The organism is Bradyrhizobium sp. 87, assembly GCF_023073015.1.
Taxonomy (GTDB): Bacteria; Pseudomonadota; Alphaproteobacteria; order Rhizobiales; family Xanthobacteraceae; genus Bradyrhizobium; species Bradyrhizobium canariense_D.
Map to the genome: position 1 here is coordinate 171,836 of NZ_JADPIQ010000011.1, position 43,274 is coordinate 215,109.

General features: G+C 64.0%; 45 protein-coding genes (1 of these 45 cut by a window edge). 27 read left to right on the forward strand and 18 right to left on the reverse strand.

Features of this window, described 5'->3' with window-relative positions:
- The 3 genes in view from IVB50_RS03010 to IVB50_RS03020 are tightly spaced (at most 7 nt apart) and all read left to right on the forward strand, a layout consistent with a single transcriptional unit that may run on beyond the window.
- On the forward strand, positions 1–652 hold the 3' portion of the coding sequence (locus IVB50_RS03010) for a branched-chain amino acid ABC transporter permease (protein WP_026233590.1). Its footprint begins 389 nt before the window's first position; 652 of the gene's 1,041 nt are visible here — the last part of the coding sequence; its start codon lies beyond the left edge, outside the window; its stop codon occupies positions 650–652.
- A gap of 7 nt (positions 653–659) precedes the next feature.
- The gene (locus IVB50_RS03015; protein ID WP_018458476.1) at positions 660–2,429 is read left to right on the forward strand and encodes a branched-chain amino acid ABC transporter ATP-binding protein/permease; all 1,770 of its coding nucleotides are present in this window, start codon (positions 660–662) and stop codon (positions 2,427–2,429) included.
- Positions 2,426–3,157, forward strand: a complete 732-nt coding sequence (locus IVB50_RS03020; RefSeq protein ID WP_018458475.1) for an ABC transporter ATP-binding protein — start codon at positions 2,426–2,428, stop codon at positions 3,155–3,157. The genes IVB50_RS03015 and IVB50_RS03020 overlap by 4 nt, the downstream gene beginning before the upstream one ends.
- 181 nt (positions 3,158–3,338) lie before the next feature.
- On the opposite strand, the gene IVB50_RS03025 is transcribed toward IVB50_RS03020, so the two are convergent.
- Positions 3,339–3,962 (reverse strand): pyridoxamine 5'-phosphate oxidase family protein, encoded by a 624-nt coding sequence (locus tag IVB50_RS03025; protein ID WP_018458474.1) that lies wholly within the window; start codon positions 3,960–3,962, stop codon positions 3,339–3,341.
- Positions 3,963–4,082: 120 nt separating this feature from the next.
- Here IVB50_RS03025 and IVB50_RS03030 point away from each other — a divergent pair, with 120 nt between their 5' ends.
- The gene (locus tag IVB50_RS03030; protein WP_018458473.1) at positions 4,083–4,967 is read left to right on the forward strand and encodes a LysR family transcriptional regulator; all 885 of its coding nucleotides are present in this window, start codon (positions 4,083–4,085) and stop codon (positions 4,965–4,967) included.
- A gap of 5 nt (positions 4,968–4,972) precedes the next feature.
- Here IVB50_RS03030 and IVB50_RS03035 read toward each other — a convergent pair whose 3' ends face one another.
- Positions 4,973–5,392, reverse strand: coding sequence for a PaaI family thioesterase (locus tag IVB50_RS03035; RefSeq protein WP_018458472.1), 420 nt, complete (start codon positions 5,390–5,392; stop codon positions 4,973–4,975).
- A gap of 234 nt (positions 5,393–5,626) precedes the next feature.
- Positions 5,627–6,796 carry a 4-hydroxybenzoate 3-monooxygenase gene (gene pobA / locus IVB50_RS03040; RefSeq protein ID WP_026233588.1) on the reverse strand — a complete coding sequence of 390 codons (1,170 nt, stop codon included), beginning with the start codon at positions 6,794–6,796 and terminating at the stop codon, positions 5,627–5,629.
- Positions 6,797–7,010: 214 nt separating this feature from the next.
- Here pobA and IVB50_RS03045 point away from each other — a divergent pair, with 214 nt between their 5' ends.
- The 9 genes from IVB50_RS03045 to IVB50_RS03085 all read left to right on the forward strand — a co-directional run bounded on the left by IVB50_RS03045 (position 7,011) and on the right by IVB50_RS03085 (position 16,069).
- A complete protein-coding gene (locus IVB50_RS03045) occupies positions 7,011–8,027 on the forward strand; it encodes a TRAP transporter substrate-binding protein (protein ID WP_018458470.1) in 1,017 nt (338 codons plus the stop codon).
- 133 nt (positions 8,028–8,160) lie between these two features.
- On the forward strand, positions 8,161–8,670 hold the full coding sequence (locus IVB50_RS03050; RefSeq protein WP_018458469.1) for a TRAP transporter small permease: 510 nt from the start codon (positions 8,161–8,163) through the stop codon (positions 8,668–8,670).
- A gap of 2 nt (positions 8,671–8,672) precedes the next feature.
- A complete protein-coding gene (locus IVB50_RS03055; RefSeq protein WP_018458468.1) occupies positions 8,673–9,992 on the forward strand; it encodes a TRAP transporter permease in 1,320 nt (439 codons plus the stop codon).
- Between the two features lie 210 nt (positions 9,993–10,202).
- On the forward strand, positions 10,203–10,664 hold the full coding sequence (locus IVB50_RS03060; protein ID WP_018458467.1) for a DUF3237 domain-containing protein: 462 nt from the start codon (positions 10,203–10,205) through the stop codon (positions 10,662–10,664).
- A gap of 254 nt (positions 10,665–10,918) precedes the next feature.
- Positions 10,919–11,728, forward strand: a complete 810-nt coding sequence (locus tag IVB50_RS03065; RefSeq protein WP_018458466.1) for a crotonase/enoyl-CoA hydratase family protein — start codon at positions 10,919–10,921, stop codon at positions 11,726–11,728.
- Positions 11,725–13,608, forward strand: a complete 1,884-nt coding sequence (locus IVB50_RS03070) for a feruloyl-CoA synthase (RefSeq protein ID WP_026233587.1) — start codon at positions 11,725–11,727, stop codon at positions 13,606–13,608. The genes IVB50_RS03065 and IVB50_RS03070 overlap by 4 nt, the downstream gene beginning before the upstream one ends.
- Before the next feature lie 27 nt (positions 13,609–13,635).
- Positions 13,636–14,397 carry an SDR family NAD(P)-dependent oxidoreductase gene (locus tag IVB50_RS03075; protein WP_018458464.1) on the forward strand — a complete coding sequence of 254 codons (762 nt, stop codon included), beginning with the start codon at positions 13,636–13,638 and terminating at the stop codon, positions 14,395–14,397.
- Between the two features lie 10 nt (positions 14,398–14,407).
- Entirely contained in the window at positions 14,408–14,839 is a 432-nt protein-coding gene (locus tag IVB50_RS03080) for a thioesterase family protein (RefSeq protein WP_018458463.1), read from the forward strand.
- A gap of 78 nt (positions 14,840–14,917) precedes the next feature.
- Positions 14,918–16,069, forward strand: coding sequence for an ABC transporter substrate-binding protein (locus IVB50_RS03085; RefSeq protein WP_018458462.1), 1,152 nt, complete (start codon positions 14,918–14,920; stop codon positions 16,067–16,069).
- Between the two features lie 177 nt (positions 16,070–16,246).
- On the opposite strand, the gene IVB50_RS03090 is transcribed toward IVB50_RS03085, so the two are convergent.
- Positions 16,247–16,975 carry a glutathione S-transferase family protein gene (locus tag IVB50_RS03090; protein ID WP_018458461.1) on the reverse strand — a complete coding sequence of 243 codons (729 nt, stop codon included), beginning with the start codon at positions 16,973–16,975 and terminating at the stop codon, positions 16,247–16,249.
- Positions 16,976–17,013: 38 nt separating this feature from the next.
- Positions 17,014–17,319, reverse strand: a complete 306-nt coding sequence (locus IVB50_RS03095) for a hypothetical protein (RefSeq protein ID WP_247294194.1) — start codon at positions 17,317–17,319, stop codon at positions 17,014–17,016.
- Positions 17,320–17,431: 112 nt separating this feature from the next.
- On the opposite strand from IVB50_RS03095, the gene IVB50_RS03100 reads away from it, so the two are divergent.
- Both IVB50_RS03100 and IVB50_RS03105 read left to right on the forward strand, forming a co-directional pair.
- Complete coding sequence (locus IVB50_RS03100) at positions 17,432–18,130, forward strand: YafY family protein (protein WP_007599649.1); 699 nt, start codon at positions 17,432–17,434, stop codon at positions 18,128–18,130.
- Between the two features lie 2 nt (positions 18,131–18,132).
- Positions 18,133–18,462, forward strand: coding sequence for a YkgJ family cysteine cluster protein (locus tag IVB50_RS03105; protein ID WP_018458459.1), 330 nt, complete (start codon positions 18,133–18,135; stop codon positions 18,460–18,462).
- A 73-nt stretch (positions 18,463–18,535) separates the two neighbouring features.
- Here the strand turns inward: IVB50_RS03105 and IVB50_RS03110 are convergent, their stop codons facing one another.
- A complete protein-coding gene (locus IVB50_RS03110) occupies positions 18,536–18,934 on the reverse strand; it encodes a hypothetical protein (RefSeq protein WP_018458458.1) in 399 nt (132 codons plus the stop codon).
- A gap of 307 nt (positions 18,935–19,241) precedes the next feature.
- Entirely contained in the window at positions 19,242–19,589 is a 348-nt protein-coding gene (locus tag IVB50_RS03115) for a DUF3307 domain-containing protein (RefSeq protein ID WP_018458457.1), read from the reverse strand.
- A 401-nt stretch (positions 19,590–19,990) separates the two neighbouring features.
- On the opposite strand from IVB50_RS03115, the gene IVB50_RS03120 reads away from it, so the two are divergent.
- The 4 genes from IVB50_RS03120 (at position 19,991) to IVB50_RS03135 (ending at position 23,812) form a co-directional block, all read left to right on the forward strand.
- A complete protein-coding gene (locus IVB50_RS03120; protein ID WP_247294196.1) occupies positions 19,991–21,436 on the forward strand; it encodes a TAXI family TRAP transporter solute-binding subunit in 1,446 nt (481 codons plus the stop codon).
- Between the two features lie 122 nt (positions 21,437–21,558).
- The gene (locus tag IVB50_RS03125) at positions 21,559–21,777 is read left to right on the forward strand and encodes a hypothetical protein (RefSeq protein WP_018459453.1); all 219 of its coding nucleotides are present in this window, start codon (positions 21,559–21,561) and stop codon (positions 21,775–21,777) included.
- Positions 21,778–21,885: 108 nt separating this feature from the next.
- Positions 21,886–22,995 carry a cyclic nucleotide-gated ion channel gene (locus IVB50_RS03130; protein ID WP_026233815.1) on the forward strand — a complete coding sequence of 370 codons (1,110 nt, stop codon included), beginning with the start codon at positions 21,886–21,888 and terminating at the stop codon, positions 22,993–22,995.
- A 31-nt stretch (positions 22,996–23,026) separates the two neighbouring features.
- A complete protein-coding gene (locus IVB50_RS03135) occupies positions 23,027–23,812 on the forward strand; it encodes an enoyl-CoA hydratase/isomerase family protein (RefSeq protein ID WP_018459451.1) in 786 nt (261 codons plus the stop codon).
- Here IVB50_RS03135 and IVB50_RS03140 read toward each other — a convergent pair whose 3' ends face one another.
- On the reverse strand, positions 23,813–24,247 hold the full coding sequence (locus IVB50_RS03140) for a DUF6157 family protein (protein WP_018459450.1): 435 nt from the start codon (positions 24,245–24,247) through the stop codon (positions 23,813–23,815).
- Between the two features lie 17 nt (positions 24,248–24,264).
- Positions 24,265–24,909, reverse strand: coding sequence for a glutathione S-transferase family protein (locus IVB50_RS03145; RefSeq protein WP_026233814.1), 645 nt, complete (start codon positions 24,907–24,909; stop codon positions 24,265–24,267).
- 81 nt (positions 24,910–24,990) lie between these two features.
- On the opposite strand from IVB50_RS03145, the gene IVB50_RS03150 reads away from it, so the two are divergent.
- Together IVB50_RS03150 and IVB50_RS03155 are read left to right on the forward strand one after the other, a co-directional pair.
- Positions 24,991–26,010, forward strand: a complete 1,020-nt coding sequence (locus tag IVB50_RS03150) for a YafY family protein (protein ID WP_085361649.1) — start codon at positions 24,991–24,993, stop codon at positions 26,008–26,010.
- A gap of 99 nt (positions 26,011–26,109) precedes the next feature.
- Positions 26,110–26,343, forward strand: a complete 234-nt coding sequence (locus IVB50_RS03155) for a hypothetical protein (protein WP_018459448.1) — start codon at positions 26,110–26,112, stop codon at positions 26,341–26,343.
- 68 nt (positions 26,344–26,411) lie between these two features.
- Here IVB50_RS03155 and IVB50_RS03160 read toward each other — a convergent pair whose 3' ends face one another.
- The 3 genes from IVB50_RS03160 to IVB50_RS03170 all read right to left on the reverse strand — a co-directional run bounded on the left by IVB50_RS03160 (position 26,412) and on the right by IVB50_RS03170 (position 29,349).
- Positions 26,412–27,359, reverse strand: a complete 948-nt coding sequence (locus IVB50_RS03160) for a fatty acid desaturase (RefSeq protein WP_018459447.1) — start codon at positions 27,357–27,359, stop codon at positions 26,412–26,414.
- 15 nt (positions 27,360–27,374) lie between these two features.
- The gene (locus tag IVB50_RS03165; RefSeq protein ID WP_018459446.1) at positions 27,375–28,391 is read right to left on the reverse strand and encodes an alpha/beta fold hydrolase; all 1,017 of its coding nucleotides are present in this window, start codon (positions 28,389–28,391) and stop codon (positions 27,375–27,377) included.
- Positions 28,392–28,545: 154 nt separating this feature from the next.
- On the reverse strand, positions 28,546–29,349 hold the full coding sequence (locus tag IVB50_RS03170; protein ID WP_018459445.1) for a hypothetical protein: 804 nt from the start codon (positions 29,347–29,349) through the stop codon (positions 28,546–28,548).
- Between the two features lie 190 nt (positions 29,350–29,539).
- Between IVB50_RS03170 and IVB50_RS03175 the strand changes: the two genes are divergently transcribed.
- Positions 29,540–30,742, forward strand: coding sequence for an MFS transporter (locus IVB50_RS03175; protein ID WP_026233813.1), 1,203 nt, complete (start codon positions 29,540–29,542; stop codon positions 30,740–30,742).
- A 10-nt stretch (positions 30,743–30,752) separates the two neighbouring features.
- On the opposite strand, the gene IVB50_RS03180 is transcribed toward IVB50_RS03175, so the two are convergent.
- Positions 30,753–32,366, reverse strand: a complete 1,614-nt coding sequence (locus tag IVB50_RS03180; RefSeq protein ID WP_247294199.1) for an acyl-CoA synthetase — start codon at positions 32,364–32,366, stop codon at positions 30,753–30,755.
- A gap of 213 nt (positions 32,367–32,579) precedes the next feature.
- Here IVB50_RS03180 and IVB50_RS03185 point away from each other — a divergent pair, with 213 nt between their 5' ends.
- Positions 32,580–33,782, forward strand: a complete 1,203-nt coding sequence (locus tag IVB50_RS03185) for an ABC transporter substrate-binding protein (protein ID WP_026233812.1) — start codon at positions 32,580–32,582, stop codon at positions 33,780–33,782.
- A 49-nt stretch (positions 33,783–33,831) separates the two neighbouring features.
- On the opposite strand, the gene IVB50_RS03190 is transcribed toward IVB50_RS03185, so the two are convergent.
- The 3 genes from IVB50_RS03190 to IVB50_RS03200 form a co-directional block, all read right to left on the reverse strand.
- Positions 33,832–34,320: a DUF2059 domain-containing protein gene (locus IVB50_RS03190; protein WP_026233811.1), complete on the reverse strand. Its 489-nt coding sequence runs from the start codon at positions 34,318–34,320 to the stop codon at positions 33,832–33,834.
- A gap of 46 nt (positions 34,321–34,366) precedes the next feature.
- Positions 34,367–35,584: an OpgC domain-containing protein gene (locus IVB50_RS03195; RefSeq protein ID WP_026233810.1), complete on the reverse strand. Its 1,218-nt coding sequence runs from the start codon at positions 35,582–35,584 to the stop codon at positions 34,367–34,369.
- Between the two features lie 312 nt (positions 35,585–35,896).
- Positions 35,897–38,953, reverse strand: a complete 3,057-nt coding sequence (locus tag IVB50_RS03200; RefSeq protein WP_026233809.1) for an adenylate/guanylate cyclase domain-containing protein — start codon at positions 38,951–38,953, stop codon at positions 35,897–35,899.
- A 263-nt stretch (positions 38,954–39,216) separates the two neighbouring features.
- Between IVB50_RS03200 and IVB50_RS03205 the strand changes: the two genes are divergently transcribed.
- On the forward strand, positions 39,217–39,708 hold the full coding sequence (locus IVB50_RS03205; RefSeq protein ID WP_018459438.1) for a hypothetical protein: 492 nt from the start codon (positions 39,217–39,219) through the stop codon (positions 39,706–39,708).
- A 149-nt stretch (positions 39,709–39,857) separates the two neighbouring features.
- On the opposite strand, the gene IVB50_RS03210 is transcribed toward IVB50_RS03205, so the two are convergent.
- Both IVB50_RS03210 and IVB50_RS03215 read right to left on the reverse strand, forming a co-directional pair.
- Entirely contained in the window at positions 39,858–40,757 is a 900-nt protein-coding gene (locus tag IVB50_RS03210; RefSeq protein ID WP_018459437.1) for an alpha/beta hydrolase, read from the reverse strand.
- Positions 40,758–41,038: 281 nt separating this feature from the next.
- Complete coding sequence (locus IVB50_RS03215) at positions 41,039–41,791, reverse strand: glucose 1-dehydrogenase (RefSeq protein WP_026233808.1); 753 nt, start codon at positions 41,789–41,791, stop codon at positions 41,039–41,041.
- A 93-nt stretch (positions 41,792–41,884) separates the two neighbouring features.
- On the opposite strand from IVB50_RS03215, the gene IVB50_RS03220 reads away from it, so the two are divergent.
- The 3 genes from IVB50_RS03220 (at position 41,885) to IVB50_RS03230 (ending at position 43,271) form a co-directional block, all read left to right on the forward strand.
- Positions 41,885–42,196: a helix-turn-helix domain-containing protein gene (locus IVB50_RS03220; protein ID WP_026233807.1), complete on the forward strand. Its 312-nt coding sequence runs from the start codon at positions 41,885–41,887 to the stop codon at positions 42,194–42,196.
- Positions 42,197–42,650: 454 nt separating this feature from the next.
- Positions 42,651–42,809, forward strand: a complete 159-nt coding sequence (locus tag IVB50_RS03225; protein WP_157643104.1) for a hypothetical protein — start codon at positions 42,651–42,653, stop codon at positions 42,807–42,809.
- Positions 42,810–42,902: 93 nt separating this feature from the next.
- The gene (locus tag IVB50_RS03230) at positions 42,903–43,271 is read left to right on the forward strand and encodes a transposase (protein ID WP_247294210.1); all 369 of its coding nucleotides are present in this window, start codon (positions 42,903–42,905) and stop codon (positions 43,269–43,271) included.
- Positions 43,272–43,274: the final 3 nt, after the last annotated feature.

Below are 43,274 nucleotides of genomic sequence, written 5' to 3' on the forward strand. Positions count from 1 at the left end.
GGCGATGATCGGCCTGTTTCTCTACCGCATCGCATTCCAGCCGCTGGCGCACACCTCCGTGCTGGTGCTGTTGATCGCCTCGGTGGGCGTTCACCTCGCGCTTCAGGGTTTGGGCCTTTTGTTCTTCGGCGCCGAAGGCCAGCGCGGACCTGCCGTGCTGTCCGGCTCCTTCACCAGCGGTGCGCTGCGCTTCACCGGCCAGAGCATCACGGTCTATGGCATTACCATCGCCTTCATCGTCGGGCTGTGGCTGTTCTTTGGGTTGACACTTTACGGCAAGGCGCTGCGCGCGACCGCTGTGAACCGGCTCGGTGCCCGGCTCGTCGGCATCCGCACCACGCTATCCGGTCAGATCGCCTTCCTGCTGGCGTCCGTCATCGGCGCACTGTCGGGCATCATGATCGTGCCTATCACGACGCTGTATTACGACTCGGGCTTCCTGATCGGCCTGAAGGGCTTTGTCGCCGCGATCATCGGCGGGCTTGTCAGCTACCCCCTCACCGCCGTCGCGGCGCTAGTCGTCGGCATCGTCGAGGCGTTCTCGTCCTTCTATGCCTCCAACTACAAGGAGGTGATCGTTTTCATGCTCTTGATTCCCGTGCTGCTGCTGCGCTCGCTCGCGGCGCCTGCGGTCGAGGAAGAGAAGGACTGACGCCAAGATGCAGAGCCGGCTCCCCATCCTCATCTTCGCGCTGATCATGGCGGCGATCCCGTTTGTTCCGGGCATGCCCCCATTCTGGATCGTGCTGCTCGACAATATCGGCCTCGCGGCCCTGGTCGCGATGGGCCTCGTGCTGCTGACCGGCGTCGGCGGCCTGACCTCGTTTGGACAAGCGGCCTTCGTCGGCTTCGGCGCCTACACCACCGCGGTGCTGTCGACAACCTACGGCATGTCGCCCTGGCTGACGCTACCACTGTCGCTGCTGGTCAGCGGATTGCTGGCGGTGCTGCTCGGCCTCGTCACCGTCCGTCTCTCCGGCCATTATCTGCCGCTCGGCACGCTCGCCTGGGGACTCGGCTTGTTCTATCTCTTCAGCAAGCTGGAATTTTTGGGAAGAAACGACGGCATCTCGGCGATCCCGCCGCTGTCGATCGGCTCGTTCAAAATGCTCTCGCCCGGCTCGATCTACTACGCGATCTGGGTTGCCGTGATCCTCTCGGCGTTGCTCACGATGAACCTGCTGGACTCCCGCACCGGCCGCGCCATCCGCGCGCTCCGGCGCGGCCATGTCGCGGCCGAGGCGTTCGGCGTGCACACCCCGCGGGCGAAAATGCTGGTGTTCATCCATGCCGCCGTGCTCGCCGGCCTCTCCGGCTGGCTCTACGCCCATCTTCAGCGCGCGGTGAACCCGACGCCGTTCGGCGCGCAGGCGGGCATCGAGTATCTCTTCATCGCCGTGGTCGGCGGCGCCGGCTATGTCTGGGGCGGCGTCCTGGGCGCGGCGCTGGTCGTGGTCCTGAAGGAAGTGCTGCAGAGCTACCTGCCGTTGATCCTGCCCGGCTCGGGCCAGGTCGAGACCATCGTGTTCGGCATCATGCTGGTGGCGTTGCTCCAGCTCGCACCCGGCGGCGTCTGGCCCTGGCTGATGTCGTTCCTGCCCCAGCGTACCAGTGGCAAGAAGCCAGACACTTCGCTGAAACTGGAGCAGCGCACCCGCTCGCCCGGCCAATCCAGCGTCCTGCTCCAGGTCGAGAAGGCGCGGAAACAATTTGGCGGCGTGGTCGCGGTGAACAACGTCTCCTTCGACGTCCAGGCTCGCGAGATCGTCGCGCTGATCGGCCCCAACGGCGCCGGCAAGAGCACCACCTTCAACCTGATCACCGGCGTGCTGTCGGCCAGCTCGGGCTCGATCTCCGTGCTCGGCAACAAGGTCGACAGGGCGCCGCCGCAGGAGATCGTCAAGCTCGGCATCTCCCGCACCTTCCAGCACGTCAAGCTGGTGCCTGATATGACCGTGCTGGAAAACGTCGCGATCGGTGCCCATCTGCGCGGCCATTCGGGGCCGATCTCCTCGATGCTGCGGCTCGACCGCACTGATGAGGCAAAGCTGCTCGCCGAAGCCACCCGCCAGATCGAGCGGGTCGGACTTGGCGAGCAGATGCATCAGCTCGCAGGCTCGCTCTCACTGGGACAGCAACGGATCGTCGAGATCGCCCGTGCGTTGTGCGTCGATCCGATGCTGCTGCTGCTCGACGAGCCGGCCGCCGGCCTGCGCCACATGGAGAAGGAGCGGCTCGCGACGCTGCTGCGCGAGCTGCGCGACGGCGGCATGAGCGTCCTGCTGGTCGAGCACGACATGGGCTTCGTCATGAACCTCGCCGACCGCATCGTGGTGCTCGATTTCGGCACCAAGATCGCGGAAGGAACGCCGGCCACGATCAAGACCAATCCCGAAGTGATCAAGGCCTATCTCGGAGTGGCGGCATGAGCGCGCTGTTGTCCGTCGCCAACGCCCATGTCGCCTATGGCAAGGTCGAGGCCGTGCGCTCGGTCTCGCTCGAAGTCGGCCAGAACCAGATCGTCACCATCGTCGGCGCCAACGGTGCCGGCAAGACCACGCTGCTCTCCGCCATCATCGGCATTTTGCCGCTGAAAGGGCGCGTTTCATTCGCAGGTCAGGACCTGTCGCGGCTCGACATCGAGGACCGCGTCGCCATGGGGCTTGGCCTCGTTCCCGAGCACCGCGAATTGTTCGTGACCATGAATGTCGAGGACAATCTCGAGTTAGGGGCCTTCCGCATCGAGAGAAGCAAGGCGAAAGCCTCGATGGAGCGGGTCTACACGCTGTTTCCGCGGCTCAAGGAGCGGCGCAAGCAGCTCGCCGGCACGCTCTCCGGCGGCGAGCAGCAGATGCTCGCAATGGGCCGCGCACTGATGGGCGAGCCCAAGCTCCTGATGCTGGACGAGCCGAGCCTCGGCCTCGCCCCGATCATCGTCGCCGACATTTTCCGCATCGTCACCGAACTGCGCGCCGCCGGCGTCTCCGTGCTGCTGGTCGAGCAGAACGCGCAGGCGGCATTGAAGATCGCGGATCAGGCCTATGTCATGGAGCTCGGCGAGTTCGTGCTCAGCGGCAAGGCCAGCGACATCGCGGCGAATGAGCGCGTGGCGGCGAGCTATCTCGGCTTCCAGCACGAAGGGGCGAGTGTGTTGTAACTTCGAGACGCGCTTCCTCAAACTCATCTGTCATCGTCCGCCTAGTGCGCAATTGCGCACAGGGGCGGACGATCCAGTATTCCAGAGACCTGTGCTTGAACCGAGGCGCCGCGGCGTACTGGATGCCCCGCCTTCGCGGGGCATGACATCGGAGGATTCAGGGAGAGACGAAGATCGTGGCCTAGCTTGCCCCCTTGTCACCCTTCAGCGCCGCGAGCTCTGCTTCCAGCTCCGCGATCTTCGCATCCCTTGCCGCCAGCGCCGCCGCCACATCTCCAGCGTCGAACTTCTGCGGGATGTGCTGCGGGCAGTTCGTGTCCCACGCTTCGATCTTGAACAGGATCACCTGCTCGGGCCGGGCGCGATAGCCTTTCGGCATCAGCGATGTCGTCAGCGCCTCGTCGTCCTCGACCACCCGCGCTTCGCCCCAGATCTTCACCCGGCGGCGATGGGCGTAGTCCATCACGAAGATGTAGGCCTTGGGATTTTCAGACAGGTTTCCCTGCGTGATGTATTGCCGATTGCCGGCGTAGTCCGTGAAAGCCAGCGTCTGCTTGTCCAGCACCTTCAAGAAGCCCTTCGGGCCGCCACGATGCTGGATGTAGGGCTGGCCGTCGGCCGATGCCGTGGCGAGATAAAAGCTGTTGGCGTCGGCCAGGAACGCCGCGAGGTTCTCATCGACCTCGGTGCGCCAGCCGCGCTGCTCGGCATGGGCATAGCCTTCGCGTGATCCCTTTCGGGTCTGGATCGACTTCACCGCCGGCGTGAACGCCACGTCGCTGGCGTAGGTGTGAGTTGCCGTCATCGGAACATCTCCTGAAATCCCGGCGCATCCCTGCGTCTTCGCCATCCAAAATGGACCTCCCGCCGGCTAAAACAATCATCCCGCTTGACACTTCATCGTTGCGTTATATGCAATAATGCCATGGATCGCCTCGAAGCCATGCATGTTTTCGTCACCGTCGCCGACCTGCGCGGCTTCGCGCCGGCGGCACGAAAACTGCGGCTGTCCCCCTCCGCGGTGACGCGGCTGATCGCGGCGCTGGAGGAGCATCTTGGCGCGCGGCTGTTGCAGCGGACCACCCGTCAAGTGACCCTGACCGACGTCGGCACGCGCTATCTCGAGCGCGCGCGTCGCATCCTCGCCGATGTCGAGGAGGCCGACGGCTCGGCACGGGAGGAGCGCAACCGACCGAGCGGGCGGCTGGTGGTGTCGGCGCCGGTCGGCTTTGGCCGGCTCCATGTCGGGCCTGTCATGATCGCCTACCTCAAGCGCTATCCCGAGGTCGCCTGCGAATTGCGGCTGTCGGACAACCTGGTCAATCTCGTGGAAGATGCCGTCGACGTCGCGGTGCGGATCGGCCATCTCGCCGACTCCTCCCTCGTCGCGCGCCAGGTCGGCGAGATGCGGCGGATCGTGGTGGCGACACCTGGCTATCTCAAGCGCCATGGCGAGCCGAAGACGCCGGAGGCATTGCTCGGGCACCAGACCATCGCCTTCGGTCCATCCGCGAACTGGCGCTTCGTGCAGGACGGCCGCGACATCGAGGTGGCGCCGAATCCACGCTTCGCCAGCAACAGCGCCGACGCCGCCCTGCAATATGCCGAGGCGGGCGGCGGCGTGACCCGGGTGCTGGCCTATCAGGCTGCCGAGGGCCTGCGGCGCGGGCGGCTCAGAATCGTGTTGGCGAAATACGAGCAGCCGGCGTTGCCGATCCACATCGTCTACCCGACCTCGCGCCTGCTCTCCGCCAAGGTGCGTGCCTTCGTCGATCTCGTGGTGGAGACCGCGGAGTGGAAATTCGGGTGACGCCCTCACCCCTTCTTCGGCACTACGCGAAAGGTGCCGCTGGCGCGGGCGATCACGGCGCCGTCGGCCTTCGCGAGGCACTGCGCGAAACAGATCGTGCTGCCGGTCTTGATCGCCTCACCCTCGACCGCGAGCCATTGGCCGATCTCGCCGGCGCCGACATAGTCGACCGACAGCGAGATCGTGACCAACGAGGTCGTCCAGCCCGTCGCCTGCGCGCAGCTGTAGCCCATGGCGGCATCGGCCAGCGCCGCGATCAGGCCGCCATGGATCAGCCCGCGCGCGTTGGTGTGCGGTTTCGCCAGCCGCAATCCCACGGTGACGCCGTTGTCGGTCTTCCTGGAGTAAAGCGGCTCCCAAGGATCGGTGAGCGGGGCTTTGCGAAAGTGCGGCTCGAAGCCGGCGGGAATGTCGGTGCTGGTCATGTCCGTCTCGCGTTGGTGGCTCCCGCCATTGAACGCGGCAGACGGGACAGATGCACCACCTACAAAGTTTTAAACGGAATTTGCGCGGGTGTTTGAAAGGAGTGGCGCCGTCGCCCCGCTATCCCTGTCATCACCCGCGAAAGCGGGTGATCCAGTATTCCAGAGACGGTGACGTGATACGGAGAGGCCGCGGCGTACTGGATGCCCCGCTTTCGCGAGGCATGACGGCGCGCCCTAAAACGGCAGCCCCACGTAATTCTCCGACAGCGAGGTCATCGCGGCCTGCGACTGCGTGACATAGTCGAGCTCGGCGAGCTGGATGCGCGCGCCGATGGTGCCGGTGTCGGGGAATTTGTGCAGCATCGAGGTCATCCACCAGGAGAAGCGCACGGCCTTCCAGACCCGCGCCAGCGCCTTCGCCGAATAGGCATCAATGCCGGCGCTGGATTTTTCGTCGTAGAACTCGCGAAACGCACTCGACAGATAATGCGCGTCGCTCGCGGCCAGGTTCAGCCCCTTGGCGCCGGTCGGCGGCACGATATGGGCGGCGTCACCGCACAGGAACATCCTGCCGAAGCGCATCGGCTCGGCGACGAAGCTGCGCAGCGGCGCAATGCTCTTCTCAATCGAGGGGCCCGTGACCAAGCTGTCGGCGGCGTCCTGGTCGAGCCGGCGCTTGAGCTCGTCCCAGAAACGGTCGTCCGGCCATTGGTCGACGTGGTCGTCGAGCGCGCACTGCACATAGTAACGGCTGCGCCTGGTCGAACGCATGGTGCAGAGCGCAAAGCCACGGGCGTGGTTGGAATAGATCAGCTCGTGGCTGACCGGCGGCGTCTCGGAGAGGATGCCCAGCCAGCCGAACGGATAGATGCGCTCGAACTCCTCGATGGCCGAAGCCGGAACGCTGGCGCGGCTGACGCCGTGAAACCCGTCGCAACCGGCGATGAAATCGCAATCGATGGTGTGGGTGACGCCATCTTTCACGTAGGTTACGCGCGGGTGACCGCCGTCGAAATCCTGCGGCTGCACGTCCTTGGCCTCGTAGACCGAGGTGAGGCCGGCGGCCGTGCGCGCATTCATCAGATCGAGCGTGACCTCGGTCTGGCCGTAGATCATGACCGTCTTGCCGGTCGCAGCCTTCATGTCGATGCGGTGGCGGCGCCCCGAGAAGGTGAGTTCGATCCCTTCATGCACCAGCCCTTCGGCATGCGCCCGTGCGCCGGCGCCGATCTGGTCGAGCAGCGCAACTGTTCCCTCCTCCAGCAGTCCGGCACGGATGCGGCCGAGCACATAGTCCGGGCTCTGCCGCTCCAGAATGACATTGTCGATGCCATAATGATGCAGCAGTTGCCCAAGCAACAATCCTGCCGGCCCCGCCCCGATGATTGCGACTTTTGTCCGCAATACTTGCTCCTCCCGATCCTGTAGGCTTTCGGCGTGGCTCGCTTGTCGCTGCCGTCCGCGCACGATAATTATATCATATAACGGTTGGGCAAAAGGGAGTGCGCGGCGGCACGTCGCGCCAGTTCCGGCTTGAACGCGCCGGCCAACTAGATAACATGTTAATTAACGAGACCGGGCCATCGAAGCCCGCCGTCAAAAGAGGGAGAGACGCGTGATGAGGAAAGCCTGTCTGGCGTTGCTGCTGGCAGCAAGCGTGAGCCCTGCGTTCGCGCAGGACAAGACCTTCGATTTGAAGATCTCGCACTGGGTGCCGGCCTCGCATCCACTACAGAAATCGCTGGAGGACTGGGCTGCTGCGGTCGAGAAGGATTCCGGCGGCACCATCAAGGGCAAGGTGTTTCCGGCCCAGCAGATGGGCAAGGCGTTCGACCATTACGACATGGCGCGCGACGGCATCGCCGACGTCACCTATGTCAATCCCGGCTACCAGCCCGGCCGTTTCCCGATCATCGGCGCTGGCGAATTGCCATTCCTGATCTCGGATGCCAAGGGCGGCTCGATGGGGCTCGACGCCTGGTACCGCAAATACGCCGAGAAGGAGATGAAGGACGTCAAATACTGCCTCGCCTTCGTCCACTCGCCCTCCTCCTTCCATTCCCGCACCAAGAAGATCGTGATGCCGGAGGACGTGAAGGGCCTGAAGATCCGCCCCGCCCACGCCACCATGGCGAACTTCGTCACCTCGCTCGGCGGCACCAATGTGCAATCCTCCGCGCCCGAAGTGCGCGACATCATCGAGCGCGGCGTCGCCGATGGCGTCACCTTCCCCTGGGGCTCGCTGGTGCTGTTCGGCATCGACAAGGTGACCAAATACGACATGGAGGCGCCGCTCTACACCACGACCTTCGTGTTCGTCATGAACAAGGACAAGTACAATGCGATGTCCGACAAGCAGAAGGCCGCGATCGACAAGAATTGCACGGTCGAAATGGCAGGCGTGGTCGGCGAGCACTGGGGCAAGTTCGAGGATGCCGGCATCGACAAGGTCAAGGCGGAGTCCGGTCACGAGGTCTACAAGCTGACGCCCGAGCAGACCGCGGCCTGGAAGAAGGCCGCCGAGCCGCTGGTGAAGACCTGGAGTGACGGCGCGAAGAAGACCGGCGTGGATCCGGACGCGGCGCTTAGCGAGCTGAAGGCCTCGCTGAAGAAGTACAACGCGCTGGCGGAGTAGTTCTTCGTCGAAACACATGCGGCGGCGGGATGCATCTCGCCGCCGTTGTTCTGCACGCGGGTCGAGACGCGAGGAGCGCATCGCGCGTCCTCTCCCTCTCCCGCCCGAGGATGGCATCTCTTAGGAAGCTCCCATGAAGCGCAGCTGGATGGATCGTATTATCGATTCGATCGAATGGATTGCAGCGGCTTTCGTCGGCATCGTCGCGCTCGACATCTTCCTGTCGGTGTTGCTTCGCAACACGCTGAACTATTCGATCCCCGATAGTTTCGACATCGGCCGCATGCTGCTCGGCATCCTGATCTTCTGGGGCATCGCCGCGACCTCCTATCGCGGCACCCACATCACCGTCGACCTCGTCTGGGGCAATGTCGGGCCGCGCTACCAGCGCTGGATCGACGTGTTCGCGACCCTGGTGCTGCTGTTCGTCGTGACGGTGCAGACCTGGACGCTGTTCGACAAGGTGCGCGGCACCTACAACGACAACGTCCAGACCTTCGACATGCACATGCCGACCTGGCCGTTCTTCGCGATCGCCTGGATCGGCGACGTCTCGGCCGTGCTGCTGATCGCGATCCGCACCTACCGGTTGATCTTCCATCCCGAAGAGATGCACGACCCCAAGCTGAAGGCGACGGAGTAATCATGAGCACCGATGCCGTCGCCGTAATCGGCTTCGTTTCCCTGTTCGCCCTGATGCTGCTGCGCGTGCCGGTCGGCATGGCCATGGGCCTCGTCGGCGTCTCCGGCTTTTCCTATCTCGTCGGCGCCACGCCGGCGCTGAAGCTGGTCGGCCAGACCTCGATGCGCACGGTGACCGACTACACCTTCGGCGTCATTCCGATGTTTCTGCTGATGGGCTCGTTCGTCAGCAATTCCGGCATGAGTCGCGAGCTGTTCCGCGCCGCCAACGGCTTTGTCGGCCATTTGCGCGGCGGACTCGGCATCGCCACCGTCGGCGCCTGCGGCGGCTTTGCCGCGATCTGCGGCTCCTCGGTCGCGACCGCCGCGACCTTCTCCGCGGTCGCTTACCCCGAGATGCGCCGCTTCGGCTATCCGCAGTCGTTTGCCACCGGCGTGATCGCGGCCGGCGGCACGCTGGGTGCGATGCTGCCGCCCTCCACCGTGCTCGCCGTCTACGGCATCATCACCGAGCAGGACATCGGCAAGCTGTTCATCGCCGGCATCATCCCGGGCATCCTCGCGATGACCATGTACATGATCACGATCTTCCTGATCGGTTATTTCCGGCCCGACTTCCTGCCCAAGGGCAAGGAGCTGCCGTGGCGCGAGCGCTTCGCCGGCCTGAAGGACATCTGGGCGCCGGTGCTGCTGTTCGTGTTCGTCATCGGCGGCCTTTACGGCCTGCCCTATTTGCCGCGCTTCACGCCGACCGAAGCGGGCGGCGTCGGCGCCGCCGGCGCCTTCATCATCGGCGTGGCGACCGGCCGGCTCGACCGCGAGAAGATTCTGGCGTCGCTGCTCCAGGCGACGCGCACGGCCGCCGCCGTGTTCACCGTGCTGATCGGCGCCTTGATCTTCGGCTATTTCCTCACGGTGACGCAGACCCCGCAAAAGGTGACGGAATTCCTCACCGGCCTCGGTCTCGGCCCCTACGGCGTGCTGGCGTTGATCATGGTGATGTATCTCGTGCTCGGCTGCCTGATGGACGCCATGGCGATGATCATCCTCACCGTGCCGATCATCTTCCCCGTGATCATGCATCTCGGTTTCGACCCGATCTGGTTCGGCGTCATCATCGTCATGACGGTCGAGCTCGGCCTGATCCATCCGCCGGTGGGCATGAACGTCTTTGTCATCAAGAGCGTGGTGAAGGACGTTTCCTTCTCCACCATCTTCAAGGGCGTGATTCCGTTCGTGGCGACAGACCTGGTGCGCCTGGTGATCCTGATCGCCTTCCCGCTGCTGGCGACATGGCTGCCGACGCGGATGATGGCGCATTGAGGAGGTGGTAAAGCGGCGAGCTGTCTTTTCCCTCTCCCCTTGTGGGAGAGGGTGGCTCGCCGCAAAGCGGCGAGACGGGTGAGGGGTATATTTCCTCAAGCGCTGATCTGAGTTTGGAGAGGCATACCCCTCATCCGGCGCTTCGCGCCACCTTCTCCCACAAGGGAGAAGGAAGGACAGCGGCGCTAGTTCAATACAGAAAGGTGACCGATGACGGCCCCTACCCTCGAGACCAAATACGTCTTTACCGTCACCGCACGCATCGGCGACGTCGTCACCGCCGGCGAGACCGGTATCGGCATTCGCCGCATCATCCCGATCGTCGGCGGCGAGGTGACGGGTGCGATCACCGGCAAGGTGCTGCCGTTCGGCGCGGACTTCCAGACCATCCGCCCGAATGAGCTGATTGATCTCGAAGCGAAGTACGCGTTCGAAACCGACGACGGTGCCACCGTCTATGTCGAGAACAAGGGCATGCGCTTCGGCCCGGTCGAGCTGTTGCAAAAGCTCAAGCGCGGCGAACCGGTGGATCCCAAACTGATCTATTTCCGCACCGTGCCGAGGTTCGAGACCGGGCACGAGAAGTACCGCTGGCTGATGGAGCACATTTTTGTCGGGTCAGCAGCGCGTCATGCGGATCGAGTCGTGATCGACGTGCATCAGGTGATGTGAAGGCTTCAGTGCCCTTCGCCGTCGTCCCGGCGAAGGCTGGGACCCATACCGCGTGATCTGTCGATCGCGAATAGTCGGAGTACCGAACGACTTGGCCAAACTTCTCCCTGTGGTTATGGGTCCCGGCCTCCGCCGGGACGACACCGCATTTGGAGGGCGCCTTTTGCCCGCCTGACTGACCCAAGAGGCACCTAGCCCCTTGTTGACTCCTCCTGAATTCGTTATACAACATAACTATTCTGACAAGGACGCAAATGACACAGGGAAACGCCGAGACCGCTGACGCGGGCGCCGCCGGGCTTTTGAAGATCGAGCGGGCGGACCGGGTTTTGACCGTCGGCCTCAATCGGCCGGCCAAGCGCAATGCGCTCAACGACGGCATCATCCTGGAGATCGGCGAGTGTTTTGCGGCCCTGCCCGAGGATATCGGCGCCGTCGTCATCCACGGCATCGGCGACCATTTTTCCAGCGGTCTCGACCTCTCCGAACTGACCGACCATGATGCCAGTGGCGGCCTTCTCCATTCCCAGATGTGGCACCGGGTGTTCGACCGCATCCAGTACAGCCGCGTGCCTGTGATCGCCGCGCTCAGGGGCGCCGTGATCGGAGGCGGGCTGGAGCTCGCCTGCGCGGCGCATATCCGTGTCGCCGAACCCTCGACCTATTTCGCGCTGCCGGAGGGGCAGCGCGGCATCTTCGTCGGTGGCGGCGGTTCGGTGCGCCTGCCGCGCCTGATCGGCGTCGCCAGGATGATGGACATGATGCTGACCGGCCGCGTCTATTCCGCGACCGAAGGCACCTCCTACGGCTTTGCGCAATATGTCACGGAAGCCGGCAACGGGCTCGGCAAGGCGATGGAGCTTGCGACCAAGGTCGCCTCCAACGCGCCGCTGACCAACTTCGCCGTGCTCCAGGCGCTGCCGATGATCGCGGAGGCCAATCCGCAGACCGGCCTGTTGATGGAATCGCTGATGGCGACGGTGGCGCAGAGCGACAAAGAGGCAAAACGCAGGATCCGCGAGTTCCTCGAACACAAGACCGCAAAGGTGAAGCCGAAATCATGAGCGCGCAGCCGTCCTCTTCCAGCATGGAGCGCGGCGCGAGCACTTCCCCGCTGCGGCCCATTTCGTTCGGCGATCCCGTCGTCAATATCGAGCGGCGCGACGACGGCACGATTTATCTGCGGCCCAAACAGCCGCTCGGCGATTATCCGGCCCGCATCACCGACCGCCTGCATCACTGGGCGAGCGCGACGCCCGATCGCGTCTTCATGGCCGAGCGCGAAGGTGGCCGCGGCTGGCGCAAGATCAGCTACGCCGAGCTGCTCGCCGCGAGCCGGCACATCGCCTCAGGGCTCATTGCGCGCGGGCTGTCGGCGGAGCGGCCGGTCGTCATCCTCTCCGGCAATTCGATCGACCACGCATTGCTCGCGTTCGGCGCGTTCTATGCCGGCATTCCGTTCTGCCCGGTGTCGCCGGCCTATTCGCTGGTATCGAAGGATTACGGCAAGCTCTCCTACCTGATGAAGCTGCTGACGCCCGGCCTTGTCTTCGCCGAGGACGCCGACAAGTTCGCCGACGCGCTCGCGGCCAACGTCTCGCTCGGCACCGAGATCGCCGCGTCCTACGGCCACGTGCCGGGCCGCGACGTCACCTTGCTCGCCGACCTCATGGCAACCCCGATCCGCGGCGATCTGGACGAGGTCCACGGCAAGATCGGCCCCGACACCATCGCGAAATTCCTGCTGACCTCGGGCTCGACCGGCAACCCCAAGGCGGTCATCAACACCCAGCGCATGATCTGCGCCAACCAGGTGATGCTGCGCGAGACACTCGCCTTCCTCAGGGACGAGCCGCCCGTCATCATCGACTGGCTGCCCTGGAATCACACTTTTGGCGGCAACCACAATATCGGGCTGACGCTCTACAATGGCGGCTCGATGTATCTCGATGCCGGCAAGCCGGTGCCTGGAGGCATCGAGGAAACCGTGCGCAATCTCCAGGAGATTTCGCCGACGGTCTATTTCAACGTCCCCAAGGGCTACGAGTCGCTGCTGCCTTATCTGCGCGACGACCAGCGCCTCCGCGCAAAATTCTTCGACCGGCTGCACGCGATGTTCTTCTCGGGCGCGGCGCTGTCGCCGTTCGTCTGGAACAGCCTCGACGAGCTGGCGGTGAAGGAAAAAGGCTACCGCGTACCGATGCTGACCGGCCTCGGTGCAACCGAGACCGCGCCGTTCTTCATGTCGGTCAACCCGCGCACCAGCCGCTCCGGCCATGTCGGGCTTCCCGTATCCGGCAATGACGCCAAGCTGGTGCCGAACAACGGCAAGATGGAAGTTCGTTGCAAGGGGCCGAACGTGATGCCCGGCTACTGGCGCCAGCCCGACATCACCGCAAATTCGTTCGACGAAGAAGGCTTCTACAAGCTCGGCGATGCCCTCAAGCCCGTCGATCCCGATGATCTCAATGCCGGCTTCGATTTCGACGGCCGCATCGGTGAGGATTTCAAGCTCGGCAGCGGCACCTGGGTCAGCGTCGGCCCATTGCGCGCGCGCTTCGTCGCGGCTTGCGCGCCGCTGGTGCGCGACGTCGTCATCGCCGGCATCAACCGAGACGAGATCTCCGCGCTCGTCGTGCTCGATCTCGACGGCTGCCGGCTGATCAACCCGACGCTGCCGACCGACGATCTCGTCGTCGCGACCCGCGACCGGCTGGTGCGCGAGGCATTTCGCGAACGGCTGACCCGCTTTCTCAGCGCGGCCACGGGATCCTCGACGCGGATCACGCGCGCGATCCTCATGGACACGCCACTCTCGATCGACAAGGGCGAAGTCACCGACAAGGGCTCGATCAACCAGCGCGCGGTGCTCGAGCATCGCAGCCTGCTGATCGAGGAGCTCTACGCTGCCAATCCATCGGACCGTGTGATATCGGTCGGGTAAGAGGACGTCGCACCTAGGGAGAACGCCATGTTGTTGAAGGATCAGGCTGTCATCGTCACGGGCGGCGCGTCGGGACTGGGCGCGGCGACCGCGCGTAAGCTGGCGGCGCAGGGCGCCAGGGTCGCGGTGTGCGACCTCAATGCCAAGCTCGCCGAAACTGTCGCCGCCGAGATCAAGGGCGTGGCTGTGGCTTGCGACGTCTCCGATGCGGCTTCCGCTGAGGCTGCGATCGCCCAAGCGACCAAGTCCCATGGACCCGCGCGCGTGCTGGTCAATTGCGCCGGCATCGGCGTTGCCAAGCGCGTCGTCGGCCGCGACGGCCCGATGGCGCTCGCCGATTTCGACAAGGTGATCAAGGTCAATTTGATCGGCACCTTCAACATGCTCCGCCTTGCCGCGAACGAGATGTCCAAGCTCGAGCCGCAGGCAACCGGCGAGCGCGGCGTCATCATCAACACGGCATCCGTTGCCGCTTATGACGGCCAGATCGGGCAATCGGCCTATTCGGCCTCCAAGGGCGGCATCGTCGGCATGACGCTGCCGATCGCGCGCGAGCTGGCGCAGTTCGGCGTCCGCGTGCTGACGATCGCGCCCGGCCTGTTCCTCACGCCGCTGCTCGCCAACCTGCCGCAGGAAGCCCAGGACTCGCTCGCCGCCGCGATCCCGTTCCCGCGCCGGCTCGGCCACGCCGACGAGTTCGCGGCGCTCGCCCTGCACATGGTCGAGAATTCCTACCTCAACGGCGAAGTGGTGCGCCTCGACGGCTCGCTGCGCATGGCGCCGAAATAGGGCGCGGCATATGTTCGTGAACCGGCGCGACGTCCAGATCCAGTGGGGTGACTGCGACCCCGCCAACATCGTCTATTACCCGCGTTATTTCGCGATGTTCGACGATTCGACGTCGACCCTGTTCGAAGTCGCCGGCTTCTCCAAGCAGGACCTGGTCAAGAAATACGGCCTGGTGGGCATTCCCATGGTCGATACACGCGCCAAGTTCTACATCCCCTCGACTTATGGCGACTGGATCACCATCGAAACCAAGATCGAGAGCATCAAGCGCTCGAGTTTCGAGGTGAAGCACAGCGTCTTCAAGGGCGAGGCGCTGGCTATCGAGGGTTTCGAGACCCGTGTCCTGGTCGGGCGCGACCCCGTTAACCCCGACAAACTGAAATCGGCACCGTTTCCTGCGGAAATGGTAGCCAAATTCACGGGGAGCGAGGCCCGGAGCTAAATCGCCACATCACCAAAAGAGGGGGCTGAATTACCCCCCGATTTCTGCTTTCAAAGAAACACATAAAGGGAGGAATAGATGAAACGCTTTTACCTGACCGCCGCCGTCACCGCGGCTGCGCTTGCGCTGCCGGCCGTGCCCGCGCGGGCTCAGACCGCCGAGGTCACCATCGGCATCACCACCACCACGACCGGCCCGGGCGCAGCGCTGGGCATTCCCGAGCGCAATGCGCTGGAGTTCGTGCCGAAGGAGATCGGCGGCGTGCCGCTGAAGGTGATCGTACTCGACGACGGCGGCGATCCGACCACCGCGACCACCAACGCCCGCCGCTTCGTGACCGAATCCAAGGCCGACATCATCATGGGCTCGGCGCTGACGCCGCCGACCATCGCGGTGTCCAACGTCGCCAACGAAGCCGGCATTCCGCATTTCGGCCTGGCGCCGTTCCCGATTACGCCGGAGCGCATGAAGTGGTCGGTGGCGATGCCGCAGCCGATCCCGATCGTGGGCAAGGTGCTGTACGACCACATGAAGTCGAAGGGTGTGAAGACCGTCGGTTATATCGGCTATTCCGACTCCTATGGCGACCTCTGGTTCAACGATTTGAAGGCGCAGGCCGTGCCGATGGGCATAACCATCGCCGACGAGGAGCGCTTCGCTCGCCCCGACACGTCGGTGACCGGACAGGTGCTGAAGCTCGTGGCGGCGAATCCCGATGCCATTCTGGTCGGCGCTTCCGGCACCGCGGCCGCGCTGCCGCAGACCGAGCTACGCGAGCGTGGCTATCAGGGCCTGATCTACCAGACCCATGGCGCCGCCAGTATGGACTTCATCCGTATCGCCGGCAAAGCTGCGGAAGGCGTGCTGATGGCCTCTGGTCCCGTCATGGATCCCGAGGACCAGCCGGACGAAGCCGCCACCAAGAAGCCGGGCCTCGCGCTCAACTCGGCCTATGAAGCCAAGTACGGCCCGAACAGCCGCAGCCAGTTCGCCGGTCACTCTTACGACGCCTTCGAGATTCTCAAGCGCATCATCCCGGCGGCACTCAAGACGGCGAAGCCAGGCACGCCGGAATTCCGCGAGGCGATTCGCCAGGCGCTGCTGTCGGAGAAGGAGCTTGCGGCGAGCCAAGGCGTCTACAATTTCACCGAAAAGGATCGCTACGGCCTCGACGAGCGCTCGCGCATCCTGCTCACGGTGAAGAACGGCAAGTACACGCTGGTGAAATAGACGCAGCGGCAGGATTGAGACGACGAGAGCCGGCCCGATGGGCCGGCTCTTTTTGTTTGCAGCGAGCGTAATGCCGGATCGCGTTTGAACAACAGCACCGCTCTCTGAGTTCCCTCCTTCCTTGTGGGGGAGGGGACACACCTTTCTCGGGGCGCTAGATGAGTCTCATTCCAGGCCTCAAGCCGCCTGCCGCAGCGGGGTCCAGGCGAACTCCGGATAGTAACTGTCCATCATCCGGTCGACATAAGCGGTGAGGTTCGGAAATCCTTCGGCGCGACGGCGCAGTGCGGATTCGAAGAACGGCGTCAGGATCCCGGCGAGTGCACCGAAGGCGGTGGCATCGACGCCGCAGGGCTTGTTGCCCATCAGATAGGACTTGTCGCCGAGCTGCACCGAGAGCGCAAACAGCGAGCGCACGGCGAGATCGACGTCGTCATCGGGCGCGTGGCGGCCGAGTCCGGAGAGCAGGTAGTTCTCGGCGACACGGAATTGCGCGTCCTCGCGCAACTTCTCGCGATTGTGCTCCGGCGCGCCGTCGAAGAAATGCGCAGGCCCCTTGGCGAAGTTGACCGGATCGACCCAGCGCGCCCCGACCAGCGCAAAATAAACGTGATGCTCGATCATGCGTTCGAATGCCCAGGCCTGCGCGCGCTCGACGAGCGACAGACCGGCGTCGAAATCGAAGCCGTAGCGGCGCTCGATATGGGCGCGGATGAAAGTGGAATCGGCCACCGCCTCGCCGCCATCGTCGATGAAGGGCAGCTGCCCCTTGGGTGATGCGGGTGGCATCGCCCGCTCCTTCCGGTAGGGCAATCCCGCCATCTTGAGCTGCACCTCCGTCTTGGTGACGAAGGGGCTGATTTCCGGCAGGCCGAAGCCGGCGCCAAAGCCGTAAAGCGTGATCATGAAGGCTCTCCTGAAACGACCGAAAGAGTTGAGGGAACTTAACCGCGGGCTGCTGCCACCATGGTGGCAGCAGCCGTGATATCTTCTGCGAAACGGGCCCCCCGCCAGGCGCGGGCCATGACATGACGGACCAGCGCGTCCGCGGCCTGCACCAGGAAGCGAGCCACCATGGTCGCGAGCGCAAGGCGGAGGTCGAGGACCATGAGATCAAGGGATACGAGGCGGCCGAACGCCCATGCGTACCAAGCTCGGGCTTGCAAACGCGGGACTTGCAAAGGCTGGACCTGTAAAGGCGGGGTCCGCCATAGCGCAGCGGCCGGGCCGAAATGAGTTGGAATGATCATGGACAAATCCTCTTCAGTCGACGTGTTGTCCCGGTATAGAACTCCCCTGCTGCCAACATCCTGTCAGCAGCCGCGCGCCGCCTTCTGAAAAACCACCGACAAGAGATCCGTCATGAGACGCGCCGACCGGCTGTTTCAAATCATCCAGGTGCTGAGGCGCACGCGTAAGCCGCTGACGGCGGACGCCATCGCGGCCGAGCTCGAGACCTCGAAGCGCACGATCTATCGCGACATCGCCACGCTGATCGGCCAGCGCGTGCCGATCCGTGGTGAAGCCGGCATGGGCTACATCCTGGAAAAGGGTTTTGACCTGCCGCCTTTGATGCTGACACCCGACGAAATCGAGGCGGCGGTGCTGGGCGCGCAATGGGTCGCCGGCCATGCCGATCCCGCGCTGGCGCGTGCGGCTGAAGATCTGATGGCCAAGATCGCCGACACTGTCCCTGAGCGCCTGCGTCCGTTCGTGCTGGAGCCGGCAAGCCGGGCCCGACCGAGCTGGAACAGGGAGCCGGACCGCTTGGACATGGCTCGCACGCGCACCCAGATCCACGAAGGCAAGAAGATCATGCTGCGCTATCGCGACGAGCAGGGCCGCGCCAGCGAGCGCATGATCTGGCCGATTTCGATCGGCTATCTCGAAGCCGTGCGCCTGCTCGCGGCCTGGTGCGAGCTGCGCGGCGACTTCCGCAGCTTCCGCACCGACCGCGTGGTCGACGCGAGCTATCCCGACGAGAGATATCCTGAAAGGCGCGACGTGCTGCGCGCGAAATGGCGCCAGAGCCTGGTCTGGGGCCCGCCAAAGGACACGTGACGATGGATGAGAACGCCCCGATCGACCTGTCGAGCTGTTGCCAGAGTTGCGGCGCCTGCTGCGGCTATTCGGCGAACTGGCCGCGCTTCTCGATCGAGAGCGACGAGGAGCTTGCCGCGATTCCCGAAGCGCTCGTCAACGACCGTCAATCCGGCATGCGCTGCGAAGGCGATCGCTGTTCGGCGTTGCAGGGGAACATTGGAAAAGCGACCGCGTGCGGCATCTATGCAGTGCGGCCGGACGTGTGCCGCACCTGCATGCCGGGCGATGCCGAATGCGCGATGGCGCGACGGAAATTCGGGCTGCCGGTGATAGAGGCCGCCGGCGCATGATCCGGAAAAGTGTGCAGCGGTTTTCCGCCGAGATCATACGCCAATAGAGAGCTAGAGCGCGATCGATCGTGCTTTAGGCCGGGACGGCTTCGCCGATCTCGTCGTCGATCTCGTCGTCCAGCGGCGCGAGCACCGAGAGCGGCTTGGTCGACAGCGTGATCGGCTTGCGGCCACCCGACAGCGACGGCGAGGATTTCGCCGCGCCTTCGCGCGCAAGCGCGTAGAGCGTCGAACCGACACGGCCGCCGTTCTCGATCAGGTCGCGCTCGTTACAGCTGCCAGCGATCGCGACCGCCAGCGAGTGCAGATGGCTGCGCCGATAGCAGAACAGCGCCAGCCTGGCGCGCGCGTCAGGGGAAACACTTTCAACCAGCCTCGGCAGGCCACTCTCGCTGGCGCGGTACATCTCGCCAAGGAGTTCGTCGCGGACCGGGCAGGAATCGCCTTCAAAGGTATCGCGGCTTGAAAACATTGCAGTTCTCCCTCGTCTGGGAAGATGCAGTGCAATTCTCTAATGAAAGGTTAACCACGCTGCCCGGTAGTCACCCGGGGGTCCTTGCGCGTGGGCCGCGAATCAATGGGCTGGGCGGGGATCCAGCCGCGCTATCTGAGCCGATGAGTCAGGCGCGAACGCCTCCACGCGTCATGGCCGGGCTTGTCCCGGCCATCCACGGAAAGCCGAGAGGCGCGAAGAACGTGGATGCCCGGGACAAGCCCGGGCATGACGACCTCTTGTGGATGCCGATGGACGACCACCTACGCGCCGAGGCCGCCAGCGGTCAGTTCGCCGCCATGAAGATGGAGAGGCCGAAGCCAGTCAGATGGTGCAGGGCCTGGTCGACACCGATCAGGGTCCAGAACCAGGGATGCGCAAGATCGACACCGAAATTGGCTGAGACGAGGCCCTTGGCGCGGTCGATCGTGATGTGGATGACGAAGTCGATCAGCGCCACAAACCAGAATTTCGGCGCCACGATCAGGATCAGCGGCAGCGCAACCGCAAGGTGAACCAGGCAGTGCACCAGGAGCGGCAGGGCCCAGCCGTGCTTCTGGTCCTTGCCGTGCGCCATCCAGGCGGTCTGGAGGACGAAATCGGCGATGATGTGCTTGAACGTCAGCAGCAACATCCAACCAATGAGGGCTTCGACCGGAACCGCCGATGACAGAGGTGGAAACGACAAGGCGCCCTCGTTGACGTGACAAGAAGAATTGGAGCGTTCAGCGCAATCTCTTCCTGGACCGGTCAAATCGCCGGGACTTGCGATTTATGACACCTCCCGCGGCGGAATGCAGCCGGGGGGAACCGGAAAATCGCCAACTGTGGCTAACTGGTGATAGGATGACCAATCGCCGGGGCCGAGTTGAGTAAGGTTACCTTCGGCTCGGAATTTGCATTCCGCGGCCTGCGCGCTACCATCGTCAGTAGAGAATATCGTTCTTTTTTCAGACGTTTACGAATTACAGGGCGACCGCAGCGATCACATCCGCAAGCCGCCCGCCACCGGAAGCATAAGGCCAGAGTGCTGCCATGAGTACTGAGGGCCCGACCTCATCGCCGATCGAGCCACCGCCCCGGCGACCCAAGGTGATCAAGACCAATCAGCAGCAGGTCTTCCTCTACGTCGTGCTGACCCTGCTGTTGTCGCTTGCCACCGTCTGGGGCGGCCGCATGCTGGTGCACAATTCGGAGACGCTGACCTTTGCGGTCGGCGCCCCCAACAGCGACGAGGCGCTGTTCGCAGCCAAGCTCGCCGCCGTCCTGAAGAACAACGCCTCGCGCTTCCGGATCAAGATCGTCAACAACGCCGACAACGCCAAGGCGATCGCCCAGTTCGATCGCAAGCAGGCCGACCTCGCGGTGCTGCGCACCGACGCCAAGGTGCCGCTGCGGGCACGCACGCTCGCGATCCTCGAGCACGATATCGTGCTGCTGCTCGGGCCCGGAAACAAGAAGATCAAGTCGCTCGCCGAGCTGAAGAAGAAGAAGGTCGCCGTCGTCGCCGACAACGACTCCGCGCTCGTCTTCGTCCGCGGTATCCTCGACGTTCCGGAGGGTGCGGACGCGGGGAGGATCCGGATGGCGCCACAGGGCGCTACACTCGACAAGCTGTTCGCGCCGGCGAGCGGCTTTGGCGCAGTCGTCGCCATCGTCCACGCCTCGCGGGCGGTGCGGGACAAGGCGTATGAGCAGGTCGCCAGGCGCGGCGGCTTCACGCTGAACGCGATCGACGAGGCGAAAGCGCTGGCGCGCAAGATCCCCGGCATTTCCAGCGAGACGCTGACGGCGGGCACGCTGTCTGCATCGCCGGAAATTCCCGGCGACGATCTCGACACGATCGGGCTCGAATGGTTGCTGGTCGCCCAATCCAGGATGTCGCCGACGGCGGCCGGGGAGCTCGCGCGCACCGTCTACGAGAACAAGTCCGCGCTCGGGCTCGACAGCGGCTTTGCCACTAGGATCGAGCCCGCCTCCGTCGAGAAGGACGCCTTCGTGATGGCGCATCAAGGGGCGGCCGACTACATCAACGACGACACCAAGTCGTTCATGGATAAGTACGGCGACCTGATGTATCTCGGCGCTGCCGCGCTCAGCGTCATCGGCTCGATCTTCGCCGCGATCTACGCCAAGATCACCCGGATCGCGCCGGAGAAGGCCAGCGAGCTGGCCACCGCCATCCTCGACATCGGCGAGCGGATCGAACATGCGCATTCGCTCGACCAGCTCGAATGTCTCCAGGACGAGCTGGAAGGCATTTTACGCGGCGCCGTCATCGGCCTCAGAGACGGCACGATCAGTACCGACGGGCTCGACACCTTCAAGCTCGGCTACGAATTCGTCCGCGACGAGATCGGCATGCGCCGCGACTATCTCAAGCGCCATGCGGGCGCGGGCGAGAAGGCCGCTCAGGATGTGGCCCCTTCCCAGCACGACGAGAGCAATGTCGTGGTGGTGAAGACAGCTCAGAGTGCCTGACCCATCAATTTGAGGACCTACGGCGACGCCTTGCCGGCACGTCTTCGAGCGACCGGGGGCCCTAGGCCGGGAACCGTCCCTGTCCACAACCGTTTGTTCTCGGATCAACCGGAGACCGCGCCATGCGTGCACTCCTCATCATCTTCCTGCTGGGAATGTTGGCCGCGGTTGGCTATTTCGTTTATTCCGCGATGGCGGTCGAGGGCGAGCCGATCCCGACGGAAGGCTACGTGGCGCTGGCGTTGGGGGCCGGTTTTTCCGTTCTTGTCGGCATCGGCTTGATGGTGCTGCTGTTCTTCAGCAGCCGTCGCGGCTACGACGAACCGCCGCATTTCAAGTAGCGGCGCGTGGTCCGGCGGACCGTCGTTGACGGCCTCGAGCCGGGCAGGCACTTTGGCAGCGAGGTTCCAGCCGGGGACCGCAAAGACGAAACTGAGCCGCCTGCTCGCATGTCCAAGCCGCTGATCTCCGCTCTGGCCCAGTTCGCGGCCGCCACGGCCGGCCGCAACATGACCAGGGCGGCCTATGTGGCCGTCGCCGTCGGCGTGCTTGCCATGGTGCTCCTGACGGTCAACCCGGCCTATGAGACGGCACATCGCTGGGTCGACGCCCTGCTTTGGACCTGTCTCGTGTACTTCGTATACGAATGGGTGGTCCGGCTGCGCCATATGACGCGACAGGGGCGCCTTGCACTCTACATGTCCTCCTCCGCCGGGCTGGTCGACGCGGTCGGTGCGTTGGCCGTGCCGGCCGCGCTGATTCTCGGGATCGAGCCCAGGACGGCGTGGCTGCTCAGCGTGCTCTGGGTGCTGAAGGTGGTGCCGGGCATTCCCGGCCTGCGGCAGCTCCGCCGCGTGCTGGTGCTGGAATCGGGGCCGCTGGTCAGCGTGCTCGTGATCTTCCTGATGGTGGTCTTCCTGGCCTCGGTTGCCGAATATTTCCTGGAGCGGGACGTGCAGCCGCAGACGTTCGGCAGCGTGCCGGCCGCGCTGTGGTGGGCCGTCGCAACCCTGACGACGACGGGCTATGGCGACGTGGTGCCGGTGACGCCGCTGGGCCGCATGGTGGCGGCGCTGGTGATGATCTCCGGCCTCGGTGTGTTCGGCCTCTGGACCGGTATTTTGGCGACCGGCTTTGCCGCGGAGACCCGGCGCGACAATTTCCTCAAGACCTGGGAATCCGTCAGCAAGGTGCCGTTCTTTGCAGCGCTTGGACCGGCCGCCATCGCCGACGTCACCCACATGCTGCGCACCATGGAGCTGCCGGCGCGCACCATGATCATCCGCAAGGGTGCGCAGGGCGACTGCATGTATTTCATCGCCGCCGGCGAGGTCGAGGTCGACCTGCCCGGCAAGAAGGTGCGGCTCGGCGATGGCGCCTTCTTCGGCGAGATGGCCTTGCTCGGCAACAATTTGCGCGGCGCCAACGTCTCGACCACCAAGGTGTCGCGGCTTCTTGTGCTCGACCTCGTCGACTTCCGCGTGCTGATGGCGCGGCATCCCGATCTCGCCGAGACCATCGATGCCGAGGCGAAGCGGCGCACGCTCGAAAACAAATAAATGGCGACAAGCAAAATAAATGGAGACAAGAATGTCGGACACAGCCGACGCAGCCACTGGCCCGGTGCTCGAACTCGTTGGCGCACGCGCCACCATCCGCCTCAACCGGCCCAAACATCTCAACCGGCTCCAGGCCGAGGATCTCGGCGAACTGGTCAAACTGTTCGACCGGGTCGAGGCCGATCCTGCTATCCGCGTGCTGGTGCTGACCGGCACGGGGCGCGCCTTCTCCGCCGGCTATGACCTCAATTCCGTTGCCGAGCGCGCGGTCAGTGCGAACGAGCAGCAGAGCGCGGGATCGGCGTTCGAGGTGGTCGTCAACCGGCTGGAGGATCTCGGCGTCCCCACGATCTGCCGGCTCAACGGCGGCGTCTATGGCGGCGCGACCGACCTCGCGCTTGCCTGCGACTTCCGCATCGGCGTCGATACCGCCGAGATGTTCATGCCCGCGGCACGGCTCGGGCTGCATTACTACAGCAGCGGCATCAAGCGTTACGTGACGCGGCTCGGCGTCGACAATGCAAAAAAACTGTTCCTGACCGCGCAAAAGATCAGCGCGCCGGAGATGCTGCGGATCGGCTATCTCACCGACATGGTGGCGTTGGAGTTTCTGGACGAGGAGGTCGACAGGCTCGCTGCGATCCTCGCCGGCAACGCGCCGCAGGCGATGCGCGGCATGAAGCGCGCCATCAACGAATTCGCCCGCGGCGAATTGGACGCGCAAGCCGCCGATCAGCGTCACCGCGACAGCATGCGCGGCGACGAGATCAAGGAAGGCATCAAGGCGTTCGCGGAGAAGCGACCGCCGAAATTCTGATCAAGCCCGCTTCGACCGCATCGCGCGCACCTGCGTGAGCCTGGGATCGCGGGCAAGCGCCTTGTAGTGTTTGCTCTCGATGGGATAGATCGCGATCCGGCCCTTGCTATCGGCATGAACGCCCCAGCCGAAGCGCTTGCCCAGGCTCGACGCCCTCATGCACGCCTGCCCTCGGGAGAAGAACGCTTCGCGGGCCGCCTGCTTCTCCGTTTTCGTCGCCTTCACGGCGAGTTCGCGTCCCGACGCAGAGGTCGCGAAGATCACGTCGTCGGACGTGTATTTGTAAGGCGCCTTGGCGATCATCCCGTATTGCAGGCACGCCACCGTCGGCTTTCCCGCGCGCAGCGGCGGCTCTTCGCCGGTACGCGCAGGACAATCTTCAGCAACCTGGATGAAGGTGTTGAAGCAGTTGGTCGTGTGCACCGGCTTCGTCATCTGCAACCCCGGTTCATTCAACCGCCAGCCGCCGCAGCATGCTGCGCCGCCATCTCAGCGTCCGCTGCGTTGATGCGCTGGAACGCGGGCCGCGAGGTCATGCGTTCGGCATAGCGGACGAACACGTCCTTTTTCGGCACAATGCCGAACATCATGGTCCAGCTGAACGCGACGCCCCACAGCACGTCGGCGCCCGTCATGCGCTCGCCGAGCAGATACGGGCCCTTCGACAGCTGCGCCTCGAGCGCGCCGAGCATGATGTCATAGTCGGCATACGGCGATTGCGTGATCGGTGCCGGCTCGCGCTGCATGAACTTGTCGATCAGGGCCGGCTCGAACGAGGCGCCGTAATAGGCGATCCAGCGCAGATACGGGCCGCGCAGCGGATCGTTCAGCGCGGGTGTCAGCCCCGCCTGCGGAAACAAATCGGCTAGATAGATGGTGATCGCGACCTGCTCGGTCACCAGCGCGTTGCGGTGGTGGATCGCCGGCACCTTGCCGAGCGGGTTGATGGCGAGATAGGCCGGCTGGCGCTGCTCGCCGGCCTTCATGTTGAGGACACGAAGATCATAAGGCGCTCCCAGTTCCTCCAGCAGCACCCGCGTGCCGGTGGCCCGGGTTTGCGGCGAATAATACAGCGTGATGCGGTTCGGATCAGTCATGGCGGTCTCCATCTGCCGGCTGGCGATGGCGTTGTAGCGGACCATACCTGACATCCTGTGTCAGGTATGGTTTAAGGAATCATGCGCGCGAGCCGGATGCTGTCGATCCTCACCACCCTCCAGGCCAAGGGGCAGGTCACCGCGCCCGAGCTCGCGCAGGCCTGCGAAGTCTCGGTGCGCACGATCTACCGCGACATCGACGCGCTCGCGGCGTCCGGCGTCCCCGTCTATGCCGACCGCGGGGCGGAGGGCGGCTATCGCCTGCTCGACGGCTATCGCGTGCGGCTGAACGGTCTGTCGCAGAGCGAGGCGGAAGCGCTGTTTCTGGGGGGATTGCCGGGCCCAGCGGCGGCGTTCGGGCTGGATGCGGCGATGATCGCCGCACAGAACAAGCTGATGGCCGCGCTGCCCGCCAATTTGCGCGAAGACGCCGGACGGATGCAGGAGCGCTTTCACCTCGACGCGCCGGGCTGGTTCGGCGAGGCGGAAGAACCGAAGCATCTGCGCACGATCGCCGCCGCGACCCTGCGCGGGACACTGATCAAGATCCGCTACCAGAGCTGGCGCGCCGAGAAGCAGCGTCGCGTCGCGCCGCTCGGTCTCGTGCTGAAAGGGGGCAGCTGGTATCTCGCAGGTCTGGTCGACGGCAGCGTGCGGACCTATCGCGTCGCGCGCGTGCTCGACTGCACCGCGCTCGACGATCGGTGTGAGCGGCCCGCCGGTTTCGATCTCGCCGGCTATTGGCGGGATGCAACGCTGCGTCTTGAGGCCGAGATGCATCCCAATGTCGCGATCGTTCGGCTGTCGCCCTTCGGCGTGAAACTGCTCGATGCCCTGAGCCAGCCTTACGTCAGGGCGCGTACGCAGCTCGAAGAGACCGCGGATGCGGACGGCTGGCGCATTGCCAGAGTGCCGACCGGCAAGACGTCATGGCATGCCGCCGCCGAATTGTTGCGGCTCGGGCCCGAGGCCGAAGTGCTGGAGCCGGCCGACCTGCGCGAGAAGATGGCCGAGCTGACAGAGGCGATGGCTGTGCGCTATCGCGCGGCGCGGAAAACAGGACGGCGGCGCGACGCGCCGCGACCGACGAAACACTCCTGAAACACGATTCTCCCCGCGCTGCATGAACGCATTCGCGTTTCGGCTCGACCGAGATGCAGGGACACAACAACGGCCCTTACGCCAAACTGGAGAATGAAAATGTTTCGTAAGCTTGCACTTGGTCTGATCGCCGCCGGCTCGCTCGGCGTTGCCGCTCTCGCCCCCACCGCCGCGTCGGCCCACGGCTTCCACCATCACTGGGGTCACGGCTGGGGCTTTGGCGGGGTCTACGTCAACAGCGGCGTCAACAATTGCTATCAGGAGCGCGTCGTCCAGACCCGCCACGGCCTGCGCGTCCGCGTCGTGAACGTCTGCGCATACGGGATCTACTGATATCCCGCATTCACGACAAAGCCCCGATCGCACCGCGATCGGGGCTTTGCGCGTCGATTTTTCTTCCGCTAGCCGGCCTGTCTATGTCGCCGAAACCAGGCCCAGGTCTCGCGCGTCGTCCGGATGTAGCCGCGGCCACGATGGACGATTTCGCCGTCGACGATCCCGTTCAGCTTCGGCAGTGCGTGGAACGGGATCGAGGGATAGGCGTGATGCTCGACATGGTAGGGCATGTTCCACGCGATCCATTTGACGATCGCGCCGGTGTAGGTGGTGCGGGTGTTCTGGAATGCGCTGCGGGTACGCTCGCAGCCGGTGTGCTCGGCGTAGAGATAGGGACGCAGGAAGAACTGCCCAATGATCAACGGCACGATCCAGACCCAGAGCAGCAGCGCCGACGAGAACCACAACGACAGCACGAGCAGCAGCGCATAGAGCGCGACATAGGCGCGCGCCTCGGTGACGATGATGGCGCGCCTGTTCTCGGGGATCCATGGCACGACGACCTTGCCGGTGACGGCATGGCCGAGCATCAGCCACAGGCGGCCGGCGACCTGAAGCACGCCGCTATAGGCGAGCGCGAGCTGCGTGTCGGATTTCGGCTTCACGCCGACGACGAGCTCCGGGTCCCTCTCGGGGTCTTGGGTGTAGCGGTGATGGTCCCAGTGAAACAGGCAATAATATTCGTAGGGCAAGCCGATGATGAAGCCCGAGAGATAGCCGACCACGAGGTTGAGACCGCGACTTTTGAACGCGGTCTTGTGCGCGGTCTCGTGCACGGCCATGAACAGGAAGGCGACGAGATAGCCCTGCACCGCCATCAGCGGCAACGCCCAAAGGATACCCCAGGTCGTCGAGACCCGCCAGATCAGCGCGCCGACCAGTACGACCATGCCGTAATGGCCGAGGCTCTGCACGGCGCCCCTGAGGTTGGACCGCACCGACAGTTCACGCAGCATCGCCGGCGCCAACGGCTTCAGCCGATGGCCGGAGTCTGAAACGGTTGCGTCGCTCATGATCGGATGCCTGCCCTACTTGCCGAGAAGCTCCGCGATCTCGGCCTTGATGAAGGCCCGATCGCGCGGATTGTTGATGGGGTTGCCGGCGCGATGGCCGTGCAGCGACGGGATCGGATGCAGCACCGCAGAGCGCGCATTGACCAGCCGGCCGAGTTCGTCCTCGTTGTCGCGGACGTCGAAATAGCGGTCGGTCGCACCGGGCATCAGCAGCATGTGGGCCGTGATCGCACCGAGCGCGCGATCGAAATCGCCGTTGAATGTGGCGCAGCGACTGATATCTCCGTTCTGCCAGATCCCGATCTGAGCCAGGAGATCGTTGGCATCGCGCCGGGCAAACGCCGCGTCCCATGTGCGGACGAGATAGTCGTCCAACGAGGTGAAGCCTGCTTCGCGCCAGATCTCGTCGCGATAGAAACCGTGCGACATCGCCCAACCCGCGTAGACTCGCCCCATGGCGCGATAGCCTGCGACGGGCTTCTCGGCGAAGCGGCCGTCACGGAAGGCGGGATCGGCGGTCAGCGCGGCCTTCACACTTTCCAGGAAGACGTAATTATAGGGCGCACAACGGGCACTGCCGCAGACGACGGCCGCCCGTTCGACCATATCGGGATGCAGCGCCGCCCAGTGATAGGCCTGCATGCCGCCCATCGACCAGCCATAGACCAAGGCTAGCTTCGAGATGCCGAACCGCTCGGTGAGCAGCCGATGCTGGACCGCGATGGCATCGTGATAGCTCACGATCGGGAACGGCGCGGCGGTATTCGACGGCGAGGACGACAGGCCGTTGCCGAACAGGTTCGGAATCACGATGAAGTAGCGCGTGGGGTCGAGCACGCCGTCGGGGCCGATCAGCCACTCGGTGTCGGTGTGCTGCGCGCTGAACGAGGTCGGATAGAGAATGACATTGTCCTTGTCCGGACCGAGCGTGCCGTAGGTCTTGTAGGCGAGCTTGAGCGAAGGGACGACGGCCCCGGACCGGAGCGTGACGTCGCCGGCCTCGAAGATCTCGTAGTCGCGCCCTGCCGTCATGGACCGAACTCCCGCTCACGCGGCGAGCGCGCCGCGGAAACAGCGATGCATCGATCATGCCGGTCCCGCAGACGCATCGTCGCGTAACGCTTAATAACTGTACTTATAGTCCATTTATTGTGGATCAGCAAGATAAATCCCGTCGCGAGCCGGCTCAGGCGATGGCGGCCAGGTAGCGCGCGACAGAGGCCGCGAAGGCGGCCTTGGCGCCTGCGGCGATGTTGCGGTCCCACCAGGCGCCGTAGATGCGATCGAAGGCCAGCGGCTCGACGGCAGCCGCAATCCGTCGCACTGCGGCGGCATTGAGTGGCATGTAGTTCGGATATGAGTACATGAAGCTGACGAAGCGGCGATCCATCGTGACCTGCGCGATATCGCCGGTGAGCAGCGCGCCCCTGCCGTCCGCACCCCTCGCATGGTGCAGCATGGTGGCGCCGGCGAAGTGACCACCGGTGCGCAGGAGCAGCACATCGTCGGAGATGCGATGGTTTTCGCCGGTCCAGTGCACGATCGACGCATGCGGACGCGTCACCCATTGGCGATCATCGGCGTGCAAATAGACCGGCACCCCGCCGAACGCCTCGCTCCAGTCGGCGAGCGCGCCATAGTAATGCGGATGCGAGATCGCGATCGCCTTCAACCCGCCGAGCGACCGCATATGCGCGATCGCCTCCGGCGTCGCCAGCGGTACGCAGTCCCACATCAGCCAGCCGTCCGCGAGCGGCACCAGCAGCGCCCGCTGGCCGATCGCAAAACTTGGCTCGAGCGCGATGCCGGTCAAGCCGAGATCGTCGCGCCAGGCCAGGCAGTGACGTTCCGAGAGCGCCTCGCGCGTGAGGAAAGTCTGGCCCTTCCAACCGACGTATTGCCGCTCGTCCTCGCAAATCTGACAGGCCGCGGGCGGATTTTCGCCATCCGGGAATTGCGCGCCGCAGGTTTCGCAGGTCCAGAGAGGCATGCCGTACTCCCAACAGAGACAATCCAACGTCAATAAGGAATTGCTGGCCGTAACTGCAAGGCCCGCCTCCGGGCAAGGGCTGGAACCAACCCGATCAGCACTCGTTAATGCCTCGTCCGCGCCAGAACGATTGGCTGAAAGGATTATGTCCCACCCGCCGTATTCCGGCTGAGACGACGTTTTGGTATCGATGACATCGCGGTCCCCCTCCTCGTCTCGTATCTGGCCCCTGTTCGCTCTCAACTTCTTCATGGCCGACATGCAGTCGGGCATCGGCCCTTTCGTCGGCGTCTTCCTCCAGGAGCGCGGCTGGGCGAGCGGGTTGATCGGTACCGCGATGACGATCGGCAATGTCGCGGGCATGCTGATCACCACGCCGATCGGCGGCTTCATCGACGCCAGCCGCAACAAGCGCATGTGGGTCGTGATTCCCGGCATCTGCGTGGTGCTCGCCTCCGCGATCATCCTGATCTCGCAAAATTTCTGGGCGGTGACGTTCTCGCAGATCGCACAATCGCTGGCGAGCGCCGCGATCGTGCCCGCGGTCACCGGCATCACGCTCGGCATCGCCAAGCAGAAGGGCTTCAACGCGCTCAACGGCCGCAACCAGGCCTTCAACCACGCCGGCAACATGGTCGGCGCCGCGCTGTCGGGCTATCTCGGTTACAAGTTCGGCTATGTCTCGGTGTTCGTGCTGGCGGCGGTGTTCGGCGCCATCGCGATCGCCTGTGTGATGATGATTCCGGCCAAGGCGATCGATGATCGCGCCGCGCGCGGCAGCAAGGAGGACGATCCCGACAGCGCGCCGGACGCGTTCACGATGCTGCTCAAGCACCGCGCGCTGCTGGTGCTGGCACTGGCGCTCGCGCTGTTTCATCTCGGCAATGCCGCCATCGTTCCGCTCTATGGCCTGGCGGCGGTCGCCGAGGGCCAGGCCAACGGCCCGAGCTTCGTCGCGACCATCGTGGTGATCGCACAAGGCGTCATGGTCATCACGTCGCTGATCGCAATGAAGGCGGCGAGCAAGCGCAACTACTGGCCCATCATTCTTGTCTCCTTCATGTTCCTGCCCATCCGCGGCGTGCTCGCCTTCTTCGTCACGGGATGGTGGGGCGTCGTACCGATGCAGGTGCTCGACGGCCTGGGCACCGGACTCCAGACGGTTGCCGTCCCCGGCATGGTCGCGCGCTCGCTCAACGGCACCGGCCGCATCAATCTCGGCCAGGGTGCCGTGATCACCGTGCAGGGTGTCGGCGCGAGCCTCAGCCCCGCGCTTGGCGGCTGGATCGCGCAATGGATCGGCTACGGCCCGACATTCCTGCTGCTCGGCGGTTTCGGCCTCGCGTCCATGGCGCTGTGGTTCGCGTTCGGCGCCCACGTGAAGAAGTATTGAGGCGCGAGCTTCACGTGCCAAAATTCTTCTGGATCGCCTTGTCGAGCGTCTCGCCGCCGACGAAGCGCTGGCGTAGCTCGCGCTTGAGCAGCTTGCCGCTCGGGTTCTTGGGCAGGGCATCGACGAAGATGACGCGCTTGGGCACCTTGAAATGCGCCATCTGGCCGGCGCAATGCTTGATGACGGACTCCTCGTCGAGCTTCTCCCCGCTCTTGACCACGACGATCGCAGTCACTGCCTCGATCCAGCGCGGATCGGGCAGGCCTACCACAGCAACCTCCGACACGGCAGGGATGCGGTAGACCATCTCCTCGACCTCGCGGCTCGCGACGTTCTCGCCACCGGTCTTGATCATGTCCTTGACGCGATCGACCACGGTGATGTGGCCCTCGTCATCGACGGTGGCGAGATCGCCGGAGTGAAACCAGCCGCCGGAGAACGCCGCCGCCGTCTTGACCGGATCGTTGTAATAGCCGGAGAGCAGATGCGGCGAGCGGTGCACGATCTCGCCGACTTCGCCGACCTTCACATCCTCCATCGAAGTGTTGACCACGCGGGTCTCGACATTGAGCACGGGCTTGCCCGCCGAGCCGGCCTTGCGCAGTTGGTCCGCAGGACCCAGCACGGTCGCGAGCGGCGCGATCTCGGTCTGGCCGTAGAAATTCCAGAACTTCACGCTGGGCAGGCGGCGCTGGAGCTCGAGCAGCACCTCCACCGGCATGATCGAGGCGCCGTAATAGCCCTTCTGCAAGGTCGACAAATCCGTCTTGTCGAAATTGGGCGAGCGCAGCATCGCGATCCAGATCGTCGGCGGCGCAAAGAACGATGTGGTCCTGTGCGCCTGGATCAATGTCAGAATATTGTCGGCCGCAGGCTTGCCCGTGATCACACCGGAGGCGCCGAGATAGATTTGCGGCCCCAGGAACACGTCGAGCTGCGCGCAGTGATAGAGCGGAAGCGCGTGCAGGAATTTGTCGTCCACGCTCATGCCGCCGTCGATGATGCAGCTGACATACTGCCACATCACCGCGTCATGGGTCAGCATCGCGCCTTTGGGCAGCGACTCCGTGCCGCTGGTATAGACGATCTGCGCGAGATCGCGGCTGTCGACGGACGCATCGAGATACGAGCCGTCGGAGCTGAGGAGATCGTCGAAGGTGGTGAGGCTAGCGGGCGCGGTGGCGGGATCCTCACCCGGCAGCCAGATCATCTTCTCGACCGCGCAATCCCTGGCGCTGGCCGCGCGCGCGGGCTCGACGAAATCAGGGCCGGCCGCGAGCAGCTTTGCGCCGGAGCTCTTCAGGATGAAATTGATCTCGTCCGGATTGAGCATGAAGTTGATCGGCACCAGCACCGCACCGATCCGGGCCACCGCGAACCGGAGCGCCGCAAAGGCATGCGAATTGCGCGAGAGCACGGCGAGGCGGTCCCCCTTTTTCACGCCGAGGCCAACCAGGCCACGGCCGAGCCGATTGCAGATCGCGTCCATCTCGGCAAAAGTCCAGCTCACATTGCCGCAGCTCACCCCGAGCTTGCCCGGATCGCGACCCGCCGCACGGCGCAGGAGGTCGCCGATGGAATGCTCGCGGGCCTTCGAGATGGTCGCTGCGGTGTCGCCGGTCATTTCCGTTCCCCTGAATTTTCTCATTGCGTGAGTGCCGCCCTGAGCACAGGTCAGGCCATTGCATTCACGCGCGTCTTGTTCTTTGCAAAAGCGTAGTCGGGGCAACCGGCCGCGTCAAATCAGCCAGCGAGCGCGGCGCCGTTACGCAAGAGTTGACGCTTGAGGGAGGCAAATCTAGCCTCGTGCGCCAACGATAGAGTTTGGGGAAATGCCATGTGCCGGATTATGCGTGCCGCCCTAGCGGCCGGATTGACTGCGTTTGTGATCAGCCCGTCTCTCGCCCAGCAGGCGCCGCTCAAGATCGGCGTGCTCTCCGACTTCTCCTCGGTCTATTCCGACATCGGAGGCCAGGGGAATGTCGAGGCCACCAAAATGGCGATCGAGGATTTCGGCGGGCAGATGTTCGGCAAGCCGATCGACATGGTCAGCGCCGACGTGCTGAACAAGCCCGATGTCGCCTCCACCATCGCGCGAAAGTGGTGGGAGACCGAGGGCGTCGACATGATCATCGACCTGCCGACCTCGGCCACTGCGCTTGCAGTGATGGAGCTGTCGAAGCAGTATGAGAAGATCATGATCGTGACGGATGCGGCAAGCTCCGACATTACCGGAAAGTCCTGCTCGCCCTACACCGCGCACTGGACCTACGACACCTACGCCAACGCGCACACGGTCGGCAGCGCCATCGTCAAGAACGGCGGCGATAGCTGGTTCTTCCTCACGGCGGACTACGTGTTCGGTCATTCAGTCGAGCGCGACACCTCCGACGTGGTGAAGGCGGCCGGCGGAAAGGTGCTCGGCAGCGTCAAGCATCCGCTCAACACCGCGGACTTCTCCTCATTCCTGCTGCAGGCCCAGGCCTCGAAGTCCAAGATCATCGGGCTGGCGAACGGCGGTGGCGACACCATCAATGCGATCAAGCAGGCCGGTGAGTTCGGCATCGTCGCCGGCGGCCAGAACCTGGCTGCGATCGTGATGTTCATCTCCGACGTGCACAGCTTAGGGCTGAAGCTCGCGCAGGGACTGATCATCACCGAGGCCTATTACTGGGACCTCAACGAGAAGACCCGCGCTTTCGGCAAGCGTTTCATGGAGCGCGTCAAGCGCATGCCGACGATGAACCAGGCGGCGACCTACAGCGCGACGCTGCACTACCTGAAGGCGGTGCAGGCCGCTGGCACAAAGGACACCAAGACCGTGATGGCCAAGATGCGCGAGCTGCCGGTGAAGGATGCCTTCACCGACAACGGCAGCTTACGCGAAGACGGCCGCATGGTGCACAGCATGTATCTGTTCCAGGTGAAGAAGCCCGAGGAGTCCAAAGGCCCGTGGGACTATTACAAGCTGCTCGCCGAAGTCCCTGCCGACCAGGCCTTCCGGCCCCTGAAGGACGGCGGCTGCCCTCTTGTGAAGTGAGCCAACAGGACGGACAAGGCGTAGGTTCGCTAGCGCTGTCGGTACAGGCTCAGAGCTTGTGCCCCTTCTGTCGCAGCGCCTCGATGAGGCGCTGCTTCAACTCGTCGGCCGTCTTCTGACCGACGTCCTGACCGATCTGCGCGCTGGCCTGCGCCAGCGCATCCGACTTCTCCAGAAGCTTCTTCCCGGCTGGCTGGACATAGAAAGCCTCGATCTGGCGCAGCTCGTCAATGCTGAAGCTCTGCGCATAGAGAGCGGCGACCTGGTCGATCATTGAGGTGAGGGCCGGGGTGTAGATCTCGGAGCCGGGTGCCGTCACCGCGTCATAATCGCGCTCGATCTCCGGCCTGTCCTGCGCGACCCAGGGCCTCAGCTTGAGCAGGAGCTGCGGCAACAGCGCGCGATACTGATCCGCGATCTTCAAGGTGACCACGAGCTTGCGCGCCGCGCTCATCGCCTCCGGCGAGGGCGCTTGCGCCGATGCACCCGAGATCAGGAGCAGGAGTGTGCCGGCGATCGTCAACACAAGTCTGGACATAAACCCCTCCGTTGGATCTCTCCGCGAAAATGCAGGCCGGCGATACTCAACGACCCGCGGGCGCCACGGCAGACCTGTCCGCAGGCGCGCTTTCCAGGACGGTGTCGGCCTCCTCGATCTCCGTCACCTTCACGAACAGGTTCGGCACCCGTTCGGTCCGGTCGAGCAGCCAGGCGGCTGCGATCATGATGACGATGCCGACGACGGAGACCGCGAGCTGCTCCCAGACGCCCTTGGTGTATTGCGTCAGGATCCAGTGCGCCGAGAACGACAGGAAGACGCCAAGGCAGAAGATCGGCAGCGAATGCTGGCCGCAGAGGATCACAGGGCGCAGCCAGGCCCCGTGCAGGGTCCGCCATTTGCGCGAGATGAGGTGAGTCACCCAGATCGCCAGCGCCAGGAAATGCGTGAAGCGCAGCATGTCGAGGTCGGTCTTGTCGATCGGGTAGATCGCCTTGATCATCCATTTCGGGGTCAGGGCATCGAGCGCGGGGACGTGCCAGGTCATCACGATCAGCAGCGCGAAGGCGAGCCAGGCCGCGGCCAGCGCCATCGCCGCCCTGGACCACACCCATCTCGCGATCTTGTCGATCTGGCCGATGCCGCACCAGGCTGCGAACACGAACATCAGCTGCCAGCAGAACGGGTTGAAGTACCAGTGCGTGCCGGGCGGATAGGAGGCGACGTTCCAGTCGAACCAGCGCGCCAGCACGTAGAGCACCACGGATGCGGCGAGCGTCAGGTTCGGCCGGCGCACCAGGCACCACACGATGAAAGGCGAGGCGAAAACGAGCGTGATGTAGAGCGGCAGCACGTCGAGATTGACCGGCTTGTACTTCAGGAGGATCGCCTGCCCGATCAGCTCGTCCGGATGCGACAGGAAATTGAACACGTTGAACTCGTGCTCGTACATCGGATTGTCGAAGCGGCGCGCGGTGCGGGCGATCTGCGCCGTGAACAGCAGGAACAGCATGATGTGGGCGACGTACATCTCGACCGCGCGCCGCCACAGCCGCTTCAGCGCGGCGAGAAACCAGCCGCCAGCGACGATCGGCCCGTAGATCCAGCCGACCAGATAACCGGAGATGAAGACGAAGAATTCGGCGGCGTCGCTGAAGCCGTAATTGCGCAAGGTCAGCCAAGCCACGACGTCGTGCGGAATGTGGTCGAGGAAGATCATCCACAGACCGATGCCGCGGAAGAGATCGAGTCGCAAATCCCGCTCGACCGGCGCGAGCAGCGCTGACTGGTCCCGTGTGATCATGGCCCCGCCTCGTTCGGTGGGCGTCGCGCCGTCGCGGCGCCGCAAAATCGGATGCTAAAAAATTGAAATCAAAAGTCGCCTGGCCGTGTGGCCAGGGCCGACGGTAGCCGACCTTGCTGCGCGCGCAAGGGCATAGTCATCGGAGCGGGCGGCACAAGCGTGCCGTCCTCCGCGCTGCACCATGAAGGGCCCTTCAAGAAAAAGGGCGAAAACAACCCCATGCACAGTAGCTAACTCCTTGCGGCGCCTGCTTAATTTATTTGACGCGTCGGGCAGATTTCGGCCCCGATAGCGGCCCGGCCGCCGCTGCCGTCAGCTGAGCTCGTCACCCGTCGCCTGCATCTCGTTGAGCATCGCCTCGGCCTTGTGGCGCAGCGGCAGCGCGCCGCTCTCGGCGGCGATCGCGATGGTCGCGCGCAGGGCGCTCAGGATCGCCGCCCTGGCCTCCGGATCCGACGGCGGCGTCACCACGGCCTCGCCGAACAGCGCCTCCGCCTCCAGGCCGGAGAACCCCTGTTGCCGCGCGGTGTTGCGCGCTTCGCGCAGCATGTTCTGCGCGGCCTGGACGTCGCCGAGACGGTGGGTGGCGAGCGCCAGGTAGATCGAGCTGCGAAGCACCGCCGAGGTATAGCCGACCGCCTTCGCTTCCTCACGCGCTTCCGTCAGCATGCCGCGCGCCCGGTCAAACAGCCCCTGCTCCAGATAGGCCATGCCGAGATGGCAGGCGAGCACCGGCACGAACAGCCGGATGCCGTGCTTCTGCGCCAGGACAAAACCATTCTCGAGAATGGCCGCGGCCGCCGCCGGCTCGCCGCGGCCGAGCATCAGCCAGCCGCCGCTATAGGCCGCGGCGACGCGGTCGTAGGGGCGGCCGGTCTCCTCCGCGATCGCTGCGGCTTGCTGCTGGAGCTGCTCGGCGGCATCGATCTGGCCCATCACCGTGTGAGTGACGCTGTTCATCATGCAGCAAAGCAGGAGCAAAGATCGTGGGGTCGTGCCGATCGGAGCACTCGCGGTCAGACCCGCAAGGTGGACGCGGGCGGTGGCCAGCATCTTCTCGGCGCGATCGTAGCGGCCGGAAAGAAAATAGGCCTGCCCGAGACTGTATTGCGCGAGATTACGCCAAGCGGGATTTCCCGAGCTTTCCGCCAGATGCACCACATCTTCCCCGATCGTGACAGCTTCAACCGGCGTTCCATAGAAATTCTGGGCACCCGCTCTCATGGTCATGGCCGCGACCTTGCGTTCAATATCGCCAATCGCATCGGCTCGCCGTTCGGCCTCGCTCCCCAAATCCAGGGCTTCGGCGACACGCCCCGACCCGGCAAAGGCCAATCGCGCCTCCATCCGCAGGTCGATGGCGTCCGTTTCGCGCGCGTGCGTCACCGGGATCTTGTCGAGAGAACCCATCGCGATCTCGAAATAATCGACCGCTTCGGCAAAGGCCGAGCGCACCAGACATTTTCGAGCCGCGCTCCTGCCATGCTGAAAAGCCTTCCGCCAATCCTTCGCTCGGGTCGCGTGATAGCAGAGCGTATCCGGACCGTCGGTCCACGCCTCGTCGGTCTCGAGAGCCGCCAGAATGCTGGCATGGATGCTTTCCCGCACCTTCTCGACCATCGAATCGTAGGTCACCTGCCTGACCATCTCGTGCCGGAACTCGAGCGAATCCTCCAACTCACTGTCGATCCTGACGAGCAACTCGGCCCGGTCGAGCGCGGTGAGGCAATCCTGCAGGACGTCTTCCGGCACGGCCGCTACTCTTCGCAGTGTGGCCTGGTCGGCCCGGGGTCCAAGCGCCGCGGCGATCTGGAGAAGCGATCGTTCCTGTCGTGACACACGATCCAGCCGCGCCGCGATCACACCCTGAATGCTGCTGGGGATGCCGAGTTCGTCCACAGGACGCGCAAGGGAAAGGTCGCCCCACTGGCCAAGAAGCATGCCGCTGTCCTTCAAACTGCGGCAGACCTCCTCAATGAACAGCGGAACGTTGGCCGTATGAGAGATGATCCGATTCTTCAGGTCTTCGTTGGTCGTGGCGGGACCAAGCATGTCCGCGAGCATGGCCAGCCCCGAATTGTCATCGAGAGGCCGCATCGCCACGATTTCCGCGCGGCAGCTCGCGATCCACACCGGCATTCCATTGGGCCGCGTCGTCAGCAGCACAAGCAAATCAGGGCATTGCAGCCCCGAAAGGGTCGCGACGACCGCATCGCTGGCCCGATCCATCCAGTGCAGGTCCTCAATCAAAAGGATCGTACGCTGACGACGGGCGACGCTCTCGATGATCGCACAGCTTGCGTCTGAAATCGCACGACCGCGCGCGTGAGGCTCCAATTCATCCCATTGCGGATCGGAAACCGGCAAATCCAGGATCGCGTCGAGAGCCCGCTGTTGCACCACCGGCAATTCGTCTCTGGGATCATCCGTCTTGGTCTGATCTCTTGCTGACGTATCGAGGATCGAGAGCAACAGGCGCTTGAGCGCGCTGTACGGCGCACCCTGGAGATTTGGGCTGCACTCGACATCGATCAGCCGCCAGCCGCCAGCCCGGAGGTCCTGCGCGAATTCATGCGCAAGCCGAGACTTGCCAATGCCGGCGTCACCCATCAGCAGAACCGTCTGCCGGCCGGCAGCAACCCTATCCGCAGCGCGCCACAACAACGCCCGCTCCGTCGTGCGGTCGACGAATCTGGAAACGCTCCGCGCACGTCGGACCCGCCAGCTCGACAGATCACTCGCACCCATCACCCGGTAGACAGGCAGGGGCTCGCCGAAACCACGGAGCGCCTTGCGGCCAAGGAATTCAAAGCGGACGTGTCCGTCCGCCAGCTCCTGGCAGGCTTCGGAGACATAGATCTGGTTCGCCTCGGCTGCCGTCTCCAGCCGAGCCGCGAGGTGCTGGGCTGCGCCGCCGATCTCGTAGACCTTGGAAAATTCGCTCGCGACCATGTAGGCCACCACATGACCCGAGTGCAGGCCGACCCGGACTTGAAGTCCTGGATCGCCCAGACTGCCAACACGCCGGACCAGCTCGATGGCCGCGTGGCAGGCTAAGGGCGCGTGGTTGTCGTCGGCGATCGGGGCGCCGAAGACGGCGGCCAACCCGTCACCCAACTCCTTGCTGACGATGCCGCCGAACTGGCGCACCGCGCCTCTCATCGCCGCAAGAGCAGGCTCGAGGCGCGACACCGCCGCCTCCGGCTCCAGTTCGGCAACAAGACCTGTGGAATCGACGACGTCGGCACGCAGAATCGTCACAAAGCGTCGTTCGCTGTCGGGGTCGACGGGCTGGCGCACCGCCGCTCCGCATTTGGAGCACCAGCGGTCGCCCGGACCAATCGCCGACTGACAAGCGAAGCAATGCATTCCAGCGCCTTCAACCACTGCCTCGGCAGCCTCACCCCAATCCCCGCGAGGCGTTCGACCCAACAATACCTATAGGAAAGTGCATGGCAATTGGGCTTGCGACATAGGCGACGTTACGGGATGGAGGCTCTCTGGACGAAATACATTCCTGAGTGGTAGCGTTGAGGGCGCACAACAAACAGCGTGATCGGCCGTAGCGTGACGCGTATTTTCGGCCACCGCACCAGAGATTTTGACAAACAGACATATGAAGGAAAGAGGCGATGGCCGGACTGGTATATAGCGGCAAGGCATTTCGAGACTTGATGAATAGCAATTACTATCCTTTGGCGAACATGAAGAAGAGCGTCGCGAAGCTCAAGGAGTCCGAGGACATCGACCTGCCGACCTTGGAATACGGCCAGTACCATTTGATTCTGAACCCGGCATCGAACTGGCCGCAGGGCAGCGCCAAGTACTGGCACAAGGAAAAGGGCCGGGCCCGCGTCGACCTCAGCACCCAGCCGAACACAGTCCCCCTGTCCAGGGATGAGCCGGGCGTCATTCCGCTGACGCGATGCGATCTGCTCGATGCCTGCGTCCGGAAATGCTTCAACTCCGAGCCGCCAATCCCGATGAAGACGAAGATCATCACCCACGAAGCCAGCGACGCTTTCGCGCACCGGCACGAGATCCGGCTGGAGTGGGACTACAAGAAGGGCTCGGACAAGCCGACGCTGCTCAATCTGACGATGGTCTGTCCGCACAGATCCTGACGCATTCTGTAGTACGCAAGACGCATCACGCCCGCGCGACTGGCGCGGGCGTAATGTTTGCTTCCGATCGCCGTTCGCCCCAAGGGGGCAGCCCTCGCGCTTGCCAAGACCGTGCTGTCGAAGGAAGCAGCACTGCCAAGACGCTGGTCCTATCCACCGCCTCCAAAAAACCGGTTCAGCTCGTACGCAGTCTGCTGCGGAAGCTCCTCCGGGAAGAAGTGCCCGCCATCAAGCGGCTTTCCGTCGATGTCATCTGCCCACGCCCGCCAGAGCCCCAAGGGGCCGCCCTCGCTCGCATACCACGCGTTGAGGGGGCCGCGACCGCTCCAGAGCACGAGCACAGGGCAGTCAATTCGGCGGCCGGAACGACGGTCCGCCACATCGTGCGCGTGATCGAGTGTCGCGGCCGCACGATATTCCTCGCAGATCGCGTGAACATGCGCCTCATCGCTCAACGCGTCGATATAGGCTGCTCGCACCGCCGGACTGAAGCTGCCGGCCGAAGACCCCCAGCCATGCAGCGCATTGTCGATGATGGCGTCGGGGGCTGCCGACAATAACCGCTCGGGAAGAGGTTCAGGCTGCGCAAGCAACGACCACGGCCAATAGCCGACCGTCAGGTTCTTGTCGGCGCGCTCCCAGGCGTCGGCAATAGGAACGACATCCAGGACGGCAAGCCGCTGCACGCGTTCGCGGTGATCAAGCGCGAGCCGAAAGGCGACACGGCCGCCACGATCATGGCCCGCGACCGAGAAACGGTCGAAGCCGAGTTTCGTCATGACGGACACCATGTCGTTTGCCATTGCTCGTTTTGCATATGGCGCATGGTCCGGACTGGAGGGAGGACAATCGCTCCGGCCATATCCGCGAAGATCGGCGCAGACCACGGTGAAGTTTTGCGCGAGCAACGGCGCAACGTCTCGCCACATCAGATGCGTCTGCGGAAATCCGTGCAACAGGAGAACGGCCGGCCCCGAACCGGCCCGACGGATGAAGATCCGGGCCTCGTCCGCCTGAACATCGGCGGCGTCGAAATCCTCGAACTGCATTGGCCCTCTCCTTCCGAACGACGGCAAGCCAACAAGCGAGCACCGGACGGGCCCGGTGTCCTCGTGTTGACGCCCGGCGCCATCCTGGGTTCCTTCCCGGATGGCATGCTCTGGGCTGATCGCGCTTACGCTTGGCAGCTCCACCGACGGCGACGGGACGCGCTTCGGCATGGTCCGAACGAACCCAAGCTCAGCCAAGCAGGACATGCATGATCGAGGACGCCCCAAAACAAAAAATGGCGCGCGCAAGGCGTGCCATTTCCTTCTGTAAACCAACAAATTCAGCGAAGGCCGCCGGCGACGTGAAGCGTCTCGCCCGTGACGTAGGATGCGTCGTCCGAAGCGAAGAAGGCCACCGCGGCAGCGATCTCCTCGACCTTGCCGACTCGGCCAAGCGGAGTGGTGGATTCGATCCAGTTTCGCATGTCGCCCTCGTGCAGGCCGGCGGACACGACCCCCTCGGTGACGATCATGCCGGGATTGACGGCGTTGACGCGGATCTTGCGCGGCGCCAGTTCCTTGGCCAGCACGGCGGAGATCGCATCCACCGATGCTTTGGTGGCGGAGTAGACGGCGCCGTTCGGCGGCGCGAGAGTCGACGCCGCGGAGCTGATGTTGATGATGCTTCCGCCATTGGCGTTGAAGTGCCGCGCCGCCTCTCCTGAGACCAGGAGGAGGCCCAGCACATTGAGATCGAACTGCTTGTGGAAATGCTCCGGCGTGATGGCCTCGAGCGGCGCGAACTCGTAAACGCCCGCGTTGTTGACGAGGATGTCGATCGCACCGAGCGCCTTCACGGTTTCCGCGACTACACTTTTCACGTCCTTGGCATCGGCCAGATTGCCGTGGACCGCGACGGCTTTGCCACCCTTGGCGACAATGGCGGCGACGACGCGGTCGGCGGCCTGCTTGCTGGAGCTGTAGTTGACGGCGACCGCCGCGCCCTCGGCCGCGAGCCGCGCGGCGATTTCGGCACCGATGCCTTTGGATGCGCCGGTCACGAGCGCAACTTTTCCTTCGAGTCTCTTGGTCATCACATTCTCCATCATCCGGCGCGACGCCGATATTCAATAGTTCAATATTAGTGAACTATTGAATGAGTTCAAGGGAGGTGCTATATTTTGTGCATGGTGCAGTTCGTTCACCCATCGCGGAGCGAGATTTCACTGGCTGGGGTGCTGGGAGCGCTCGCGGACCCTATGCGGCTGCGGATCGTCAAAAGCCTGGCCGCACAGAGTGATTGCATGTCGTGCACCGAGGCGGCGCCCTGCCCTGACATGGCGAAGTCGACTCTGTCGAACCATTTTCGCATCCTGCGCGAGGCCGGCCTGATCCGGACCTCAAAGCAAGGCGTCCAGCACCGCAATGTCCTACGCGAGGAGGACATCAATGCGCGGTTTCCGAAGCTGCTGAAAATGATCCTTAGCTATCCGGAGTGAGCCGTTCCCCACTCTTGCGCAAGGTGCGACCGACGTTTCCACCGGAGCGCGGCCAAAACAAAAATGGCCCGCGTGAAGCGGGCCATTTTCGGATCGGGACCGGTAAGGTCCGAACTTGGTTGCGGGGAGGCGCAACACCCGATCGCTGCGAAATGGGGCCCAAAATGCGAACGGCGCCCCTTCGGGAGCGCCGTCGCTGGTAGCTCAAGAATCGATGGTTGTAGGGGCTCGCCGTACTCATTTCTTGCGATTGATCGAGCACGAAATCCCGAAGCTTGTCGCATGAATTCCGAGGACCCGCTGATTAAGAGACAGCGCCGGGTTGAGAAAAAATCAATGACTTAGCGGTCGCACCCCTGGACTTATCCGACCGAAAATGGGCATTCGTCGCACGATTATAGCGCTTCGTTCGCGCCGCGTATTAGTCTCGCTATCCAAACGGGAGTGCGGCTTCATGGACCGTGACCAAGGCGCCTCGCGTCGCGAGGACAGCCGTGTTGAAAGTCGGGGTTCGAGTCAGGGGGCCGTTTTGATGATCCCCCCGGAAAAGGCGGTGCGATTCGAGATCATTCGTAAGCGCGAAGCCGATACCCTTGCTTCAGAATTCGAATGAACGTGCGAAAGAAGCCTCCGGCTTGGACGGAGGTTTGGGATGGGATTGGACAGCAAAAAGGACGTCCATTTGGACGGCTCAACGAGGGGGTCGGTGAGCCGGCTGGAGGTTCTTGAAGGACCATCGGGGCGCCGCGTACGTTCGGAAGCCGAGAGAGCTCGGATCGTCGCCGAGAGTCTGTTACCCGGTGCCCAGGTGTCCGAGGTGGCGCGCAAGCACGGAGCGACGCGCTGGCAGATCTACGATTGGCGGCGGCGGTTTCGACAGCGAGGCATGTTGCCGCCGCGCGAGGCATCGCAGCCGACATTCGCGCCGCTGGTCGTGGAAGGTGCGTTGGAGGAGCGTCAGGTTCCGGCGATCAAGCTCGAGATCGCGATCGGCGATGTCGTGCTGCGGACGGACACAGCCATAGATGGCGAGCAGCTGTCCCGTGTGATCCGCGCGATGCGAGCGTCACGATGATCG

Coding starts and splice junctions, on each gene's coding strand:
- IVB50_RS03015 (WP_018458476.1), top strand. CDS start 660: ATGCAGAGCCGGCTCCCCATCCTCATCTTCGCGCTGATCATGGCGGCG.
- IVB50_RS03020 (WP_018458475.1), top strand. CDS start 2,426: ATGAGCGCGCTGTTGTCCGTCGCCAACGCCCATGTCGCCTATGGCAAG.
- IVB50_RS03025 (WP_018458474.1), bottom strand. CDS start 3,962: ATGACGGCAACTCACACCTACGCCAGCGACGTGGCGTTCACGCCGGCG.
- IVB50_RS03030 (WP_018458473.1), top strand. CDS start 4,083: ATGGATCGCCTCGAAGCCATGCATGTTTTCGTCACCGTCGCCGACCTG.
- IVB50_RS03035 (WP_018458472.1), bottom strand. CDS start 5,392: ATGACCAGCACCGACATTCCCGCCGGCTTCGAGCCGCACTTTCGCAAA.
- IVB50_RS03045 (WP_018458470.1), top strand. CDS start 7,011: ATGAGGAAAGCCTGTCTGGCGTTGCTGCTGGCAGCAAGCGTGAGCCCT.
- IVB50_RS03050 (WP_018458469.1), top strand. CDS start 8,161: ATGAAGCGCAGCTGGATGGATCGTATTATCGATTCGATCGAATGGATT.
- IVB50_RS03055 (WP_018458468.1), top strand. CDS start 8,673: ATGAGCACCGATGCCGTCGCCGTAATCGGCTTCGTTTCCCTGTTCGCC.
- IVB50_RS03060 (WP_018458467.1), top strand. CDS start 10,203: ATGACGGCCCCTACCCTCGAGACCAAATACGTCTTTACCGTCACCGCA.
- IVB50_RS03065 (WP_018458466.1), top strand. CDS start 10,919: ATGACACAGGGAAACGCCGAGACCGCTGACGCGGGCGCCGCCGGGCTT.
- IVB50_RS03070 (WP_026233587.1), top strand. CDS start 11,725: ATGAGCGCGCAGCCGTCCTCTTCCAGCATGGAGCGCGGCGCGAGCACT.
- IVB50_RS03075 (WP_018458464.1), top strand. CDS start 13,636: ATGTTGTTGAAGGATCAGGCTGTCATCGTCACGGGCGGCGCGTCGGGA.
- IVB50_RS03080 (WP_018458463.1), top strand. CDS start 14,408: ATGTTCGTGAACCGGCGCGACGTCCAGATCCAGTGGGGTGACTGCGAC.
- IVB50_RS03085 (WP_018458462.1), top strand. CDS start 14,918: ATGAAACGCTTTTACCTGACCGCCGCCGTCACCGCGGCTGCGCTTGCG.
- IVB50_RS03090 (WP_018458461.1), bottom strand. CDS start 16,975: ATGATCACGCTTTACGGCTTTGGCGCCGGCTTCGGCCTGCCGGAAATC.
- IVB50_RS03095 (WP_247294194.1), bottom strand. CDS start 17,319: ATGATCATTCCAACTCATTTCGGCCCGGCCGCTGCGCTATGGCGGACC.
- IVB50_RS03100 (WP_007599649.1), top strand. CDS start 17,432: ATGAGACGCGCCGACCGGCTGTTTCAAATCATCCAGGTGCTGAGGCGC.
- IVB50_RS03105 (WP_018458459.1), top strand. CDS start 18,133: ATGGATGAGAACGCCCCGATCGACCTGTCGAGCTGTTGCCAGAGTTGC.
- IVB50_RS03110 (WP_018458458.1), bottom strand. CDS start 18,934: ATGTTTTCAAGCCGCGATACCTTTGAAGGCGATTCCTGCCCGGTCCGC.
- IVB50_RS03115 (WP_018458457.1), bottom strand. CDS start 19,589: ATGTTGCTGCTGACGTTCAAGCACATCATCGCCGATTTCGTCCTCCAG.
- IVB50_RS03120 (WP_247294196.1), top strand. CDS start 19,991: ATGAGTACTGAGGGCCCGACCTCATCGCCGATCGAGCCACCGCCCCGG.
- IVB50_RS03125 (WP_018459453.1), top strand. CDS start 21,559: ATGCGTGCACTCCTCATCATCTTCCTGCTGGGAATGTTGGCCGCGGTT.
- IVB50_RS03130 (WP_026233815.1), top strand. CDS start 21,886: ATGTCCAAGCCGCTGATCTCCGCTCTGGCCCAGTTCGCGGCCGCCACG.
- IVB50_RS03135 (WP_018459451.1), top strand. CDS start 23,027: ATGTCGGACACAGCCGACGCAGCCACTGGCCCGGTGCTCGAACTCGTT.
- IVB50_RS03140 (WP_018459450.1), bottom strand. CDS start 24,247: ATGACGAAGCCGGTGCACACGACCAACTGCTTCAACACCTTCATCCAG.
- IVB50_RS03145 (WP_026233814.1), bottom strand. CDS start 24,909: ATGACTGATCCGAACCGCATCACGCTGTATTATTCGCCGCAAACCCGG.
- IVB50_RS03150 (WP_085361649.1), top strand. CDS start 24,991: ATGCGCGCGAGCCGGATGCTGTCGATCCTCACCACCCTCCAGGCCAAG.
- IVB50_RS03155 (WP_018459448.1), top strand. CDS start 26,110: ATGTTTCGTAAGCTTGCACTTGGTCTGATCGCCGCCGGCTCGCTCGGC.
- IVB50_RS03160 (WP_018459447.1), bottom strand. CDS start 27,359: ATGAGCGACGCAACCGTTTCAGACTCCGGCCATCGGCTGAAGCCGTTG.
- IVB50_RS03165 (WP_018459446.1), bottom strand. CDS start 28,391: ATGACGGCAGGGCGCGACTACGAGATCTTCGAGGCCGGCGACGTCACG.
- IVB50_RS03170 (WP_018459445.1), bottom strand. CDS start 29,349: ATGCCTCTCTGGACCTGCGAAACCTGCGGCGCGCAATTCCCGGATGGC.
- IVB50_RS03175 (WP_026233813.1), top strand. CDS start 29,540: ATGACATCGCGGTCCCCCTCCTCGTCTCGTATCTGGCCCCTGTTCGCT.
- IVB50_RS03180 (WP_247294199.1), bottom strand. CDS start 32,366: ATGACCGGCGACACCGCAGCGACCATCTCGAAGGCCCGCGAGCATTCC.
- IVB50_RS03185 (WP_026233812.1), top strand. CDS start 32,580: ATGTGCCGGATTATGCGTGCCGCCCTAGCGGCCGGATTGACTGCGTTT.
- IVB50_RS03190 (WP_026233811.1), bottom strand. CDS start 34,320: ATGTCCAGACTTGTGTTGACGATCGCCGGCACACTCCTGCTCCTGATC.
- IVB50_RS03195 (WP_026233810.1), bottom strand. CDS start 35,584: ATGATCACACGGGACCAGTCAGCGCTGCTCGCGCCGGTCGAGCGGGAT.
- IVB50_RS03200 (WP_026233809.1), bottom strand. CDS start 38,953: ATGCATTGCTTCGCTTGTCAGTCGGCGATTGGTCCGGGCGACCGCTGG.
- IVB50_RS03205 (WP_018459438.1), top strand. CDS start 39,217: ATGGCCGGACTGGTATATAGCGGCAAGGCATTTCGAGACTTGATGAAT.
- IVB50_RS03210 (WP_018459437.1), bottom strand. CDS start 40,757: ATGCAGTTCGAGGATTTCGACGCCGCCGATGTTCAGGCGGACGAGGCC.
- IVB50_RS03215 (WP_026233808.1), bottom strand. CDS start 41,791: ATGACCAAGAGACTCGAAGGAAAAGTTGCGCTCGTGACCGGCGCATCC.
- IVB50_RS03220 (WP_026233807.1), top strand. CDS start 41,885: ATGGTGCAGTTCGTTCACCCATCGCGGAGCGAGATTTCACTGGCTGGG.
- IVB50_RS03225 (WP_157643104.1), top strand. CDS start 42,651: ATGGACCGTGACCAAGGCGCCTCGCGTCGCGAGGACAGCCGTGTTGAA.